The 57,671-nt window shown below is 42.5% G+C and carries 37 protein-coding genes (1 of these 37 only partly in view); 20 read left to right on the forward strand and 17 right to left on the reverse strand.

The window, feature by feature from the left end:
* Positions 1 to 475 carry the start of a GAF domain-containing hybrid sensor histidine kinase/response regulator gene (locus AC1HJP_RS13550; RefSeq protein ID WP_480362282.1) on the reverse strand. It extends 1,133 nt beyond the left edge of the window, so 475 of the gene's 1,608 nt are visible here — the first part of the coding sequence; the start codon lies at positions 473 to 475; its stop codon lies beyond the left edge, outside the window.
* A 259-nt stretch (positions 476 to 734) separates the two neighbouring features.
* Here AC1HJP_RS13550 and AC1HJP_RS13555 point away from each other — a divergent pair, with 259 nt between their 5' ends.
* The 3 genes from AC1HJP_RS13555 (at position 735) to AC1HJP_RS13565 (ending at position 7,413) form a co-directional block, all read left to right on the forward strand.
* The gene (locus AC1HJP_RS13555) at positions 735 to 2,174 is read left to right on the forward strand and encodes a basic secretory protein-like protein (RefSeq protein WP_480362283.1); all 1,440 of its coding nucleotides are present in this window, start codon (positions 735 to 737) and stop codon (positions 2,172 to 2,174) included.
* A 298-nt stretch (positions 2,175 to 2,472) separates the two neighbouring features.
* Positions 2,473 to 5,304, forward strand: coding sequence for a TonB-dependent receptor plug domain-containing protein (locus AC1HJP_RS13560; protein ID WP_480362284.1), 2,832 nt, complete (start codon positions 2,473 to 2,475; stop codon positions 5,302 to 5,304).
* A 21-nt stretch (positions 5,305 to 5,325) separates the two neighbouring features.
* On the forward strand, positions 5,326 to 7,413 hold the full coding sequence (locus tag AC1HJP_RS13565; protein ID WP_480362285.1) for a basic secretory protein-like protein: 2,088 nt from the start codon (positions 5,326 to 5,328) through the stop codon (positions 7,411 to 7,413).
* Between the two features lie 124 nt (positions 7,414 to 7,537).
* Here AC1HJP_RS13565 and AC1HJP_RS13570 read toward each other — a convergent pair whose 3' ends face one another.
* From AC1HJP_RS13570 to AC1HJP_RS13580, 3 genes are all read right to left on the reverse strand, one after another.
* Positions 7,538 to 8,677: an energy transducer TonB gene (locus tag AC1HJP_RS13570; protein ID WP_480362286.1), complete on the reverse strand. Its 1,140-nt coding sequence runs from the start codon at positions 8,675 to 8,677 to the stop codon at positions 7,538 to 7,540.
* Between the two features lie 368 nt (positions 8,678 to 9,045).
* A complete protein-coding gene (locus AC1HJP_RS13575; RefSeq protein WP_480362287.1) occupies positions 9,046 to 9,675 on the reverse strand; it encodes a LysE family translocator in 630 nt (209 codons plus the stop codon).
* A 22-nt stretch (positions 9,676 to 9,697) separates the two neighbouring features.
* On the reverse strand, positions 9,698 to 10,246 hold the full coding sequence (locus tag AC1HJP_RS13580) for a hypothetical protein (protein WP_480362288.1): 549 nt from the start codon (positions 10,244 to 10,246) through the stop codon (positions 9,698 to 9,700).
* 178 nt (positions 10,247 to 10,424) lie between these two features.
* On the opposite strand from AC1HJP_RS13580, the gene AC1HJP_RS13585 reads away from it, so the two are divergent.
* The gene (locus AC1HJP_RS13585; RefSeq protein WP_480362289.1) at positions 10,425 to 11,303 is read left to right on the forward strand and encodes a LysR family transcriptional regulator; all 879 of its coding nucleotides are present in this window, start codon (positions 10,425 to 10,427) and stop codon (positions 11,301 to 11,303) included.
* Positions 11,304 to 11,618: 315 nt separating this feature from the next.
* On the opposite strand, the gene AC1HJP_RS13590 is transcribed toward AC1HJP_RS13585, so the two are convergent.
* Entirely contained in the window at positions 11,619 to 13,169 is a 1,551-nt protein-coding gene (locus tag AC1HJP_RS13590) for a basic secretory protein-like protein (protein ID WP_480362290.1), read from the reverse strand.
* A 409-nt stretch (positions 13,170 to 13,578) separates the two neighbouring features.
* Positions 13,579 to 14,574 (reverse strand): LacI family DNA-binding transcriptional regulator, encoded by a 996-nt coding sequence (locus AC1HJP_RS13595; RefSeq protein ID WP_480362291.1) that lies wholly within the window; start codon positions 14,572 to 14,574, stop codon positions 13,579 to 13,581.
* 201 nt (positions 14,575 to 14,775) lie between these two features.
* On the opposite strand from AC1HJP_RS13595, the gene AC1HJP_RS13600 reads away from it, so the two are divergent.
* The 6 genes from AC1HJP_RS13600 to AC1HJP_RS13625 all read left to right on the forward strand — a co-directional run bounded on the left by AC1HJP_RS13600 (position 14,776) and on the right by AC1HJP_RS13625 (position 23,802).
* Entirely contained in the window at positions 14,776 to 17,178 is a 2,403-nt protein-coding gene (locus AC1HJP_RS13600; protein ID WP_404395994.1) for a GH92 family glycosyl hydrolase, read from the forward strand.
* Between the two features lie 11 nt (positions 17,179 to 17,189).
* Complete coding sequence (locus tag AC1HJP_RS13605) at positions 17,190 to 19,730, forward strand: GH92 family glycosyl hydrolase (RefSeq protein WP_480362292.1); 2,541 nt, start codon at positions 17,190 to 17,192, stop codon at positions 19,728 to 19,730.
* Between the two features lie 2 nt (positions 19,731 to 19,732).
* On the forward strand, positions 19,733 to 20,941 hold the full coding sequence (locus AC1HJP_RS13610) for a sugar MFS transporter (protein WP_480362293.1): 1,209 nt from the start codon (positions 19,733 to 19,735) through the stop codon (positions 20,939 to 20,941).
* Entirely contained in the window at positions 20,938 to 21,936 is a 999-nt protein-coding gene (locus AC1HJP_RS13615; RefSeq protein ID WP_480362294.1) for a carbohydrate kinase family protein, read from the forward strand. The genes AC1HJP_RS13610 and AC1HJP_RS13615 overlap by 4 nt, the downstream gene beginning before the upstream one ends.
* 7 nt (positions 21,937 to 21,943) lie before the next feature.
* Positions 21,944 to 23,128 carry an AGE family epimerase/isomerase gene (locus AC1HJP_RS13620; RefSeq protein WP_480362295.1) on the forward strand — a complete coding sequence of 395 codons (1,185 nt, stop codon included), beginning with the start codon at positions 21,944 to 21,946 and terminating at the stop codon, positions 23,126 to 23,128.
* Between the two features lie 224 nt (positions 23,129 to 23,352).
* On the forward strand, positions 23,353 to 23,802 hold the full coding sequence (locus AC1HJP_RS13625) for a hypothetical protein (RefSeq protein WP_480362296.1): 450 nt from the start codon (positions 23,353 to 23,355) through the stop codon (positions 23,800 to 23,802).
* A 154-nt stretch (positions 23,803 to 23,956) separates the two neighbouring features.
* Here AC1HJP_RS13625 and AC1HJP_RS13630 read toward each other — a convergent pair whose 3' ends face one another.
* The 8 genes from AC1HJP_RS13630 to AC1HJP_RS13665 all read right to left on the reverse strand — a co-directional run bounded on the left by AC1HJP_RS13630 (position 23,957) and on the right by AC1HJP_RS13665 (position 33,141).
* Positions 23,957 to 24,577, reverse strand: coding sequence for a hypothetical protein (locus AC1HJP_RS13630; protein WP_480362297.1), 621 nt, complete (start codon positions 24,575 to 24,577; stop codon positions 23,957 to 23,959).
* A 94-nt stretch (positions 24,578 to 24,671) separates the two neighbouring features.
* Positions 24,672 to 25,490 (reverse strand): lamin tail domain-containing protein, encoded by an 819-nt coding sequence (locus tag AC1HJP_RS13635; RefSeq protein ID WP_480362298.1) that lies wholly within the window; start codon positions 25,488 to 25,490, stop codon positions 24,672 to 24,674.
* Positions 25,491 to 25,837: 347 nt separating this feature from the next.
* On the reverse strand, positions 25,838 to 27,157 hold the full coding sequence (locus tag AC1HJP_RS13640; protein ID WP_480362299.1) for a sensor histidine kinase: 1,320 nt from the start codon (positions 27,155 to 27,157) through the stop codon (positions 25,838 to 25,840).
* Positions 27,157 to 28,491, reverse strand: a complete 1,335-nt coding sequence (locus AC1HJP_RS13645) for a sigma-54-dependent transcriptional regulator (protein ID WP_480362300.1) — start codon at positions 28,489 to 28,491, stop codon at positions 27,157 to 27,159. The genes AC1HJP_RS13640 and AC1HJP_RS13645 overlap by 1 nt, the downstream gene beginning before the upstream one ends.
* Positions 28,492 to 28,565: 74 nt before the next feature.
* The gene (locus AC1HJP_RS13650; protein ID WP_480362301.1) at positions 28,566 to 29,789 is read right to left on the reverse strand and encodes an ABC transporter permease; all 1,224 of its coding nucleotides are present in this window, start codon (positions 29,787 to 29,789) and stop codon (positions 28,566 to 28,568) included.
* A 2-nt stretch (positions 29,790 to 29,791) separates the two neighbouring features.
* A complete protein-coding gene (locus AC1HJP_RS13655) occupies positions 29,792 to 31,150 on the reverse strand; it encodes an ABC transporter permease (RefSeq protein ID WP_480362302.1) in 1,359 nt (452 codons plus the stop codon).
* A gap of 14 nt (positions 31,151 to 31,164) precedes the next feature.
* Positions 31,165 to 31,860: an ABC transporter ATP-binding protein gene (locus tag AC1HJP_RS13660; protein WP_480362303.1), complete on the reverse strand. Its 696-nt coding sequence runs from the start codon at positions 31,858 to 31,860 to the stop codon at positions 31,165 to 31,167.
* Positions 31,861 to 31,872: 12 nt separating this feature from the next.
* On the reverse strand, positions 31,873 to 33,141 hold the full coding sequence (locus tag AC1HJP_RS13665) for an efflux RND transporter periplasmic adaptor subunit (RefSeq protein ID WP_480362304.1): 1,269 nt from the start codon (positions 33,139 to 33,141) through the stop codon (positions 31,873 to 31,875).
* Between the two features lie 260 nt (positions 33,142 to 33,401).
* Here AC1HJP_RS13665 and AC1HJP_RS13670 point away from each other — a divergent pair, with 260 nt between their 5' ends.
* Positions 33,402 to 33,695 (forward strand): hypothetical protein, encoded by a 294-nt coding sequence (locus AC1HJP_RS13670; RefSeq protein ID WP_480362305.1) that lies wholly within the window; start codon positions 33,402 to 33,404, stop codon positions 33,693 to 33,695.
* A gap of 33 nt (positions 33,696 to 33,728) precedes the next feature.
* On the opposite strand, the gene AC1HJP_RS13675 is transcribed toward AC1HJP_RS13670, so the two are convergent.
* Both AC1HJP_RS13675 and AC1HJP_RS13680 read right to left on the reverse strand, forming a co-directional pair.
* Positions 33,729 to 34,259 (reverse strand): GNAT family N-acetyltransferase, encoded by a 531-nt coding sequence (locus AC1HJP_RS13675; protein ID WP_480362306.1) that lies wholly within the window; start codon positions 34,257 to 34,259, stop codon positions 33,729 to 33,731.
* 6 nt (positions 34,260 to 34,265) lie between these two features.
* Positions 34,266 to 35,432, reverse strand: coding sequence for an MFS transporter (locus tag AC1HJP_RS13680; protein ID WP_480362307.1), 1,167 nt, complete (start codon positions 35,430 to 35,432; stop codon positions 34,266 to 34,268).
* A 101-nt stretch (positions 35,433 to 35,533) separates the two neighbouring features.
* On the opposite strand from AC1HJP_RS13680, the gene AC1HJP_RS13685 reads away from it, so the two are divergent.
* The 8 genes from AC1HJP_RS13685 (at position 35,534) to AC1HJP_RS13720 (ending at position 55,849) form a co-directional block, all read left to right on the forward strand.
* A complete protein-coding gene (locus AC1HJP_RS13685; RefSeq protein WP_404396022.1) occupies positions 35,534 to 36,424 on the forward strand; it encodes a LysR family transcriptional regulator in 891 nt (296 codons plus the stop codon).
* 519 nt (positions 36,425 to 36,943) lie between these two features.
* On the forward strand, positions 36,944 to 40,102 hold the full coding sequence (locus AC1HJP_RS13690; protein WP_480362308.1) for a glycosyl hydrolase family 18 protein: 3,159 nt from the start codon (positions 36,944 to 36,946) through the stop codon (positions 40,100 to 40,102).
* 70 nt (positions 40,103 to 40,172) lie between these two features.
* A complete protein-coding gene (locus AC1HJP_RS13695) occupies positions 40,173 to 41,624 on the forward strand; it encodes a lytic polysaccharide monooxygenase (protein WP_480362309.1) in 1,452 nt (483 codons plus the stop codon).
* 277 nt (positions 41,625 to 41,901) lie between these two features.
* Complete coding sequence (locus AC1HJP_RS13700; RefSeq protein WP_480362310.1) at positions 41,902 to 44,367, forward strand: glycosyl hydrolase family 18 protein; 2,466 nt, start codon at positions 41,902 to 41,904, stop codon at positions 44,365 to 44,367.
* Between the two features lie 985 nt (positions 44,368 to 45,352).
* Positions 45,353 to 48,541: a glycosyl hydrolase family 18 protein gene (locus tag AC1HJP_RS13705; RefSeq protein WP_480362311.1), complete on the forward strand. Its 3,189-nt coding sequence runs from the start codon at positions 45,353 to 45,355 to the stop codon at positions 48,539 to 48,541.
* Between the two features lie 154 nt (positions 48,542 to 48,695).
* Entirely contained in the window at positions 48,696 to 50,297 is a 1,602-nt protein-coding gene (locus AC1HJP_RS13710; RefSeq protein ID WP_480362312.1) for a lytic polysaccharide monooxygenase, read from the forward strand.
* 25 nt (positions 50,298 to 50,322) lie between these two features.
* Positions 50,323 to 52,965 (forward strand): glycosyl hydrolase family 18 protein, encoded by a 2,643-nt coding sequence (locus tag AC1HJP_RS13715; protein ID WP_480362313.1) that lies wholly within the window; start codon positions 50,323 to 50,325, stop codon positions 52,963 to 52,965.
* Between the two features lie 109 nt (positions 52,966 to 53,074).
* A complete protein-coding gene (locus tag AC1HJP_RS13720; protein ID WP_480362314.1) occupies positions 53,075 to 55,849 on the forward strand; it encodes an Ig-like domain-containing protein in 2,775 nt (924 codons plus the stop codon).
* 268 nt (positions 55,850 to 56,117) lie between these two features.
* Here AC1HJP_RS13720 and AC1HJP_RS13725 read toward each other — a convergent pair whose 3' ends face one another.
* On the reverse strand, positions 56,118 to 57,092 hold the full coding sequence (locus tag AC1HJP_RS13725) for an integron integrase (protein WP_480362315.1): 975 nt from the start codon (positions 57,090 to 57,092) through the stop codon (positions 56,118 to 56,120).
* A 124-nt stretch (positions 57,093 to 57,216) separates the two neighbouring features.
* Between AC1HJP_RS13725 and AC1HJP_RS13730 the strand changes: the two genes are divergently transcribed.
* Positions 57,217 to 57,636, forward strand: coding sequence for a hypothetical protein (locus AC1HJP_RS13730; RefSeq protein WP_480362316.1), 420 nt, complete (start codon positions 57,217 to 57,219; stop codon positions 57,634 to 57,636).
* Positions 57,637 to 57,671: the final 35 nt, after the last annotated feature.

The raw sequence follows: 57,671 nt of genomic DNA on the forward strand, positions 1-57,671 counted from the left end.
CTAGTTGCGCAATAACTTGTTTGGCAAGTGTTTGAAGTGCTAAGCGCTGCTCGTCAGTCAATTTCTGTGGCTCGTCACTTATTGCGCAAAGCGTGCCTATTGCTTCGCCATTTGGAGCTCTTAAAGGAGCGCCAGCATAAAAACGAATTTTGGGCCCGTCGGTTACCAGAGGGTTATCAAAGAAACGCTCGTCATTTCGTGCATCTTCAATTTCGAAAACGTGTTCTTCTAAAATTGCATGTGAGCAAAATGCGATTTCTCGGCTGGTCTCATCTGCATCAAGGCCAACCTTAGATTTAAACCACTGCCGATTGTTATCAACTAGGCTGACTAATGAAATAGGTGTGTTACAAATGACAGATGCCAATTTGGTGATATCGTCAAAGCATTGTTCAGCTTCTGTATCAAGTACTTCATACCTTTCTAAGGTTTTTAATCGCAGAATTTCATTTTTAGCTAGAGGGGCACTTTTCATATTGAGTTTCCATGCAATAAAAGCTCTGACCTAACATTAGCATCAAGCTTCAGGTGCGGCAAAGCGGTTTCTAATTATGAAAAAATCTTGATGTGAGCTCGAGATAGATATTGATATAATTTTCAGAAGTTTAGATGTTCTAAAAGCGGTATGTGTTATTAGGAAATTATAAAAAGTGTGTGTTTTTAACGCAAAATACTTGCTTTTATGGAACGTTCCAATATCGTGTGTCTCATTTAGAAACTTAAAGAATGTGATTATGTTTAAAAAAAATAACTTGATAATGCTTTTAGCTGCAGTGTGTTCGCAGGCAGTACTCGCAAAAGATATTGTCCTTTACGATATTACAGATAAAGAGTCATTTACTGTACAGGCACAACATCCTGCGTTTGTAGAAAACGAATCTGTTGAACAATTATTTGATAGCTCAATTCACAGTAAATTTTTGTCTGATAAGTCTGAAGCTTGGGTGCAGATTGACTTTGAAGACGCGTTTCAAATTCATCAATATTCTTTAACATCAGCGGGGGATGCCCCAGCTCGAGACCCTAAACATTGGCAAGTGAAAGGCTCTGTTGATGGTAAAAATTGGTTTCTCTTAGACACCCAAACAGAGCAAAGTTTTGATTCAAGAGCACAAACCAAAACTTACACCGTTGCAAATAGCCAGCAAGTGAAACACGTACGCTTTGAGTTAAAACAACAGGGAACAACGCAATGGGGTGATAGTTATTTGCAAGTAGCCGATATAGGCTTGTTTGCTGCCACTGACCTTCCCTTAGCATCATTTGAACTTGATAAGCGCATTGTTAGACTAAATGAAGAAATCATCATTACCAACACCAGTGATAACGATCCTGAAGATGTCGAATGGATAATACCTGGCGCAAAAATTAAGCATCTGGGTAATGACGTAAAAGTACGCTTTACAAAACCGGGCAGTTACTCGGTTACATTAAAAACCAAAAACAGCACCGGCACAGACAGTATCACACAAAAAAATGTCATTAAAGCCATGGATATTCATCGTCCATGGGCTGGTCTACAGTTACCTAAAGTAGTGGTTAAGCTTGAAGACACTGAATCTGCTGGCGCGAAAAGGCTGATTAAATTGCTGCCAAATATCGAACAAGCGATTAATGAAGTCACCCGTGATTTAGTGCCAATGTTGTATAACAATTTCACCGAAGTACCTGAGTTTGAGCAGGTTACATTCAGACTAAAATGGATGGATACGCTCGCTTATCGCGCGGGTGATTATTCAAATATGGAAATTGCCTTTAGCAGTAAATACATCACCGAAAAACTAGCCGATAAGCCAGATGAACAAGTCACTTACGAGTTGCTTGGTGTTCTCTGGCATGAATTGACGCATGGCTATCAGCTATTCCCACAATCAGCGACAGGCACGCCAGAAGAAACCCATGCTTTTATTGAAGGGGTTGCAGATCTAATTCGCATTAATGCAGGCTTCCACAAGACTCGTAGCCCTGAGCCTTCAGAGACTTGGTTGGGCGGCTATACAAACACCGGCTTCTTTTTATCTTGGTTAAGTAAACGTTATGAAGCGTTTGAGCATCAATTTAATGCTACGGCAACTGAGTTACCTGATTGGACGTTTGCCGCAGCCATTGAATATGTGACAGGCGAAAAGGTCGAAAAACTTTGGCAAGAATACCAAGCTGAACTCACTAAATAATAAATCTCTCCTTTTTCAAATGGTCATTATCGCTTCCTCTCAAGTGATGATGATCATTCTTTATATTTGAATATGTATTCAAAATATCCATTTGGTATTAACACTTCAACGTTCGTTAAATAACTTGTAATAGATAGTTACAATTAGATGAACTTTTATTTCCTAAATTGTTGACAATGATTAAATGATGCGCAATTATTGGAACGTTCCATGCTGTTGCGAGTTTCATTCTATTCACTTCAGTATTTTTTTAATTCAAAAATGGAACGTTCCATAAAAATAAATCTTAGAGGCTAAGATGAATAACAACAAAATTTTAATGCTATCGCCGTTGGCACTGGCCGTGTCTTTGTCGATATCTGCTTCTGCAACTGCAGCAGAGCAAAATCAGGTCGAAGAAAAAGTTGAACGTATTGAAGTAACGTCTTCACGTATTAAGCGTACTGAACTTGAGGGTGTTACAAATATTCAAACGATTTCATCTGCAGATATGGTTAGAAGTGGTTTCACTAATGTTTATGAAGCGTTAAGTAGTGTGACTGCGGCTAATGGCCAGATCTTAGGTGAAGTTGAAACGGGTTCTTACACGCCGGGTGCCAAAGAGCTAAAGTTGCGAGGCTTAGGCCCTGAGTACACGCTGATCCTAGTAAACGGAAAGCGTTTAGCCTACTACCCAATGCCTTACGGCGGTCAAACTAACTTTGTTAACCTTGATATGATCCCAACAGCCATGGTTGAACGCATTGATATTCAAACCGGTGGTGCATCAGCGATTTATGGTTCAGATGCGATGGCGGGTGTTGTTAATATCATTACGAAAAAAGGCATAGATTCTCATTATGTTGATGCCTATTATGGTCAAGATACTTATGGAACGGGCGCTAAAAAAGGCTTAACTTTTGTTGGTGGTTTCCAACAAGACGAGTTCACATTTGATTATGCACTAGAGTATAAACATACTGATCCTTTGCTATCAGGTGACAGACCTTACCATGATAGTGTGTGGGACAACCCAGATCCAAAAGCACACCACGAAACAAACCGTTCAATCACGGTTTGGGCTGACAATACCGAGTATAAAAACCAGTATTCTGCGCAGTACTGTAACTCTGAGCAAAACCCGCATCCACGCGCTGTACAGCATTTTATTGAGCGAAATAGTTATGGTGCAAGCTGTGGTTGGGATGAAACCAGCGATAAGTTACTTCGAAATCAATCAGAAGCATTCAGTGTTTACATCAACTCAGAATATCACTTAAACGATCAGCACAGCTTATTTGCGAATGGCTTCTATATCGATCAAGAGAAAAAAGGCCGTCGTAACACCTTCTTCTGGGGTCATCATGAGTCAATTCACGGTGGTACATTCTGGGATCCAGATATCGAAAACCAAGAAGGCACGCTGGGTGCACCGGTTAAATACATGTGGCGAGTGGTTGCAGATGAAGAATATACCGAAGATGGTTTAGGTCGTACGTATAACGACACGTCACTGTCTTTCAATGTGGGTATAAAAGGTGAAATAGGCGATTATTATTACTCAGTAGGTTATAGCCGTGCAAACTATGACTTCAACGACCGTTATTTACATCACACTAATGAAGGCAACCGCTTGGTCAAAGGCCAGCAATACGGTGAAGTAAATGGCATGCCAGTTTATCGTCCTAACTATGAAATGTGGTTTGCGCCGTTAACACCAGACACTGCAATGCAAATTGCCGATTGGGCAACGTACGACGGTAACTCGTTTAATAACACGTTTACAGCTGACATCACAGGCGACTTATTTGAATTACCTGCTGGGGCCGTTTCTTTTGCCGCGTACGTTGAAGCGATGAATGAAGGCACGCGTGCAACGCCAGACGCGCGTATTCTAAATAAAGAATTTGTGGGTTTGACCGGTGTTATTACTGAAGGTGAACGTGACCGTTATGCTGCTGCAATGGAGTTTTTAATTCCTGTTACTGAGCAGTTTGATGTAGAAGCGGCTGTTCGTTACGACCATTATGACGACATTACCGATGTAGGCGGTGCGCCAACTTATCAGCTTGGTTTTACATACACGCCAGTTGAATCTTTAGTACTTCGCTCTGCTTATAGCACGACATTCCGCGGCCCGAGTATGTCTTCGGTGTACCAAGGCTTCTCAGGAAACTTTGGCTCTGGTAACGACCGTATTACCGCCGATGCGTGTGCTGTATTAGCTGCTCAAGGTGAAGTATCAGGTTATGTAACCGACGCGCTAACAGCGACCTGTGAAAACGTCGATTTATCGAACCCACAATTGGCTTCATTGCAAGCGAGCTTCGAGACGGTATCTGCGGGCGATCCAACTTTGAAAGAAGAAACTGGCCACTCGTTTACAGCAGGTTTTGTGTATGAATATTCAGAGAACCTTTCGTTCAATGTTGATTTTTATGACATCACGATTAAAGACAAAATCAAAGTTCTAAGTGCGGGTAGCATTCTTGGAACAATGTGGGAATGTAACGAAGGCATTCAAGATCCAAACTCACAACTGTGTAAAAACACCGAAGCGCGTATACAGCGTTATGATGAGAATGGTAAAGGTACAGATCGCCTTGGCAACCCGATTGCTGGTGATGCCTATACGCCGCACTCAGTGCGTCAAGGTTATATCAATGCCTCAGAAACTCAAGACGGCGGTATTGATCTAGGCGTGCAAGGTTTATTTGATACTGATTTTGGAACGTTCCGTTATAAGTTTGAGTACAACAAAGTATTGAAGAAGAAAGAACGCATTGAAGCGGCTGATCCACTTAAAGATATCTTAGACGATCAGAACAATTACGATTTCAACGATACCGCGAACTTTAGTTTAACGTGGCAAAAAGAAGATACCTCGATTTCATTGTTGAGCATGTACAGAGGTGAAATGTGGAACCTTGGCGTGTATGGCGAGCGTCAAAAGCTACCAGCTTGGTACCGTCATAACCTAACTTTCGGTCAATTCATTGGTGACAACACCCGTGTGATTTTCTCTGTAAAGAATCTGCTTAATGCGATGCCGCCGCAAGACGAAACCATGGGTAACTATCCGTTCTACCTAGGTGGTAACTACGACAGCATTGGCCGCGAGTTTGTATTGCGTATGACTTACGAGTTCTAACAAGAATAATAAGGAACGAACATGAATAAATTTACTTTATCAGCGCTGGCGTTGTCGGTATCGGCGATTCTGGTTGGCTGTAATGATGGCTCAGGTTTTACCTCGACACAAACCGAAGCAGAGCAAAGCACGCAAGTGACGGCGGCTGCGGGGTCAAGTGCGCTGCGCAATATGTCACAAGACAAAGGTGCAGAAATCGAAGCTGTATTGGCCGAAGGAGTGACTTCACCAGATGGTGAACAAGTTGGAAACTTAATCGACGGTAATCACAGCAGCAAATTCTTGGCCTTTGATAAAAAAGCCACAGTGATCTTCAAAGCGGCGAAAGCAGCTGCTTTGCAAAAATACCACTTTGTGTCGGCAAACGATGAGCCTAAACGTGACCCTAAGAACTGGGTAGTATATGGCTCAAACGACAAGCAAGAATGGGTTGAAATCGATTCTCGTGCAAATGAAGCGTTTACAGGTCGCGCAGAGTTAAAAGAGTACGAACTTGAAGGTGAGCAAGAAGCTTATCAGTACTTTAAATTTGACTTAGAACACGGCGGTACCGACAGTTATGGCGCAGACATTACTCAGCTTGCAGAGCTTGAATTAATTGTGATTGCTGAAGCGCCTATTGTGTCGTTTGGCGCGTCTAACTTAACGCCTGAAGTAGATGAGCTTGTGGTATTTGAAGATACCTCTCTAGTCAATCCAACAAGTTGGCAGTGGACGTTTGAAGGCGGCACGCCTGCAACCAGCACTGAACGTAAACCGCTTGTTCGTTTTAACGAATTAGGCGCGAAAACGGTGACTTTAGTTGCTAAGAACGACAAGGGTGAATCTGAGCTAGTTAAAACTGACTTCATTCGTGTCTGGGATCCTGCGAGTCCTTGGGCAGGTTTCCCTCAGCCAACAGTGACATTTACCAAAAATAAACCTGAGCATCCTGGTCAAGCAGTACTTGAGCGCGTTATGCCAGACTTAGAAGCAGAAATTCACCGAATTTCTGAGTTGATCGCAAAGCGTTTATTCAACAATGTCACCGAAATTAACGTATTTGAATCGGTGGAATTTATTACCGATGAATATGATTTCCCGGCGGCAAAAGGTGGCACAGACAAACAAATGCAATTGATGTTTGATCTTAACCATATTGCTAATTTAGAAGGCAAAGGCGATCAAGCTATTCGTGACGAGATAATAGGTGTGCTTTGGCATGAGCTGACCCATGGTTACAACAATGTACCAAACACTGGCGATTACATTGAAGGCACCGACTACCATACTTATCTAGAAGCACTTGCTAACTTTATCCGCATCGAAGCGGGTTTCTATGAGCATGGTCGAGCAAACATTGATTGGTTAGATGACATCAACAAAGATGCCTATAACCAGACTTCATTCTTCTTAGAATGGGTGGTGAACACCAACCGTAATATCGACTTTATTAAAGCACTGAATGCGGCGGCGAAAGCGCTTCCTAAGTGGTCGTTTGATGCTGCGTTTAAGCATATCTTTGGTGAAAATCGTGGTCTTACAGAGGTTGTTGGTGAATACCAAACTTACCTTAAATCACTTGGCAAAGTACCTCCTTACCCAACACCGGTTGTGGGCTTTAACAATGCTGTACAGTTTGACGGTGTAACCGTGACGACCAATGCAAGCCATATCGGTATTTGGGGAGAAGGTCCTGAAGCGCTGGCTGATAACGACATTCGCAAGAAATTTAATGCGGTTGTCGAAGCGCCTTGGTGGGTACCAGAATATCTTCCAGATATTTTACCGATTAATGAAGTTGAAGCAGTGAATGCTGATTTTGTATTACCACAAGCGGTGAATGTAGCGAAATACTCGATTGCCACAGCCAGTGACAACGAAATTCGTTTCCCAACGAGCTGGCAAGTATTTGGTTCAAATGATGGTGAAACATGGACGCTAATCGATGAGCAAACATTTACTGCTTTACCAGAGCTGGTGACGACTTACACCTACGAGCTTGAAAAGCCAGTTGACGTGCAACACGTTCGTTTCTCATTTAAGAATGAGCGACAAGGTGATGGGATTGGCGGTGACAACGGTAGATTAGTGCAAATCGGTGAAATCGCGATTTGGACACAAGATTAATATCTTCTCTATTGTTTCCCTAGATTATTAATGTGAGAGTCAAAGCAGGCCTTTCGGCCTGCTTTTTTCGTTTAATATTTTTGCTAGGCAAAATGCATAAGAAGTATATGCAGCAATTTCAGTCTTAACCTCGGCTAATCTTATAATCTAATTGCACTGTCGAAACCGCTTCAACAGGTTCACCATTTTCAAATTTAGGTGCATAACGCCATTGCTCCAGCGCTTCAACAGATGCTTTTTCAAAACCTTCCTCGGATGAATCCATTACTTCAATATCTTTAACAAACCCTGATTTACTGATTGTAAATTGCAGCTTTACCCAGCCACTTTTCATCCTACGTACCATATTTGATGGATACTCAGGGTGTGCTCTGTATAACGGCTCTTGTTCTTGATTATCTTTCCAAGGCACCATTTCTGCTATGGCTAAACAATGTTTAGTGGCTTTATCACTTTGACCTGATTTCTCATATAGGCCTACTAGTTTGGAATGTGCTGTGAGTTCAAAAGGGTGATCAAAATCGAGATTCTGATCAAAGATTTTCACAACATGCTCCAATCGATTTATTGCGGCTTTTTTTCTGTTTCTTGCTTCGTCTAAAGATGCAACCCACATATCTGAAGTGAGGCGTTGCACAGATATTTCTGGTAAGTGCGCCTTATTTATCTCATCATTTCTGCGGATTAATTTTCTTGCTACAGGTACAGTTTTGCCATTCCTTACTGCGAGTTTAATTGCTTCATGGTAGGCGACTGAAGCAAACTCATAATCTTTCTGTTTTTCTGCTTTTTGTGCAATTTCTTTTAAACTATTTAGCGCTGTCCTACTGTTTTTATCAAATGTAATTTTGGCAATTGGTAGAGTTACATCAAAAGTTGTTTTTAGATTGTCTTTATGGTGAGTTTCAACAATTTTTAAATTGCTTTCTAATAGAGCAAGCTTATCAGGGTTTTTGTTATCTAATGCATTTGCATAGTTAATTGCAAGATTAACAGTATTGATGTCATGCTCACCATAAAATTGCTGACCAATTTCATATGCTTGTTTTGCTGATTTGATAATACTTTCTTTATCACCCGATTTAACTGCTGTTTGATACGCTTTGTAATGTTTTTTAAACGCTGAATTTAAATCTGAGTTTGATGCGAAACTCTCAGAGGTTACTAACAAGGAGAGAAAAGAAAAAGCAATTAATGTCCTGTTCATTATTTTTATTCCTAATTTTGTATTTTTTGATTTTATCAACCACAATCTAAAGTTCATAATAGCTTTGTCCCTATTTTGGTTCAATTTTGGCTATGGATATGAAACTTAAGTTTTATAGCTGAATTTTAATAGTATCATCCCACCTGCAGCCGAACTATCTATTAAATCAGAGAGATAACTATATATTTAAGAAGATGTACTTTCCAGTTACTATGTTGAGCTGCTACTAACCAATCTCTTAGTTTTTTTGAATTGTGTGTTCGAGAGATTGATTGTTGCAAGATTGAACGGTTGTTTGGATAGCCCACTTGGTGTTTTTTGAGCTCGGTATTTAAATCTGAACTTGATGAAGCAAAACATGAAAACATCAAAGGGCTCAGTTTGTTATCGTTTAAGTTTTGTATAATACAAATACTTATAAGTACCTAAATTAGAGTCTCGGCAGCCATGAAAGCTGCCAATAAAAACATAATACTACCCGCTACTTTATCCTGCCAGTTTACAGCGCTTTGCTTTACGTTTATTTTCTTCGATATTTTGCCTGATGTAATGGCGATAAATGTATCGCAGAGTAAAGTAATTAGTGTATAAATTATACCCAACACTAAGAGTTGCATTGAAATAGAAGTCGTATTTTCAGACACAAACTGAGGGAAAAAGGCAATAAAAAATAAAGCTGTTTTTGGGTTTGTGATCTCAACAATAAAGCTCTGCTTCATTATATTTCGATTAGACAGACTCTGAAGTTCAGGCTTTTCAAAGCTGTGAACATTAGGCTTAAAATATTGCCAGCCAAGATAAACTAAATACAACGCCCCGATTATTTTCAAACCAGAATAGAGAAGCGGGGCATGAGCAAATATCGCTGATAAACCCAAAATTGTTGCTATGACATAAGCGAATGACCCAATAGCCATACCAGATGCAGCGGCGATACCCGCTGATGGACCCTGACTTAGACTGCGAGCGGCAATATACAAAATAGACGGGCCTGGCGTAATACTTAGCGCAAAGCAAACAACTGAAAAGGCAATAAGTACTTCGTGGTTTAGCATAGATATTCCTATTTTAGCCTGATTACTGAAAATCTTTGGTTTCTAAATACAATTGAGTCATGTCCTTTAGAGAAGCTGAACCAAAGTTTGAGGCGGGGGCAGCATATTCTGTTTTGATGAGCTCGACATTACTATTTTGTTTTTGACATGGATATGAAAAGATCTGGTCAAAACTTGGCGTTGCTGTAATTTTATGGACAAACAAGCAGTGTTGCTCAGTCGCTTTAATATCGAAAAAATAGCCATTCTGACTTTCTAATGTTATATCTTTATTTAAAATTATTTTATTGATTTTAAAGCTGTCAGCTTCATGAATACGTTCTCCTCCACGTTCAAAATGCCCGTCATAAGTATCGGCTAAGAAACTCATAATACGGCCTTGTCTAAGAGCATTGAGTGACAGTGTCTCAGGGAAAAGTGTAATCAATTTATGCTTCTTTAACTTATTGAGTAGTTGTTTTTTTCGATGGGCTGCGACTTGTACGTGAAAAATCAGTTGAACCGCATGTTTGCCTTTAGGCATGGGCAAATGAGAAGCGAATAACTGTTCTTCAAGATTAAACAAAACCATACCGTGGGTACCGATTGTGTGATCGTGCTCACTACTTTGTGCAAATAACGTAAAGCTGAAAAACAATAAAATTAGGATTGTGTATTTCATTTATAACCGTAAATAATTGGGAGTATTGCTTTAGGATACGGTATATTTAATTCTAAATCGTTTCTAATTTGTTTTATTAAAGTCCAAAATGGAAATAGCAGATCTTAAAAAGTTTTTGGTGATTGCGCGTCATCAAAACCTCCAAAAAGCAGCACTCTCTCTAGACATTACGCCAAGTGCTTTATCTAAATCACTTAAAAGGTTAGAAGCGTCTTTAGAAGTTAAATTGTTTGATAGGGTGGGTAAGACGCTACGCTTGAACGAGCAAGGAGAAAAACTACAACCAAGGGCAATCGCACTTACTGACCTTGCTGCGGATACACATCAAGCCTTGAGAACCAATAAGATGCCTTTAGTTTGTAAAGTCGCTGCGCCAAGCATTCTACAATTTAAATGGGCTTGTGTGCTTGGCCGTCAAGCGGGTAAACAGTCGCAAATGTTACTCGAGTTTGATACAGAATTTGAAGCGGAAGCATTACAAAAATTGGTAAATGGCGAGGTTCAGCTAGCTATCGTGACAGGAGAAGTGTTGTCTAATCTTCCTGATGGGATTAAATCGATTGAGCTTGGAGATATTCAGATGCAAGTTGCTATGGGGCACTCTCACCCTTTAGCTATGAATACTATTGTTTCTGTTGAGGAAGTTGTGGCACATCCTTTTGCAGTACCAAACACATCGCCGTTTTGCGGAGAACAAAGAGGCGTTGGCTGTGATGGTTGGCAGTTAAGGCATTTTACCCGTCAAGTTCAGTGGGTGGTTAATGACTATGCTGTATTGAGTCAACTGGTAAAAGGTGGTCAAGCTCTGGCATTTTTGCCTGATTTTATGATCAGAGAGTGGCAACTTAAAGCGGTTAAGGTGACGAGCGGTGATTTGTCTTATAAAGAGCACGTTTTTTTACTGGCTCAGCAAGACTGTTTACCTTGGGTGAATGCACTAATAAATAAAGTATTGGGCAAGGATTAATGAATAAACGTTCATCCATATCATCAATAAAGTCGATGTGAACGAGCAGAACCCTTGAGCTGTTGGCTTTTATGAACCAATGGGGTTTAAAGTTGTTTCTCGTTCTCCTTTAGATGAGATGGGGAAACCATTTCCCTCTCATACTGCGTCAAAAGAACTTTCAATAGCGCACTATTGATACATTCCTTCTCTTTGTCTGAATGAAAAATGTCTAACTAGATTTATTTATAGTTTTACTAAGAAATGGGGTTTAAACAATCTAACGTTATAACCCCATTTTAGGTTGTTGAGCGTTTGCTATTTGGCCTTTTTCAATTAGTACTGTAACTGACCGCCACTATTTATAAAGTTAGCGTATTCATTCCATACATCTTCGACACCACGGCCTAAGATCTGTCTAAATGACGCATCGAACGACCAAGTGTAATTACCCATGTCTTTCGCCGACTTATTAAATTTGTAGATAAATTCATTGTCTAAATGGGTTTTAACATAGTGTAAAAAGAAACCTGTTCCTTCATAGCCAGTTAACCACTTTCTAGGATCTAAGGTGCTTGGCGTACGAGTTTTGTGGAAACCTGCACCAATACGCACGGCATCAGCTAACCCTTCGGTAAACGCCCAGTAAGCTTGACCATCGCCGTAGTTGTCATGTGTGAGCGGCGAATTGTTGTAACCATGAGTCACTTCGTGGAATAAGATACCATCGATTTCGTCTGAAATCGCAGAGTCAGAATTTCCACCCTCACGATATAAACGCTCAAGGTGTGCAGTACTGACGACTATGGTCATTTCACCCGAACCATCTTGACCCATTTTATATGCGACAAAGTCTTGGCCCCAATGATCTTTTGTTCTTAACTCAAAACGTAGTTTTCTGAAACGTTCAGACTCAATTGGATCTTTATATAGAATTTTAGCGACATCAACGCAGCGCTGTGCCATATGACCAGCAGGATCGGCAATAATACGTTTAAACAATTGTGAGCCGATTGTTTCTGGGTTTACATCAACAAAATCCACCACGGGTTTTTTCCATAAACCATCGTTAGGATCAGTGACATCTTGTTCAGTGATGTCGATATTGACGTTTGTTTGCGAGTAGCCGTAAACCGACACATAAAGGTTTTGTCCAGATCCTTCACAGTTTTCTGTTGCGGTTGGAGTAATGCTTTGGCAAGTGTAACTTTGAGTCGTCGCAGGTGCACCTAAGTTGATATATAAGTCTGCATCACCGCTGCCAGATGTTGAGGCGCTTACTTTGCCTGCGACGCTGAAAGGACCGAAATGCTGCCATTGACCTTGGCCTAGGTTCAAAGACTGGTTGATTGGCAGTGTTGTTCCATTATTGTTATCTGTGCTCTTACCAAATAGTTCAACTTCGGCCAGTTGCACAATGCTTGCGCCATGATTAGATGAAATATTTAAGCGAATATGTTTATAGGCTTGATTGCTCGATACAGAATATTGCTTGCTTTGATATCGACTTGAAAAGCTTTGACCCGCTTGGCTATCAATTGTTTGCCAATTAATGCCATCGTTTGAACCTTGTAACTGCCAATTCTGTGGATCACGGCTCGGTGCATCGTTTGCTGAAGTCAGCGTGTAGCCATTGATAATTTTCGCCTCATTGAGTTCATAGCTTAGCCAAGCAGTAGGAGAAAACGCTAGCCATTTACTGTATTGGTCGTTATCAAATGCTTTGTCCGCAGTTTCGTATGGTGTGTTTTGTTCAGACGCGTTAATAATCCCATTTGGTAACGTAAGATCTGTATTTAACGAGGTAGATGCAAGTGTGTTGAAAGTTAGGCCTGCGAAAGTAAGTGCTAACGCGATAGGCGTTTTAAGATGTTTGTTAGATGTCATAACTTGTTCCCATTGAAGTTTTTGTAACGTTCCAATTTTTAAGTTTTAAAAAAGCAAAATGACGTATTTTTAATTACTTTATCATTTTGGAACGTTCCTAGATGATTGACATTATTTCGCAAGGGATCAACCTTTAATTTACAAAATTTTTACTTTTAGGTGTGTTTAAGGTACTAGAATGTTGAATCTATTGAAAAAATCGGCATGTATAAAATTTGGGTATAAGTTATAAAATAATCGAAATGGCTAGGTCGTTCTATGCAAATGAATAAGGTTATTGAAAGAGAGAAGCTGTTGGAGAAAATGAGAGCAACACGTTTGAGAATAAAAAATAACTGGGGCCGGCCTCTAGTTCACAGCCTATTCATGACGCAATAATGGCGCCATGAATAGAACTTGGTTTGAACAGTTATGAGCTGCGTTCTATTAGCTCTACTGGGACTTGCGTTAATCCTTCTTGCGTGTCGTTTTTCAAGATATGACACACGGCTTTAGCGATATCGTTGGCATCAATTTTTACTGTGCTCAGAGGCACACTCATTAATTTTGAGTCGTCCAAATCATCGAAGCCGATCACACCGATATCAGCACCAGGCTTTAAGTTTTGCTCGGCTAGATATTCAATCACGCCATAAGCCACAATGTCGTTAAAGCACACTACTGATTCAACTTGCGGCACTTGAGCTAAGCATTCTGACATGGCAAGTCGACCACCATGACGGTTTGTGGTGCTATTAAACACCCAAGTTTGTATGTCATTTTGCTCTTTGGCGGCTTTGTTGAAACCAGCTAAACGTTGATGGTAATCCGATATCGCTGCATCACCACCAATGAAGGCGATGTTCTTATGGCCGCGAGCCATTAACGCTTTCGTTGCGTTGTATGCACCCATTTCGTTATTTGGTAATACACAAGGTACTTGGCTGCCATCTACTTGACGCATGATGCTGACCACTTGCGTATGCGGCTTTTGTAATTGATTAAGCCAGCTTGCTTGGGTGTTAGGCGTTGGACAGATAATAAAGGCTTTCACACGGTATTCTTGCAGTTTGGCTACAATTTGCGTTTGCGTTAGGGCATTTTCGCTGGTGTTAACGAGTGTTGCCATTAAGCCTAATTCTCGAATGTGTTTTTCAAGGGCAACCGCTAAATTTGCAGAATAAGGGTTGGTTAAGTCGTTGATCACAATAGCGACTAAATCTGAAGACTTACTGCGCATCGCCGCGGCTTCTCGATTATAAACGTAGCCTGTTTCTTCGATGGCTTTGAGTACTTTTTCTTTTGCACGGTCGCTGGCTTTATCGCTGCCGCGTAAAACAAGTGACACTGTAGACTTTGAAACACCCGCTACTCGGGCAACGTCATGTACAGTGACAGACTGCTTGTTAGTATTATTTGTTTTCAAATTTTGGCTATCTATAGAATGTGATTGTGCCTGTAACAGCGCCAACCAGTGATTAATTTTGTCGCAATGGGTTGTATTCTAGCAAATCGATCAGTATATTCAAATTATTCTTGGAACGTTCCATTTTACCTTTAATAGGAAATTAAAGGATAATCGGTTCATTCCAATATATTTTTAGGTTATTTGGCAAAGAGGCAAACAATGAAAACGATAAGCCACGGGTGGCACAGTGCTAAACGCATGACTTACTCACTCGTCACAGGCGGTGTGATGATGTTAGGTGCGACACAAGTTGCAGCAAACACGCAATATGTTGACCCATTTATTGGTACTGGCGGTGACGGCCATACTTTTCCTGGTGCAGTTGTACCCTTTGGTATGGTGCAGTTGAGCCCAGATACCGACTCAGTATTTAGAGGCATTGACCCGCAGCCAGAAATTTACAAGCGTTGTGCGGGCTATCATTATGACGACACCACCATTGTTGGTTTCTCGCATACCCACTTTAGCGGCACGGGTCACTCAGATCTTGGTGATTTACTAATGATGCCAATCACGGGCGAAGTGAAGTTAGAGCCGGGTAAAGCTGACAATCCAGATGCGGGTTATCGTTCTCGCTTTAGTCATGACAATGAAACGGCAAAGCCGGGTTATTACCAAGTTTGGCTACAAGACTACAAGGTGAATGCTGAGCTGACAGCGACTACCCGTGTAGGCATGCACAAATATACCTTTAAAGAGCATGATAAAGGCAGCGTGTTAATGGATTTAACGCACAGCATTTATAATTTCAAAAACAAAGTAATTTGGAGTGATGTGCGCGTTATCGACGACCGTACTATCTTAGCTTACCGTGCGACTAATGGCTGGGCGAACAATCGTCAAATGTACTTTGCCATTGAGTTCTCAAAACCGTTTAGCGATATTGAGCTGATCAACCTAGACAACACACGCTACCGTTGTAATGGCTGCTTAACCGAAGGTAATGGCAAAAAGCCATCGACCATTGTTAACTACAAAATCCCAGAAGCGGCAGGTAAAGCCATTAAAGTGGTTGCAGATTTTGAAGGTCTAAAAGGCGAGCCACTGATGGTGAAAGTAGGTATTTCAGCGGTTAGCAAATCAAATGCACTTGAAAACTTAAAGACTGAAATTCCGCATTGGAACTTCGATAAAGTGGTTAAGCAAGCAGACGAAACATGGCACAAGTCACTTGATAAGTTTGAAGTAGAAGGCTCGCTGTCTGAAAAGCGTCAGTTCTTCACGTCGGTTTATCACGCACTGCAAGCACCGAGTGTATATCAAGACGTAAACGGTCAATATCGTGGTGTTGATGGTGAAATTCACCAAGCGAAAGATCACACGCACTATACGTTATTCTCACTATGGGACACGTATCGTGCACTGCATCCATTATTAACTTACATTGAGCCTGACAAAGTATCTGACATGATCTCTTCAATGCTTGATCATTATCAGCAGAGCCATGACAAAATGCTGCCTATCTGGTCGTTCCAAGCCCATGAAACATGGACGATGATCGGTTATCACGCGGTATCAGTGATTGCCGATGCGTATCTAAAAGGCATTCGTGACTTCGACGTTGAGCTTGCTAAAAAAGCCATGATCGATACTGCAAACCACCCGCATTACGATGCCATTCCTGAGTACAAACAATATGGCTATGTACCGTTAGACGTGCTACCTGAGTCAACCTCTATCACTTTAGAGTATGCGTACGATGACTATACGATAGGTCAATTCTTCACGGCGCTTGGTGATAAGAAAACAGCGGCTGAATACTATGAGCGTGCTACATATTACAAAAACGTGTTTGACCCAGAAGTACGCTTTATGCGTGGTCGCATGAAAGATGGTTCATGGAATCCAGATTTTGATCCGCAAGAAGCAAAATACATGGGTGCATTCACCGAAGGTAACAGCTACCAGTACAGTTTCTATGTACCACAAGACGTGCACGGTTTAATTAAGCTAAAAGGTGGCGACAAGAAGTTTGTTGAGCGTCTAGATGAGCTTTTCGAAACTGAGCTGTCGTACGAAAAAATCAAAGAGCATGAAGACATTGCAGGTCTAATTGGTCAATACGCTCACGGTAATGAGCCAAGCCATCATATTGCCTACCTTTATAATTATGCGGGCGAGCCTTGGCGTACTCAGGCACGTATTCGTCAAATCATGGATACGCTGTCTTCAGATAAGCCTGATGGTCTTGCGGGTAACGACGATGTAGGCCAAATGTCGGCGTGGTATATCTTCTCGGCAATGGGTTTCTACCCAGTGTCACCGGGCGATTTAACTTATGCACTAGGTGCACCGCAATTACCGAAGATTTCTTTAGCATTGGCAAACAACAAGCAATTTACTGTGGTTGCTAAAGGTCTGTCTAAGAAAAACAAATATGTAAAAGAAGTTCGCTTAAACGGCAAAAAACTTGAGCGCAGCTATATCACTCATGATGACATCATGGGCGGTGGCAAGCTTGAATTCACTATGTCGGCTAAGCCTAACAAGTCATTTGGTCAATCACTGTCGGCACGTCCGCCGTCAATGAGTAACCCTGTGAACAACAACTTCTTAAAATAAGAGACAGAAGCATGAAAAAGACATTCTCTCGTTCATTGCTTCTTGTTACGCCGGCGGTTTCGCTGAGCCTTGCGCTCAGCGGCTGCGGCGATAACCGCAATGAAGATGCACAAGCAAAGCCTGCTGAGCAAGCAAACAGTAAAGGCATTGCATATGTGCAAGATCCAGCCAGTTTTGTAAATCCATTTATTGGTACCAAAGGGCCATTTAACCATCGTCAAGCGGCTAACGTTGTGCCGGGTGCTGTGCAGCCATTTGGTATGTTCAACTTTGGCCCTGAGCACGCTTACACCGAAGCGTTAATGAAAGAAAGCGAAGGGATCAGCAAGCGCATCAAAGAAGACAATGTGCGTATTCCAGTCTCACCGGGCGGCTACAACTGGCAAGCGACGCGCTTGAAAGGTTTTTCTTTTACTCGTTTGTCAGGCACTGGGTGTTTAGGTGCGTCAGGCGATGTACCAGTATTACCGTTTAACCAAGCCATTAAACATTCTCCTGCGACCGATAAAATTAACGCCTATTATGGCGCGAACTTTAGCCACGATGATGAAACAGCCATTCCAGGTTATTACCAAGTTGGTCTAGATTCGGGCATTGATGTACGTTTATCAGCAACAGATCGTACTGGTATTGCCGAATTTACCTTTGACTCGCCAGAGCAAGCCAAGCTGATTTTTAGAACGGCTTATTCTCAGTTGGGCAGTGGTGATGCGTTTACCCAAGTGGATTTAGAAAAAGGTGAGGTGAGCGGTTATGTCACAAGTGGTAACTTTTGCGGTTACTTAGGCGAATATAACCGTCGCGATTATTACACACTACACTTTGTGGCGAAAATTGATGCGCCGATCACAGGCAGCGGTGCGTATATTGATGACAAGGTAGCAGCCAATGAGACTTCTAGCCAAGGCGGTATGGGCTATGGTGAAACCGGAGTACCAGAGTGGGGTAAAGGCTCAGGTCTATGGGTCGATTTAGATGTTAAAGCAAAACAACCTGTGACAATGCGTGTCGGTATTTCATACGTAAGCTTAGACAATGCCCGTGAAAACTTAGCAAAAGAGCAAGGTCAGCAAAGCTTTGCGCAAATAAAAGACAAAGCCTATGCGGGTTGGAACGATGCGCTTAGTCGCGTGAAAGTGAAGTCTGACGATCAAGACTTACTGACAACTTTCTATACGGCGTTATTCCACAGTCAATTCCATCCAAATATTTTCAGTGATGTGAACGGTGACTACCGAGGTTTTGACCAGCAGGTCCATAAGATCACTGACAAGCAAACAGCGCAGTACGCGAACTTCTCAGGCTGGGACGTGTATCGTTCACAACTGCAATTAGTGAGCTTAACGCACCCACAAGTTGCCAGTGATATTGCGCAGTCGCTATTCAATCAAGCCAATCAATTTAATGGTATTTGGGACAGATGGACCCACAACAATGGCCCAACAGGGGTAATGAGTGGCGACCCATCAGCGATTGCCATTGCCAACTTTGTGGCATTTGGCGCGGATAAGTTTGATATTGAAGGCGCGTACGAGTCTTTATATAAAGCTTCAACAGTGCCAACAGAGTACGATTTATCAGATGTGGGTTGTCCGGTGTTCTGTCGTGGTCAAAAACCGTCGTTAGATGAGTGGCTAACGCTGAATTACTTATCTGATCAATCTAATTCGTGGGAAGGGGCGAGCGAAACCTTAGAGCAAGTCTCTGCTGATTTTGCCATGTCACAATTTGCAGCGCGCTTAGGTAAAGACGCACACAGCACTGAAATGCTTACGCGTTCAGGTTATTGGAAAAACCTTTATAACCCTAAAGCGACCGCAGAGCTTGGCTTTATACAAGGCCGTAATAAAGATGGTAGCTGGAAAGAAGCGTTTGATCCATTCAGTGGCCACTTATTTGTCGAAGGCAGCCCTGCCCAGTATTTATGGATGTTACCGTTCGATGGCCAAGGGCTAAGCCGAGTATTAGGTGGTGATGAGGTGATGTCTGATCGTTTAGATTCACATTTGCGCAAACCTGATGGCACTTGGGTGTTATATCGTGATTCAGCGCAATATGCTGATGTATCGAATCAGCCGTCAATTGCCACGCCTTGGATGTATTTATACACAGGCGATGCGTATAAAACGCAGCAAACGGTGCGTGAGACCATGAAGCAACTTTGGCATAACTCAGTGTCAGGTATTCCGGGCCAGGACGATTTAGGTCAGATGTCATCTTGGTATGTGTTCTCGGCATTAGGCATGTATCCGTTCTATCCAGGTCGTGCAGACATGGTGTTATCAAGCCCAGTATTTGAACAGGCACAAATTGGTAATTTAACCATTAAAGCACCTGCTGCAAGCGCCGAACACATTTACATTAAAGGCTTAAAAATCAATGGTAAAGACACGATGAATAGCTGGATTGACGAGTCATATATTCGTACCCCGCAGCGTCTAGAATTTACCTTAGATACTCAGCCAAACCCTGCGTTCGGTGGCGCACTTGAGCATCGTCCACCATCTTATTCAGTTGCCGCTCCTTCGGTAGCAACTTCTGAGGCGAATTAATCATGGCAAAACAAATTAATCAAAAAATGGCGTTTTATGCCATGACCAGTTTGTTTTTTATCTGGGGTTTTATTACCGCGTTAAACGACATTCTGATCCCATTCTTAAAAGCAGAATTTTCACTGAGCTATACCCAAGCTATGTTGGTGCAGTTCTGTTTCTTCGGCGCTTACTTTCTGGTGTCGCCATTGGCTGGTCGTGTGGTAGCTAAGTTTGGTTATCGCAATGGCGTGTTCATTGGCTTATCAACATTAGCTCTAGGCTGTTTGCTGTTTATTCCTGCAGCAAGCGTGAAAGAGTACGCGTTATTCTTAGGCGCACTATTTGTACTTGCAGGCGGTATTACCGTGCTGCAAGTATCTGCAAACCCTTATGTTAATTGCTTAGGCGAACCACAGCATGCGGCTAGTCGCTTGAATTTGGCGCAGGCGATTAACTCGCTGGGTCATACCGCAGGGCCACTGTTTGGTACTTTTTTTATTCTTTCAGCAACCAGCAGCAGTGCCGGGGCAGAGCAGGTGCAACTGCCTTATTTCTTAATTGCACTGGCAGCCATAACGGTAGCTTGCTCATTCAAGTTTATCGAACTGCCTAAGCTAGATTTTGAACAGCAAAAAGACGTTGAAGTGAGCGGCTCAATTTGGCAGCAAAAGCATCTTGTTATGGGCGCACTGGGTATTTTCTTATACGTGGGTGCTGAAGTGTCTATCGGTGGTTTCTTAGTGAACTACTTCGAACGCCCTGAAATTGGCGGTTTGACAACAAAGCAAGCGGGCAACATGGTGGCTTACTATTGGGGCGGCGCAATGATAGGTCGTTTTATTGGCTCAATCTTAATGCGTAAATATGCGCCTAGCTTGGTATTAGCCTTGAATGCAGTGATGGCTGTGGTGCTATTGATGGTCACTGTGTTTAGTACCGGCAAGGTTGCAATGTGGAGCGTATTAGCGGTTGGTTTCTTTAACTCAATTATGTTCCCAACGATTTTCAGTTTAGCAATTCGTGGTTTAGGTCAGTTAACGGCAAAGGGCTCGGGCTTATTATGCCAAGCCATCGTTGGCGGTGCAGTATTCCCTCTGTTGCAAGCGGTTGTCGCAGATAAGTTCTCAGTCCAAGTGAGCTTCTTAGTGCCGGTATTCGCTTATGTCTACATTCTATTTTTTGCTATGAGCCAATATAAGGGTCGAGCGCAAGAGGTAAGTGCAGCATGAGTGGGGTGTTATGTTATGGCGAAGCGCTGATCGATTTTTTGCAGTTTCAAAGTCAAGAACAAGATGGCTTAACCATTAACGATTATCGACAATTTCCCGGTGGTGCGCCTGCCAATGCAGCGGTGGCCTTGGCCAAACTCGGTGGGCGGGCGCAATTTGCCGGACAAGTGGGGAGCGATCAGTTTGGTGAGTTTTTAATTCACAGCCTTACGCATTACGGTGTTGATACTCAGTTTACATTAAAGCATGAGACTGCACCGACGCCTCTGGCCTTTGTGCATTTAGATGCAAGTGGCGACAGAAGCTTTACCTTTATGCGAAAAGACAGCGCTGACCTTTTGCTCACACCTGAGCAAGTAAGCGAAGCGTGGTTTGCAAACAATAGCCTAGTGCATTTATGTAGTAATACACTGACTGAATCTGGCGCTGCTAAAACCACGCAAACTGTGCTTGAACAAGCAAAAGCGTTGAACTTACAGGTATGTTTTGATGTGAACCTGCGCGCCAACCTTTGGAAAGATCAACACATTAATATTGCGTTGGTGAACCAAGTGGTGAAACAAGCCGATATCGTCAAGTTTGCTAAAGAAGAGTTTGAACTGTTATCACAAGGCAATCCTGAGCAGTATTTAGCTGATTGTTTAGCGGCAAATTGTCAGCTTATTTTGATCACCAATGGCGGTGATGAGATTGAGTATGTGAGCAAACAATTCCGTGGTCTTGTGAGCCCTGCGAAAACGCAGGTGGTTGATACCACAGCCGGTGGTGATGGCTTTATTGGCGCGATTCTATACTTGCTCAGCGAAAACATCCAACTTGAAAGCTTAATGCATAGTGAAGCACACATTCAAAGTGCTGTGGCTTTTGCCAGTTGCGCAGGCGCAATTGCGGTGTCGACGCAAGGTGCATTCCCTGCATTGCCAAGCTTCACACAAGTCAGCGACTTATTTAACGAACAATTTAGTGGCACATACGATGCTGCCTTTTTAGAGTAAAACACACGTGAATTTTTATAACTCAGAATTTTTAACAACACACAGTCAATCGATCGTCGACTTTTATAAAGACCGCTGCGTCGACAACGACCTTGGTGGTTATTTTCAAAACTACTTAGACGATGGCACAACATTCAACAATGGATTTCGCCAGCTTGTCAGTAGCACACGTATGGTTGTGAACTTTTGTCGTGCGGCAAAGCTGTTAAACAACGACGAATACTTAGCCATTGCAAAGCATGGATTGGACTATGTGGAGCAACAACATTGGCGTGAATCGTCAAAAGCTTATGCGTGGACTTTGCAAGGCAACCAACCGCAAGATATGACACAACAAGCCTACGGCTATGCGTTCGTATTGCTGTGTTACGCCCATTGTTATAAAGCAGGTGTCATTGACTCTGATGAAAAGATAAATGAAACATTCGAATTACTAGAATCACGCTTTTGGCAAGCTGAAGAGGGGATCTACGCCGATACTATCTACGATGATGGTAGGTTGTGTGATTACCGTGGTCAAAACGCCAATATGCATATTTGTGAAGCGTTAATCGCAGCATATGGCGCGACTCAATCACCTGTTTACCTTGAAAAAGCCCAGTATTTAGCCAATCGTTTTTGTTTTGAGCTATCTGCGCAAAGCTTAGGTTTAGTCTACGAGCACTTTACACCAGAGCTAGAACCAGATCTTGAATACAACAAAGACGACCCGAAAAATCTATATCGTCCTTGGGGTTTCCAGCCAGGTCACCAAACAGAGTGGGCAAAATTACTGATGCAACTTAATGCCTTTGAAGCACGCCCTGAGTTTGTAGAAAAAGCACAATACTTATTTGATGTGGCCTATAGCAAGGCATGGGATACCTTCCACGGTGGTTTGGTGTATGGCTTTGATACTGACTATCAAACTTGTGACAGCGACAAATACTTCTGGGTACAAGCCGAAAGCTTTGCAGCTGCAGCTATGCTGTTTGATGAGACTAAACAACCACAGTATCTAGAGCAATACAGCGCGCTTTGGGACTATTGTTGGCAGCACTTTGTAGATCATGAGTTCGGCGCTTGGTTCAGAGTACTGACTGGTGCAAATCAAAAATACAGTAACCAAAAGAGTGAAGCGGGTGCTAAATGTGATTACCACACACTAGGTGCTTGTTTTGATGTACTGGAGTTTTCTTTTAATCAAAAGTAAAAACGTTTAGATAAATTTGGTGACACACTGCCCATGTGAGTCATAGGTTTTTGCGCTTTTTGCGTCGTGCAGACTCCTACTCGAAGCATCTTTGCTTTTGATTAAACACTTTGGTGTTCATTAAAGGCTTAGGTGCTTTTTTACTTATGTTTACAACAGTTTGTTGCACTGAAAAATGTCATAAGATAATTTATAGATAGAATAATAATAACCCAAGGATAGTTTTGAAAATATCAGATAAAGCATTAATGGCGCTGGTGCTGAGTTTGACTGGCCTACTTCTTATCGGTCATTTCAGTATTGAAGAGCGCGTGTTGCCAGATTATCTCGTGATTTGTATGGCGATCTTGTTTGCAGGTCAATGTTATCGTTTTCACCCTAAATACAAGCAGGCTAATTTGCTTGATAATCAGCTGCAGCGTGATGGGCAATTTTTGCGAATAACCAATAAGTCTTTACATCCCATGTTTGTGAATGGCAAGAGTGAACGCATTGAAGTAAAACGTATTTCTAAAGTCACTGTTGTTGATGAAGGGCTTGCGATTATTCTTGATGGTAATGGCACTGGCTTTGATTTTTTCTTGAATGATAATGCCCTAGACATTGCAGAGCATCTTAAATCTCTACTTTCTCAGCAAGAGCAAACACAGATAGAGTTAGAGGTGATTTGTTAAGATCCTTGAGAAGCTAGAAGCTAGAAGCTAGAAGCTAGAAGCTAGAAGCTAGAAGCTAGAAGCTAGAAGCTAGAAGCTAGAAGCTAGAAGCGAAGTTTCAATGTAGGCGAGGGTTTACCCCTCGCTTTGTTATTTTTAAATGGGTGAAAACAGCTTAAAGGCTAGCGTCTTTCACTTCATCCAAAGCTAAATTGAACCTTTTATCTTTATCGTCAATTGCTTGCTCTAGTTCTGATAATGATTTTCCACCTTTTTGATAGGTAATCTCTAGACGCAGTGCCTCAATCGTATACGTTAATAGCAAAAGGTAAATTTGCGGTTGGTTACCATTGCTGGTTTTCTGTAAATTAAACTTATACTCGTTTAAATCGATCAGGGTTTCTTCAGAAAGTGTTCTGTTTACCAGACTTTGCCTCATAAACGTGTTGAGGTAATCAGGAAATGGTAAAGGGTTTTTATCAAAAAAGTGTGCACGGGTTTCATCTTCCTTTGGCAGTTCTAAGTAAAACTCATACAGATCCTCAGAGTAATCATGAGAACTCTCAATGGCGGCGATGGTGGCTTGCATGAGCTTAATGACATGCTCTTTTTCTTTTTGTTCTTCTTCTATGTTGGCAAATGCCATAGCTAATAACACACCAAATAAGGTGGCAATTAAGGTAAGGAAAAAATTAATACCTGTAGAAAAACGGTTGATGGCATCTTGGTACTTAGGCACAAAAGTGAGCATGCCAAATATAATCAGTAGAATGGTTAAAAGTGTGTATAAAATCATATCCCTGAGCTCGATTTTTATTATGAGCCTGCATCATAGCATGGTAAAAAAAAGGGGGCTAATGCCCCCCAAAATCACTATGAAGCTTAGGGAGTTATGCAAAGTGATATTCGTTAACACGCTGCTTATTTTTATCTAATAATGCAACAGTGCTTGTTGTTTGTTGAAAAATAGGAGTCGAGCTATCAAATGAGTAACAACCTGGCTCATTATGGTTAGCGTAAATTTTTAGCTCAGAGCAGGGCTCCATTTTTGCCATTTGAGCAAAAGTAAATTCAGGCCCATCCTTGATACATATAGTCCAGCCAGATAAATCTACCCAAGATGTACTTAAGTTGATTAACTCAATGTGATCTTTGTCTTTATTACGGTTCGTGTTTGTATCATGGCTGATATGCGAAATAATGATTGACTCGTGCGCCTTGCGGCCATTGATCCAAGCACTAACCACACTGCCTTCAGCATCTAATAACCTAATATGGCAACCACATTGTTTGAACATTGGGCTAAGCTTATTAAACATGAAAGTGCTTTGCTGCTGTTCAACTTTAAGGATTTGGCTTGGTTTAATATAGCTATTACGAGGGAAGGTGAACAAAGTCTCGCCAGTTTCTGCAAGCTCCAAACGCCAGCTCTCAAGGTCAATAATAGCTGGGCCAGTATTTTTTAATTCAACACTTTCATTTGAGCTAGAAGAGTTCACGTATTCAATTTGAACTTGAAGTGGCGCCATCAGCTTAAAACAACTGTGCCAATAAGACTGTATCGCACCATGCGCATGTCGCTGGTTCTGAAGATTAGGCAGAGAGTTTAATGTATTGTTTTTAATTTGTTGATGCACTTTATCGAGCGCCGAGCGAGCATCTATTTGCCAAATTTCATTGGCCATATTTTGTCTGGTTTCAAAATTCACAGTTAGCTCCTTTAATCACTTATGAATATATTCATAAGTCGTAATACATTAAAACTAAAGCACTACACTTATCCGACGGTAGTTTTGCTTTGGTTCTGGTTGCTTCCTTTTCGATAATTAATACGTGAAGTGAGTTAATTTTTCAGAACAATTTAGTTACTGCTTTGGCTGTCTTCAAACGCATTATGGGGACTAATTTATCCTAGATTGAAACAGATTTATACTACTTAATGCGATTTTTATGCTTAATTTTATTACATCACATTACAAATTTGCAGAAATAGTTTTATGAATATATTCATATTTTGATGTTTATCAATGGGTTATAATTTTTTAATATTTTGTTTTTAAAATCTTAATGGAATGTCAAATTCGACCATAACGCCACCGTTTGAACGATTTTTAATCTTTAATTGACCTTGATGTGCGTTGATCACTTCTGAACAAATACTCAAACCAAGTCCACTTCCACCTTGTTTTGTTGAAAAAAACGGCAAAGTCACTTGGCTGATTTTACCCTGAGTGATCCCTTGGCCTCTATCGACCACTGCAAAGCGAACCCGGTCATAATCTTTGACGACCTTAATACCAATATCGGACACATTTGAACCAGATTCATGGGCATTTTTAAGGAGGTTTATTAAAACTTGCTCTAGCTGTAAAACATCGAAATAGGCATGTTCGCATGGCAAATCAGCCAATAGTTCAAAGGCATAAAGTTTTTGGACGCTCTGTAGCGTATCTGCTAGGTTTTGTTTGCTGATATTAGGTTTTGGCAAGCGGGCAAATTCGGCATATTTCGCGATAAAAACGTTGAGATTAGACGCTCTTTGGTTAATGGTTTGCAAAATATCAGGCAGTAAATCTAGGTGGGTATTTTTCTCTAAAATGGATTCTGCAGACGAAGTTAACGAAGAGATAGGAGCAAGAGAATTGTTTAGTTCATGACTGATCAAGCGAATGGCGTTTTTCCAAAGTTGCAGCTCTTCTTTGCCTATTTCTAAAGACAGGTCTTTACATAAAACAAGCTGGTGGGGTTGGTGGTTATAAGTGACGGTTTGGTTGGCAATATAATAGCTATGTTTTAAATCATTGTGTTCAAAGCTGACAATGCCAGAGCCTTGTTCAAGCAAAAAGGAGCGAATTGGTGCACTGACGTTATCAAGTAAGCCATATAGCTCCTTGCCTTTTAGCGAGCCTGCAACTTGTAATAGCTCGTTCGCTTGCTGATTGTGATAGACCACCTGCTTAAAGGGGTTAAAAAGCAAAATTGCCATTGGGGAGGCTTGAACAATGCTATCTAGCAAATGCTCTTTTTGGCTTAAAGTCTGTCTTTGCTCAGTAAGGTTGCGAGCAAGGTCGTTATATAAGTCTAGTATAGGTGCTAGGTGTTTATCGCCATCTGGGTGAATACGAATAGAAAAGTCGCCATCTTTGAAGCTTTTAATGCCATCGTGTAAAGCATCCAGCTGTTTTTGTTGAAAGCTGACAAAATAGAATAGGGCGGTGGCTAAGCACACGAATGAAGAAGTAAATGCAAAAATGGTTAGCCAAACACCTTGATATCCAAACTGTTCACCCGCCGCATAAATAAACCAAAACAGCACAAAAAAAGCCAATAAAGCATAGCCTGTTTTGTGTAATAAACTTATCTCATTGTGCTGCATTATTTTAATCCGAACTTTTCCATACGACGATAAAATGCCTGACGGCTCAATCCTAAACTACGGGCTGCTTTAGCAACAATACCCTGATGTTTATCGAGTGCACTTTGGATGTCTTGCAAACTGTATTCGACTTTCTCTTCAACCGGTACTTTTGACTGTGTAATCCCTAAGTCTTTACTTTCAATGGTGTTGTTTTGGCAAAGGAGTGCAGCTCTACCAAGCACATTTTGTAATTCTCTCACGTTGCCAGGCCATGAGTGCGCCATTAATGTGTGTTCTGCATTGGCACTGAGCGTTTTATCTGAATCAAGAAATGATTGTATTAACAAGGGAATATCGTCTTTTCTTTGCGCCAGCGGGGGGAGTTTTAACTCAATCATATTGAGCCGATAATATAAGTCTTCTCTAAACTCGCCGTTGGCGATGGCTTGAGGCAGGTTGGTATTGGTGGCACTGATAATACGCACTGAGACTTTACGCGTTTTGGTACTGCCTACGCGTTCAAATTCGCCGCTTTGTAATACCCTAAGTAATTTTTGCTGTCCAGATAGTGGCAAGTTGCCTATTTCGTCTAAAAATAAAGTCCCGCCATTGGCTGCTTCAAAACGGCCTTCTCTGGCTTTGGTTGCCCCAGTATATGCGCCAGCTTCTGCGCCAAATAATTCCGCTTCGATTAAATCTGCAGGTAAAGCGCCCGCGTTTACTTTTATGAATGGGGCATCTTTATATTGGCTATTGGCAACGATAAGCTCCGCGACCTTCTCTTTACCCGCGCCATTTGGTCCAGTGATTAAAATGGGCGCATCTGAATGAGCGACTTGAGTGGCCATTTCAACGAGGTTAATCATGCTGTTGTCGGCGAATACCATGCCAGCAAGATCAAAGTTATCATTGAGGTATTGTAATCGGGCTCTTTGCTTGGCGTGATTGTTCAGTTGCTGCTGCTGTAATTGATAACTTTCTCGCAAGTTTTGCACTGTTGTCAGGAGTTTTTGATCTTCCCAAGGTTTGGCAATGTAATCGGCTGCGCCGTCTTTTATCAGCGCCACGGCCATTTCAAGGTTAGTCCAAGCTGTGAGGAGAATTATCGGGAGATCAGGGTCAAAATGACGAATACGGTGGTAAAGTGCTTCGCCTTCTTCGCCCGAAGTCGTGTCTTTCGTGAAATTCATGTCTTGAATAACGAGATCAAAACCACCTTGTTGCAGCTTAGTCATGCCTTCTTCTGGGCAAGTTGCGCCATCGCATTCAATATCATTAATTAAAAATAAAACCCTGAGTGCTTTTACTACATCAGGGTTATCGTCGATGATTAAAACTTTACTGTGCTGCATACTGTTATTCTTTTAATTTATTTCTATGCGAAAGAGAGACCTGAGTCTCTCTTATTAGCTTGATCTTTATAGGTTTAATTGGCTTTAGTCACTTGCGCCGGTGCAATTAACGTTGCTTTTCTGGCGGGTAAATAAGCCGCAAAGCAAGTTAACAACCAAACAAACAGGGTAACCGCTATACCCACCATTACGTTAGGTGTCCCTTGTACCCCAAGTGTTTGTAATAGTGCCATATTTAGCCACAAAGATAAAAAGAAGCCTATCACTAAGCCAACCATTGCTAGCAGTGAGTTTTCGATGAGCAGGCTTTTTAGTACCATACTTTTACTCGCGCCCAGCGCTCTTAAAATACCTAAGTTTTTATGACGCATTTTGACCGAGAAGGTAACGAGCGCAATAATACCTAATGAGGTAATGAGTAAGGCAACCGCACTGATAGCGAACATCACAAACGCAAAGCTACTTCTGCCATCCCATAAACGTTTTTTGGCACGTGCTGAGAATTCGACACGAGATACAATGCGACCAGGCTCTTGATAAAGCAAGGTTTCTAATGTTTCTAAAATTTTCTCTGAGGTATTAGGCGTAACACGAATAATGTAGTTTATTTCGTTGTTACGGCCGTAAATGGCTTCTGGAATAACCATACCGTGATACCAAACTTGCTCGTAAGTCGCGCTTTCTCCAAGCATTTTATCTTCGAACGTCCCCACTACTTGATAAGGCGTTTTTGAACCATTCAAAAAGACGGTTTGACCTAAAGGTGAAGCCCCTTCGAAGAGCGTTTTCGCTAAATCATCGCTGATAAGCGCAACACTGGCAGGTGTCGTTTCTGCATCACCCATCACGAATTCATTTGCATAAAAGTCTCGACCACTGCTGATATTGAGCATTAGAGATTCAACGCCTTGTTGGTCAACACCAAACAAGGCGGTGGAATGATCTTTGGCATTTTCATCAAGATTATCGCTATACACAACATTGCTCGAGCGACGTGTATCAATGACGTTTTCTTCACCGCTATACGTTGCTGAAACAACTTCTGACAGGGCTCTAATAGCCGCTATGTCGCGTTCAATTAATTGCCCTTTATCGACTTGCTCATCATAAACATGGGTGACCACATTCAAGATTTGTTGCTCTTCTAGCTTTGATGGAATTAACCAGTTTTGCAGCGTTGCATAACTAATGAAGGCGCTATTGCTGACGATCATGAGAGTAATGGCAACTTGGAAAACAATCAGTATCGAGATGCTTTTTTGTTTCAGAATTAATTTTAAAATATGTTTTAAAGACATGATCACCCCCTAAGCTGCGATGCTGGCGAAATACCGCTGATACGGTAAACCGGATATAAACCTGCAATTAATATAGCGGCATAAATGAATGCCCCAGACGTCAATGCAAAGCTGTAATCCATACTGAAGAAGTGCTTAACCAAGCTCGGATCTGCTGAGTAGTCCATTTGATACATGTTAACTTGGAACATCAGCTCAAGGCCTAAATGGGCGAATAGAACACCCGCAATAATGGCTGCGAAGGCAATTAAACTTATTTCGATAAGATGTATTTTGACGATATACCAACGGCTCGCACCAAGCGCGCGATAGAGCGAAACCAGTTTGTTTTTAGATTGGTATTTCGCAAGCAAAATGCCCACGGTATTCACTAAACAAATCGCAAATAGTAAATAAGAAAACTGAAGGTAGACTTTTTCCCAACGCATGAATTGTGCAAATTCGTTCAGTAATAGCTGTAAATCGTTCAACTTGTACTTCTCTTCGTGAGGAAAACGACCAAGGTTTGCTTGCTGCTGGGTGTAATTACGCGCCCATAAAGTTGCTGCAGCGAGTTGTTGCTGGTGGTTTTGCTTATCGAACTCAATCCAAGTGTGAAGGTAGCCGCATTCTGCCGATTTAAGTGCCGAAATATTATGTTGGCGATATTCACTGCGTTGGTTTTCTTCTTTTGTCTGACAAGGCATGTAGCCAGCACGAGGCAAGTTCATTCTCTCGGCTGTTGCCATAGGCACAATCGCTAAATCGTTATAGCGGTTACTAAAGCGCATATTTGAAATACGACGCTTATGCTGAGATAAGTCCATCACACCGACAATCTTTAAAGACTGTTTATCGACTTTGATAAATTGGCCAACTGAGTTTTCTCCTGAGAAAAAGTGGTCGTTGACTTTTTTATCGATCACGATGACGTCACTCTCCGATTGTGTTTCTAACCAAGGTGCACCGAATATAAAAGGCACATTAAAAACACTAAAGTAATCGATATCTGAAGCAGATGCCGTGGCAATCATAGGTCGTGCGCTATCGAGTTGCTCTGACTCTAAAATAAAGCGCGTGTCATAATTAAATGACAGGTGTTTATAGTCTAAATCGGCATTTTTAAGCGCCTGAGCATCTTGAAAGGTCAGGGGCGGGTAGCGAAATTGGTTGCGTATTTCAAAGTCGTTATCCATATAGTTGAGGCTAAAATGGTGCATTTGCGATGCTTTGTCGGTTAGCACGCTGTTGCCGCTTAACTTCACTGTGGTACTCATGGTGAGAAGTAATGTAATACCGATCACCAAATTGACTATCATCAAAATAGTGAGTTTGCCTTTTTGTTTAACGCCTTGCAGGGCGAGTTGAAATAAATCTTTCATGTCGCACCTGTGCTTTAAACTGCTAAATCAGTAAGTTGGCTTTTGTTGATGTCGGTCAACTGGCCATCGAGGATTTGAACATTGCGATGAGCGCGTTGGGCTAATTCATTGTCGTGGGTTACCATCAGCAAGGTCGTGCCTTGTTGATTAATCTCTTGCAGTAAATCCATCACTTGGCGCGCCATATGGGTATCAAGGTTACCCGTTGGCTCATCGGCTAATAAGAATCTTGGTTGCCCTGCGAGTGCACGGGCTATCGCAACACGCTGTTGCTGACCACCACTTAATTGCGCTGGAAAGTGTTTACCGCGACTAGCAAGACCGACCATTTCAAGGGCATTTTCGATGCGTTGCTTACGCTCATGGCTTGGTAAGCCTCTAAAAATTAAAGGCACTTCAATGTTGTCGTAAAGGTTTAATTCGCTGATCAGGTTAAAACCTTGAAAGATAAAGCCAATTTTTTCGTTTCTAATTTTAGAAAGTTGGCTGTCGCTTAATTTACTAACATCTTGCCCGTCTAAAAAGTATTGGCCTTTGTCAAAAGGTTCAAGTAAACCGGTTAAGTTTAAGAAGGTGGTTTTACCTGAGCCTGAAGGGCCAGTGACAGCGATGAAGTCTCCTTCATTTACCTCAAAGTTGACGTCAACCAAGGCGTGGGTTTCGATAAGCTCGGTGCGATAAATTTTGCTGATGTTCTGCATTGATAACATGATATTTTCCTTTTAATTACTAAGCATGACGTTTTGTTGGTTTTGAAACGCAGCAAGACTTGAAATGATGAGCTTATCTCCGGCTTTCACACCCGATGTTAACTCAACTTCATGAATACTTTTAGCGCCAATGCTGATTGATTGACGGTGTGCTTGTCCTTCGTTTATTAAGTAGGCAACTTTGCCAGCGCCAGTTTCGACAAAGGCGCCGCGTTTGATTTTTAGGACATCTTGTTTTTGCGACAAAATAAGTTGCGCACTAACGCGTTGATTTTGTCTAAGCTTCTCTGGTTGTTGGTCAAAGCGAATGCGCCCAGCGACACGGCCTTGCTCAACTTCGGGAGAAATTGCCACCAAAGTTGCAGGGTAAGTTTGTTGATTAATTTGAATGTTTGCGGCTAAGCCAATTGCCAGTTCATCGGCTAAGTTCTCTGGAATAAAGGCTTCGACTTCAAGTTCTGATAAATCAACCAGTGACATCAATTCAGCATCTCGTTGCACATGCTGTTTTTGTTGTACGTTTACAGTGCCAACAATGCCACTTAGCGGTGACTGAATGGTTAAAGCCGCCACTTGGCGCTCTAGCTCTTGCGTTAAGTGTTGCTGACGGGTTAACGCTAGTTCGGCAATTTTAAGTTCAAAGTTAAGGCTTTTTTGCTCTAAACTGAGCGCTTCAATCGCATGCTTTTTATTAAGCTCTGCACGTTTTAGCGCAACAATTTTCTCTTCGAGCTCCAATTTTGAAATGATTTGTTTTTTGATACTGGCATTAGCGCGCTCCATGGCACTCGATGCGGCTTCTAAGTCAACACGTGCTAATTCTGCACGCTGCTGGGTATCGAGTAAGCGTTGCTCAGTGGTGATTTTCTGACGATTAAATTCAGTCTCTAAGCGCGCAAGAGTTGCTTGCTCCTGAAGTAACTGATTTCTTAGCTCAGGGCTGTTAATACTCAATAAGTCTTGCCCTTGAGTAATATTATCGCCCGCTTTCACATGTAAGGTGACCGTACCTGGTGCAATGGCGTATACTGCTGGGTTGATTGCTGCGAGTGTTTTTCCTTCTACTCGAATGTCTTCAAGCATATCGCCACGTTCAACAACGGCAGTTTGGATCACTGATTGTGAAACTACCAAATCAGTACTTAGAAGCTGACTAAATTTCGGCACTGAATAAGCCGTTAATGCTGTTGTGGCTAGTAAACCTGATACAAACAATAACCATTTTTTACCATTTCGACGTGGTGCTACTTGCTTGTCTTGTCCTTGGGTGTCTCTGATCACAGCTGTCCGCCTTAAAAATAATACCTGAATGATAGTTAGGTATTACAAACAACGTGCCAACAGGTAAGCTTATGAAAATATGGGTATTTTTTGTTTTTGTGTATATTCATATTTAATATCGGACGGTCAGTCGGACAGATTTCGGACGGGTGTTAAACTGTCCGCACTCATTTGTGTGTATGAGTTATGATCAAGACAGCTCTCAAAGCCGTACTTTGAGTGTAAAGTGATTAAAAACAATATTATTCAGTGGCGAAGTGATGAGAAATAGAGTGAGACGTGCCCCGAAACCACAAGACAATGCTTATATTCAGGAAGTACTGAGTACCTTGAAAGCTGACCCTGCAAAAATCGAGATACTAGCGCGTAATTGTGATGAATATAAGCAGCAATTGCATTTGAAGCGGGGGTTTTTAAGGGCAATTGAGCGTCTTGAATGGGTGATCCATGCCAGTAAAGATATTGAGCAATTTGAAAAATCGATACTGGCAGATGACTATATCGGTGAAGTGATCAGACGCTATCCGCTCTTGTTTAAGGGGATAAAAGGCTAAGGGTATAAAGAGTTAAAGGCATAAGCCCTAGGGCTACATAACTTCATGCTTTAACACACCATAGGTAAAGCAGTCCGTTGTACCTGAGGGAAGGGTCATATAACTTCTGAGCCTGCCTTCTCTTTTCATTCCCAGCTTTTCCATAAGTTTCCACGACGCAATATTATCAACGGCGCAAATCGCATTAAGCTTGTTAAGTTCAAACTGAGTAAATACTTCTTTGATTAAAGCGCTTGCGGCCTCAAACGCATAGCCTTTACCATGGTATTGACTGGCTAAACGGTATCCTATTTCGCCGCATTGATGTTCTATAGAAACAAACTTGAACATCAGCTCACCAAGCAAAAGGCCGCTTTGTTTACATTCAATCGCAAGTATGAGCCTTTCACCTTCTATGCCTTCCCAAGGCAGTTGAGCTTGTGCGATACGCGCTTGCGCATCAGCAAGGGTGGCAGGTTTGCCAATATAGCGGGAGGTAAATGGATCGCTTCTATGCGCTAATACCGCCTCTAAATCAGAGACTTTAAGTCTGCGAATGATCAGTCTTTTTGTTGTGAATTCCATTTATCTTTATCTCTCACATAGGGTTAGGTTTAATGATAGTTTTTTCCAGCAAAGCCATAAAACCATTGAACAAGTTAGCACGATAAGGGGCAATATGTGTTGGCTGCTAAATAAAATAACATTGGTCAGCCAAGCTAAAGCCGTGAAAAATAATAACTCTATCGCCCCAACTAGTGCATTGGCTGAGCCGGCTTTTTCTGGTTGTAATAAGCCAATGATGTGCATATAACTTGGAAAATATGCGCCAAACACCATCATGATGAGTGTGTAAGCAAATAGCATTACCAACGCACTTATATGGCTAAACTCGAAAATAAACGCAGCTATTGGCAGCGCAGGCCATAACAATTTGACGATTTTCATATAGCTCATACGCTTTTGCATTATTTTTGCTAAAGAAGACCCTACTAGCAAGCCCGCCATTGGTAGCATCATGGCGTAGCCTATTTGCTCGGTATTAAACTGAAATTGCGCTTGTAAATAAAAGGGCAAATAAAGCTGAATGGTTAAATATAAGTAAGTAGGTAACCACTTAAAATTAGCCAATAAGATTAAATTTTTATCTTGTAACAGTGATTTATATAAACTCGCCAACGCTCGAGGTCTAATAGAGTGAGCATTGTTTTTTTGTGATTTAGGAAGGATCACAAAGCCCAGCCACAACACCAGTGCAAAATGTAGCACCATGATAAAAGACAAGCCCTGCCAATTAATAAGTTGCGCGAGTGTGCCTGCAATCATGGGCGAAAGTATTGCTGTGATCGACGCTGCCATTGCAAGGCTTGCCATCGCACTTTTCAATTTCGCACCAGTTAAATACTGCGCTAACAAGGTTCGACTGATCAAAACTGGCGAAGCTGAGCCTATCCCTTGTAAAACTCGGCCTAGCAGAAATTGCCAATTTGACTCCGCAAAACCACATATTAACGTGCCTGCTACTAAAATGAGCTGCCCAATAATTAGGATTTGTCTGTCACCATATTTATCTCGAAGAGGCCCGGCAATTAACTGGGTTAGCCCAAGCGTGATGAAAAAGCTCACGATCACTGCTTGGCTGGCACTGGAACTTAAAGCCAGATCTGTAGCTATGTCTGGCAAAACAGGCATATAAAGCTGGCTTGCAAACTGAGAGCAAGACATCAATAGCACCGCAAGGAACACAATAGAGGACATAACTTTTCTTATAAAATGAGCAGACGCACAAAATACTGGCTTTTTACTTTCTTAAAAATAGGGTAATAATAAAAATACTAATTCCTAACAGGAAATAATAAATGGATTGGCTATCAGCAGTTAAAAGCTTTGAGCTTGTCGCCAAAACAAACAGTTTTACATCAGCTGCCGAACAGCAAGGTATTTCTGCTTCAGCGATGAGTAAACGAATTGATTGGTTAGAGAAGCAATTAGCAACCAGTTTATTTGTGAGAACCACTCGACAAGTAAGCCTAACCGAATCAGGACAAGGCTTTTTACAAAAAGCTTCACCTTGGCTTGAGCAATTTGATGCCATGCTGGAGTCAGTAAAAAGTGCCCACGAAGAGCCACAAGGCGTACTAAAAGTCGCGGCAACACAAGCTGTTGGTAGCTCATTGTTAATGCCAAATATAGAACGGTTTTTACAAAAATATCCAAAAATGTCAGTGCAATTAAACGTGCTTATTCCAGGTAATGATCCAGATTTAAGTCATGACTTAGTGATCACTCGCTATCATGAAGAATTTGATTCAGTGTCACACAAAGGCACGCACTTAATTGATTATCAAATGAGTGTGTTCGCCGCACCAAGCTATTTAGAAAAACACCCACCCATTAATACAGTAGAAGACCTAGCTCAGCATAAGATGTTGCTCAATAATTATTACCAGCAAAAGGGCGGTATTTTGCTAGAAAACGGCGAGTTCGTCGCTTTCTCAAACTATAACTTTGTATCAGAAAATCTTGATGCAATTTTGAAAGCCGCCATACAAGGCATGGGTCTAATATTCATTTCTCCAAACTATGTAGAGAGAGAGCTGGATATGGGCGTGTTAGCGCCTGTTTTACCAAACATAAAAAGCGAAGTGAATCGTTTGTGGGCGTATTATCCTAAAACAAGCTTTACGCCTTTAAAGACAAGGTTGTTTATCGATAATTTGAAGCAGCAGATGAAAGGGTTTAGGTTGTAAATATTGTTGAATTGGCAATTAAATGGTTTTTTTAGTGCTTATCAATGAATTGATTAGAGCTTTAACTTCTTTTGTTACATTTTATCGGAAAATAAAATACTTACTGTGTTCGACTTTTTCTGAGCTTGTTTTTCAATAAATTATATAAATTACTGAAATTATTTGTTTTTGTTGTTTGTGTTAAAGCTATCCCTACTGGTCTTACAACTCTAATCTGTAAAGCTTTTTATTCAAAACGAAGCGTCTCTGATTATGGGAAATCCATATTTTTCTTAATGAGACTTTAGTATATGCCTATGTAAAATATAGAAAATTTCATACAACCTTCATATTCGAACGCTTTTTGTGCAGTTTTAACTCTACTGCTGTTTATTTCTTAAGCGTGAAAATGTCACAATGTTAAAACTTTGTAATTTTAAATTTATGTTCTAGACTGATTTCGATCCGTTAACGGGTACATCTGTAGCTTATAAGTTAATTTAGTTAAAAAAATACAACAGATTTAATCAGGAACAAGTTATGAAGGATTTGAATTTGATGCGAAAAGGTTTTAAACCTTCGGCATTGGTTTTAGCGATACTCAGCGCACCTGCCTTTGCAAGTGTGGATTGTACAAATATTCCTCAGTGGGAAGCTGGTAAAGCTTACCCAGAGGGCATGCAAGCTCAGCAAGATAAAGTAGCTTATAAGTCTAATTGGTGGAACAAAGCAGAACCTAAATTACGCTCAGGTGATTGGCAGGAGTGGACTAAATTAGGTAACTGCCAAACAGATGTGCCAGTTAATGAAACGCCTAAGGTAACTTTATTAAGCCCTGCTAATGGCAATTTGTTGAACGAAAATGACAGCGTTGCCATTTTGGCCGAAGCCAGTGATATCGACGGTCAAGTTAAGCATGTTGAAGTCTATCTAGACGGTCAATTACTAACTACCCTCAATACTGCACCGTTTGAATTTAATTGGACGGCAGTGTTTGGAGAACATGTATTTTATGCGATTGCACAAGATGATGACGGGGCGCGAACGGAGTCGGCACGTCATTCTGTGACAGTTCAGAAGAAATCAAACGAGAACCGAGCTCCGGTTGTGAGTTTAGCTGCGACCTTGCCATCAGAGTTAGAAGTCGGCTCGCAAGTAACATTTAACCTGAGTGCGTCAGATGCTGATGGTCATGCAGTTACGCAAACACTGACCGTCAACGGTGAAGTGGTTGTAAATAGCACAAAAGGGTCGGAGCAATATGTTTGGGCACCAACAGTTGCAGGTACTTATACATTCACGCTGACTGCTAAAGATGAGCTGGGCCTTGCAGCAACACCTGTTGAGCGGGTTTACATCGTCAAAGAAAAAGGCGACCCAATTACAGGTCATGAAAACTGTCGTCCAGCAGGTCTATATCAAGCGCAAGGTGTACAACCTGCTTACTGTGATATTTATGATACAGAAGGCCGCGAGAAAATGGGGGCGGATCACCCACGTCGTGTTATTGGTTACTTCACAAGTTGGAGAAATGGCGCGAACGGTCAACCAAGCTATCTAGTAAAAGACATTCCTTGGGATAAAATCACCCACATCAACTATGCGTTTGCACACGTCAATGCGGCGAATGAATTAAGCATCGGCGATCCAAATGCAGCAGGCAACGCAGCTACCAACATGACTTGGCCGGGTGTTGAAGGCGCAGAGATGGACCCAAGCCTACCGTACAAAGGTCATTTCAACTTATTAAATAAATACAAAAAGCTACACCCTGATGTGAAGACGATGATCTCTGTTGGCGGTTGGGCTGAAACAGGTGGTTTCTTCGATTCAAATGGTAATCGTGTGAACAGTGGTGGTTTCTATACTATGACTACGAATGCTGATGGCAGTGTAAACCATGCTGGTATCGACGCATTCGTAGCAAGTGCGGTTAAATTCATCCGTGAGTATGGTTTTGATGGTGTAGACATTGACTACGAATATCCTTCATCAATGAAAGACTCAGGTCACCCTGATGACTTCCCAATTAGTAATGCCCGTCGTGCTGGTCTAAATGCCTCTTACGATGTGTTAATGCGTAAACTTCGTGAAGCACTAGATGCGGCAAGTGCGGCAGATAATACACACTATATGCTTACTATTGCATCACCATCTTCTGGTTACTTACTGCGTGGTATGGAAACATTCCAAACGGCTAAATATTTAGATTTTGTGAACATCATGTCTTATGACTTACATGGTGCATGGAACGATCATGTTGGTCATAACGCAGCGCTTTACGATACAGGTAAAGATTCTGAACTGGCGCAGTGGAATGTGTATGGCACTAAAGAATTTGAAGGTATTGGTTACTTAAACACTGATTGGGCAGCGACTTACTTCAGAGGTGCGTTACCAGCAGGTCGTATCAATATCGGTCTGCCTTATTACACTCGTGGTTTTAGAGATGTGCAGGGTGGAGAAAATGGCCTTTGGGGTCGTGCAGCGTTACCAAACCAAGCTGATTGCGCGCCGGGCACAGGTGTTGGTGAGAAGAACAAGTGTGGTAATGGTGCGGTTGGTATCGATAACTTATGGCATGACACCGTTGATGGCATTGAAGTACCTGCAGGTAGTAACCCGCTGTGGCACGTTAAAAACCTACAAAATGGCATCACGCCAAGCTACTTAGGTGTTTATGGTCTAGATCCGGTAAATAACCCTGAAGACAAAATGGTGGGTACTTATACGCGCCACTATGACAGCGTTGCCATTGCGCCTTGGCTATTCAATGCAGAAAAGAAAGTGTTTTTATCGATTGAAGATGAAGAGTCAATGAAGACTAAGCTTGATTATGTGGTCAATAAAGAGCTTGGCGGTGTAATGTTCTGGGAACTTGCAGGTGACTTTGATTACGATACGCAAAAAGGCGAGTACTTCATGGGGAGCACTATGACGCGTCTTGCTTATGACACTTTCAACCAAGCATCAACTCCATACGGTGCACACTTAGGTGACGGTGCATTTGTACCAGCAGCGAAAGCGGTCGATATTAAGTTTGAGGCGAAGAACTTTCCTGTTGGCGATGATAATTACCCAATTCGTCCAACGTTCGCGTTCACTAACAACTCACAAATTGATTTATCTGGTGCTACGATTTCATTCAATATTCCAGTCTCTACCTCTGCAATCTTTAAGTCAGATTGGAATGCGCAGAAGAAGTTAGGTATCAAGATTGATACGAATAACTCTAATGCCGCGGGTAATAATATTGGTGGGTTTGAGAATGAATTCCACCGAGCTTCAATCACACTAACCAATGAGTGGGGCGGTGCAGCTGAGTCATTTAAGCCGGGTGAAACCGTGAATGCGCAAGTACTTTACTATATGCCAATTACCGGTCCGGTTAACTTCACTATTGAAAAAGATGGTGCCTCGTATGCGTTTGCTAGCGAGTATCCAAAACTACCAATCGCGACTAAGCCAGATACAGGTAATCCAGGTAACGGTGACCCAGGAAATGGTACGTGTAATGGCGTTGATGTAACCACCATTAACACTTATCCGAACTGGCCACGGACTGATTGGGCGGGTAACCCAAGCCACGCCAACGCAGGCGATTACATCATACACAACCAAGTTGTTTTCCAAGCAAATTGGTGGACATCGAAAGAGCCTGTTGAAGGCGGCGATTGGAAAAAAGTGTGTGCTTTGTAAGCCAAACCTTTAACTAGAAATTATTTAACCAGAAATCTAAGGGGCTGCTTGCCAGCCCCAAGGAACTATCATGAAAAAAATAATGTTATCGGCTATTGCTATGGCAATGGGCCTAGGGTTTGCTGACTCTGTTTCAGCCCATGGTTACATGGACAGCCCAAAAGCGAGACAGGCAATCTGTGAAGAACAAGGTGGATTTTGGTGGCCAAAAGATGGCAGCAATATTCCAAATACTGCCTGTCGTGCAGCTTACCTAAAAAGTGGGCAAGTACAATTTATACAACTACATGAGTTTGCAGCTAATGTACCTGATTACTTAAATCAAGCGGCAGTTGAAGCGGCTGTGCCAGATGGCGAATTATGCTCAGGTGGCGATGTAAATAAAATCGGTATCAACACACCTTCAGTGGATTGGCAGCGAACTGTTGTTAAACCTAATGCAAATGGCACCATTAAAATTCGCTACCGCGCTACCACACCTCACAACCCAAGTTTTTGGCAATTTTATATTTCAAAACCTGGCGTTGATATTCACGCACAACCACTCAATTGGGCTGATGTAGAGCTTGTTCAAGAGCATGGCAACGTGGACTTCTTTGTCGCACCAGATGGTAAGCGTTATTACGAAATGGATGTGGCTATTCCTGAGAAGTTCAATGGTGAAGCCATTTTATTCAGTCGCTGGCAGCGTAACGATGTAGTGGGTGAGGGCTTTTATAACTGCTCTGACATTACCATTGAACGAGTCACAGATCCTAATCCAATTGAATGGCATGCGGCGGGTTATTTCATCAAACAAGGGCAAGAAGCTAATGCTGGCGATACAGTTTGGTTGCGTTTATTTGATGTGAACGGTCAAGAGCTTATTCAGCAACAATTAAAAGTTGCCGCTGATATGCCTAATTGGCAGCAACAATTGGCAGAGCAAGTCAGCCTAGACTTTGCCCAATTGATCCAAATTGGTATCAAAGATGCGCAAGGAAATGTGCAATTTGATGGTCAAAATTTGCTTTCAAACCAAGTGTTTGTAACGGATAAAAACCACACCTTTAATTTATCTATTGTCGCGTCACCTAAAAATACACCGCCTACGGTACATACTCCATCGGCACTGACACTGGACGAAAATAGCAGTGCCCATCTTCATGTGCATGCCTTTGATGATGAGCAGCCAACACTTAGTTTTGTTTGGGACTTACCGGCACCGCTAACGTTTACTGGCAGTGGCTCAACCATCACAGTGAATGCGCCAGAAGTGACTGCCGATCAGCAATTTACAGGTTCAGTCACCGTATCAGATGGTGAGTTTAGTAAAACAGTGCCATTGACTGTCAATGTGAAAAATAAAGCCACGACACCACCTGATGGTTCAAAAGATACATGGCGCGCTGACAAGGTCTATACCGCAGGTCAAACCGCTATTTATAAAGGCAAAACGTATCGTGCCAAATGGTGGGTAAGAGGCCAAAAACCTGATAACTCTCAAGCGTGGGAGTTATTCACAAAGTCTGCTGGTAATTAAGACGTCTGTGAGAAATACAGCTTTCTTAGACAAAACCACAGAGAGTTATGAAAGAAAAATTATAAAGCATGTTGTTAGACGCAAGGGCAATGCCCGAGCTCAAACAACATAAGGAAACAACTTTAATAACCATTAGAACGACCCAAAGCGCTGAGATGCTCGTTTTTGACAAGCAAATACGAATGAGAGATGTGCGTGCGCATCACGACTTTTGTGCTTGTTAACTCATTCAGTGTCGAAACGTGGCGGGAAACACAACAATTGAAGGAACTAAACTATGTTTAAAATTTTAACTTCAGCAGTCGCAGTCGCGGCAGCCATGAGCGCAGCAACAGCGATGGCGGCACCGGCAACACCAAGTCTTAATTGGGAGCCGCAAAACTATTCGTTTGTTGAAATTAACCTCGATGGCCGCGGTTCATACAAACAGCTGGTTAAAACCAAAAAAGAAGTCCAGATCAACATAAAATGGAATGCATGGTCTGGCTCTGCAGGCGACACTTATAAAGTTTACTTTGACGATCAAGTGGTTCACCAAGGCCCTGTAGCAGCAGGTTCAAATGGTGGCACGATTTCATTTCCTTACACAAAGTCTGGTCGTCACGATTTACGTGTTGAGCTTTGTGATGCAACAGGATGTTCTAAGTCAGCTGCAAAACCGATTGTCATTGCAGATACAGATGGTGGTCACCTTGCGCCATTGGCTATGAATGTTGATCCAAATAACAAAACGTATCCGAAACAAACAGACACTGTGGTTGGTGCTTACTTTGTAGAGTGGGGTATCTACGGTCGTGACTATGATGTAACTAAGATCCCTGTCGATAATCTAACGCACATTCTTTATGGCTTCATTCCAATCTGTGGTGAGAATAGCTCACTAGGTGAAATTGAAAATGGTAATAGCTTACGTGCGCTTCAACTTGCATGTGGCGACTCAAAAGACTACGAAGTCGTAATTCATGATCCATGGGCTGCAATACAAAAAGCATTGCCTGGCATCAACAGTAAAGACCCAATTCGTGGTACTTATGCACAGTTAATGGCGCTTAAGCAACGTAATCCAGATCTTAAAATTCTTCCTTCTGTAGGCGGTTGGACACTTTCAGACCCTTTCCATGGCTTTACGGTTAAAGCAAACCGTGACGTATTCGTTAACTCAATGAAAGAGTTCTTAACAACATGGAAATTCTACGACGGTATCGACATTGACTGGGAATTCCCTGGTGGTGGCGGTCCTAATGCTAACCTAGGTAGCCCTGAAGATGGTGCAGCTTATGTTGCACTGATGAAAGAGCTACGTGCCATGCTCGATGGTCTAGAAGCTGAAACAGGTCGTAAATATGAGTTATCTTCGGCGATTGGTACAGGTTACGACAAGATTGAAGACGTTGATTATAAGCAAGCTGCTCAGTACATGGATTACATCTTCGCGATGACCTATGACTTCTTTGGTGGTTGGAATAACGTAACTGGTCACCAAACTGCACTTTACTGTGGTTCACATCTAAGCGCGGGCGAGTGTAATGGCACAGGTGTTGATGACCAAGGTAACCCTCGTAAAGGCCCTGCTTACACAATTGATAATGCAATCAAGTTACTGCTTCAACAAGGTGTACCAAGTAAGAAGCTAGTCGTAGGTACGGCTATGTACGGCCGTGGCTGGGAAGGTGTTTACCCGCAAAATGCTGCCATTGCAGATAACCCTATGACAGCACCGGGTAATGGCAAGTTAACAGGCACCAAAGCGCAGGGCGTTTGGGAAGCGGGTGTCATTGACTATAAAGGCGTTAAGTCTTACATGATTGGTGCCAACGAGCAGGGTGTGAATGGCTTTGAAGTAGGCTACGACGAGCAAGCACAAGGCGCATACGTGTGGAACCGTAGTACAGGTAAATTAATCACTTATGATAGCCCTCGCTCTGTAAAGGCAAAAGGCCAATACGTGCGCGCTAATAACCTAGGTGGTTTATTTGCATGGGAAATCGATGCAGATAACGGCGATATCTTAAATGCAATGCACGAAGGCTTAGGTGCAAGTGATACGCCAGTAGATCGCGCACCAGTGGTTGACCTTGTTTCTGAAGTGACAATCGATTCTGGTAAATCTGCTACTGTCTCAGCGACAGCGACTGATCCAGAAGGTAAAGCGGTGTCTTTCCAGTGGTCTGCAGATCCAGCACTCACGCTAACAGCGAATGGCGCAAGTGTGTCTGTTGCTGCCCCTGCAGTCACAGTAGACAGCGTTTATACCCTAAGCCTTAAAGTGTCAGACGGTAAAAACGAAGTAAACCGTCAAGTTAAAGTGATTGTTAAAGCACCGGCTTCAGACAACAAAGCACCAGTCGTAGGTACTGTTGCTGATGTAACTGTTGACGAAAAAGCATCTACGTCACTCTCTGTAACTGCAAATGACCCTGAGAACCAAGCACTGACATACACTTGGTCAGTACCAGGTCATACAGTAACAGGTTCTGGTAGCTCAGTAACATTAACGGCTAACGAAGTGACTGCAACTGAAACAGTACAAGGCACAGTGAGTGTGAGCGATGGTGTAAATACGGTTTCTCGTACTTTCAACGTCACAGTCAATAACCTTGCAGATACAGGTAAAACAACTTGGGATGCCAATACAGTTTATGTTGGCGGCGACTTAGTTTGGTACGAAGGTACACAATACAAAGCGCGCTGGTGGACACGTGGCGAAAACCCAAGCACTAGCTCTGTATGGACAAAGCTGTAACTTTATTACCAATCCTCTTTATTTAGTCATTTATTTAGAGGATTGATATGGCATATAGCTAACGCATAGATTTATCTTTTGGCAAGGACGCCTTTTTTATTATGAATCACACCCCATGCTCTGCTTAATCTGTAAAAATCTTAGATTAAGCGGGCATGTATTCTTCTTATATTTTAATGTGCTTTTTAACATATCTAAACGAGGATATGGTTTCGCCTTCTAAAAATAGCGCCCAACCATTGTTCTTCGTTTTACTAACTTGATCCCTTTAATTCCTTCACTGCAAAACTAGATAAAACTTGCGCATAATTTCTTAATGTTTTGGCTTAAATGCGGCTAGCTTTAAGTTCGAACATCGGTGTTTTCACATACTTGCTTAAGTATAAAGAATTGCTTTTTAACTTTGTCTGAACTGGAAAAACTCAACTAATTGAGAGAGTATTGTTATCCCTTATTTATTTTTGCGAAATTATTAACAATAAAAAGATAGTGAAAATGTATTAAAATTGGCTTGTTAAATAAGAATCAATATCAATTTTTTAACAGTTTTGGCTAAGCACTTCTTTTCAAACCATTTAGTTAAATTACTAGTTCATGGTTTAAATTGAACTTAAAGTATTAAAATAATTTATTTTTATAATCTTTTTATATTATTTATAGCTGGTATGCTCAGTGAGTTTCGTAAAGTAAAGGTAACGATTTTTTGTAGTTTTTAATCAGTTATTTCTTCAGCGTATAACTTCAATAAAACTTATATCTACATGTTATATATGGGTATTTTAACAATGTTGTCATTTTTGATTGTTTTTTGACTCATCCTTTATTGCTAATCACTACTTTTTTAAAATTCAAAAAATCACAAATGTTAAAGTTTTGTGATTCAAAAATTGTGTTCTAGACTTTTTTTGCCCCCTTAATGGGTAAATAAGTGATTTTCAAATTAGTTGATTGTGTAAATTACAATAATTAAAGTCAGGAACAAAATATGAAACATTTCAATTTAGTGCGCAGAGGTTTCAAGCCTTCAGCCTTGGTGTTAGCCATGCTGAGTGCACCCGCTTTTGCCGCTGTAGATTGTACAAATATCCCTCTATGGGAGTCAGGGAAAGTTTACACTGGTGGTCAGCAAGTTCAGCAAGACGATGTTGCCTACAAAGCTAATTGGTGGAACCGTTCTTCACCAAAAGCTCGCTCAGGTCAATGGCAAGAGTGGACTAAGCTAGGTGCTTGTGGCTCTGCTGAGCCAGAAAACCAAGCGCCATCGGTTAAATTACTTAAGCCGGCGGCAGACCTATCTGTACAAGAGAACGAAGAAGTCACGCTCGACTTTAGTGCACAAGACAGTGATGGTGTAATTAAACATGTTGCTATTTACCATAATGACTCATTGGTCACGGTTTTAAGTAATGCGCCATATACTTTCTTTTGGAAAGCCAAAGCGGGTACTCATGAATTCCATGGCGTAGCACTAGACGATGACGGTGCAACGGCGCGCTCTGTTAGCCGTAAGATCACGGTGACGGCAGAGCCACCAAAAGACAAAAACAATGCGCCTGTTGCAAGGCTTGCCGCTCAGTTACCAAGCGAATTAGAAGTCGGCAGTGAGATTGTGTTCACGCTGGTAGCCAGCGACTCAGATGGCGACAAGCTTACACAAACGCTAAAACTTAACGGTGAAGTGCTTGTAACAAGCACTGAAAATGAACACCAAGTTGTGTGGAAAGCCACCTCGGCTGGCCGCCAAGTATTTAGCCTAGTTGCTGAAGACGAACACGGTTTAGCGTCTGACATAATCAGCCGCACCTTTGTGGTGAAAGACACCAATGACGGTGATGTGTCACATGAAGACTGTCGCCCAGCGGGTTTATACCAAACACCTGGCGTGACGCCAGCCTATTGTGATATTTACGACACCGAGGGCCGTGAAAAAATGGGGGCCGATCACCCAAGACGTGTGATTGGTTACTTCACGAGTTGGCGCCATGGTAAAAACGGCCAACCAAGTTACCTAGTTGATGATATTCCGTGGGACAAGATCACCCATATTAACTATGCGTTTGCCCATGTAAATGACAAAAACGAAATCAGTATTGGTAACCCAAATGCCGAAGGCAATGCTGCCACGAATATGACTTGGCCGGGTGTTGAAGGTGCAGAAATGGACCCATCTCTGCCATACAAAGGTCACTTTAACTTACTGAGCAAATACAAGAAAAAACATAAGCATGTTAAAACGCTTATCTCGGTAGGTGGCTGGGCTGAAACCGGCGGTTACTTTGACGAAACGGGTAAACGCGTTAACAGCGGTGGTTTTTATACCATGACCACCAATGAAGACGGCAGTGTTAACCAAGCCGGTATCGATGCGTTCGTGAAAAGCTCAGTTGAGTTCTTAAGAACCTATGACTTTGATGGTTTAGACGTGGATTATGAATACCCGTCATCAATGAAAGACACAGGTCACCCAGAAGACTTTGCTATTAGTAACGCACGTCGTGCAGGTTTAAACAACTCGTATCAAGTACTGATGAAAGACCTACGTGAAGCCCTTGATAAAGCGGGTGAGCAAGACGGTAAACACTACATGTTAACCATTGCCGCGCCGTCATCAGGCTACCTACTACGCGGTATGGAAACATTCCAAACTACTCAGTATTTAGACTTTGTAAACATCATGACCTACGACCTTCACGGTGCGTGGAATGATCACGTTGGTCACAATGCGCCACTGTACGATACAGGTAAAGACACAGAGCTTAAAACCTGGAATGTGTATAACACCAAAGAATTTGGTGGCATCGGTTATCTCAATACTGACTGGGCGGTGAATTACTTCCGCGGCACTATGCCAGCAGGGCGCATTAACATTGGTATTCCTTACTATACCCGTGGCTTTAAAGACGTACGCGGTGGAGAAAATGGCCTGTGGGGTCGTGCCCCTCTACCTAACCAAAGTGATTGTCCGAAGGGTACGGGCATTGGTGAAAAAAACAAGTGTGGTAACGGCGCCATTGGTATTGATAACTTATGGCACGACATTGAAAACGGCCAAGAAGTTGCAGCAGGCTCTAACCCACTTTGGCATGCTAAAAATCTAGAGCATGGTATTAACCCAAGCTACCTCGGGGTTTATGGTCTAACGCCTGAGTCAGATCCAGATGATGTTTTTAAAGGTGACTATGTGCGTCATTACGACGACGTGGCTGTGGCACCTTGGTTATACAATGCCGAGAAAAAAGTATTCCTTTCAATGGAAGACACAGAGTCGATGAAAACCAAACTCGACTATGTGGTTGAAAAGGGCCTAGGCGGGGTGATGTTCTGGGAGCTGGCTGGTGACTTTGATTACCACGCTGACAAAGGCGAATACTTCATGGGGTCAACCATGACGTCTTTAGCGTACAACACCTTTAACCAAAGTGGTATGGCGTACAACACTAACCTAGGTGACAACGAATTTGTTGCACCAGAAAAAGCCGTCGACATTCGTTTTGTCGCCAAAGATTTCCCTGTTGGCGACCAAAACTACCCAATTAGTCCAACCTTTGCGTTTACTAATAATTCAGAGCTGGATCTGACAGGTGCGACGATTACCTTTAACGTCCCTACGTCGACCTCACCGATTTTCAAATCGAACTGGAATGCACGCAAAAAGCTGGGCATGGCAGTAGAGCACGATGCGTCAAATAGCGCAGGCAATAACATTGGCGGTTTTGAGAATGAATTCCACCGTTTCTCAATTACCTTCAAAAACCAGTGGGGCGGTCAGCTTGAGTCATTCAAACCAGGCGAAACTGTGAATGCGCAAGTGATGTACTACATGCCAATTACAGGTCCGGTGAACTTTGTGGTTGAAAAAGACGGCAACAAGTATGCCTTCACCTCTGAATACCCTGAGTTACCTATTGCGACTAAACCTGATACTGGCAATGGCGGTGGTAACGGTGGTGATACTGATGACAATACCCCACCAGATGGCAAAACTTGTGAAGGTGTCAATGTAAACAACATTAACACCTACCCGAATTGGCCTCGCACAAACTGGGCGGGTCAGCCAAGTCATGCAGTCGGGGGAGATCTACTGATCCACAACGGCGCAGTTTACAAAGCCAAGTGGTGGACGAACGGTGCACCAAGTGACGGCGGCGCATGGCAAAAAGTATGTAGCCTTTAACCCGTCAGGGTCCCAACTAGGAGTGGCCGTTAGGCCGCTCCTTTATCAAACGTTTTCAACATGAATGATTGACAGATTGCGACTGAATAGAGTCTGCGACGTTAGCAAAGTCATGTGTAAAACAATTGGAATTGATAACAAAAACGAGTAAACCATGAAAAAACAACTCACCTTATGCGCCGTTGGCGTCGCTTTAGGGGCGGGGCTTATTGGCAAAGTCAATGCCCACGGCTATATGGATTTTCCTAAAGCCAGACAAACGATTTGTCACGAGCAAGGTGGATATTGGTGGCCAGAAGATGGCTCTAATATTCCAAATGCTGCATGTCGTGCAGCGTATTTACAGTCAAAACATGAACCGCTTATTCAGCGCCATGAGTTTGCAGTCAATACCGCAGATTACAACAACCAAAGCGCGGTTGAAGCCAATGTGCCTGACGGCACGCTATGTGCGGCAGGTAATGCCAGCAAGGCGGGCATGAATATTCCTTCAGCCGATTGGCAAAAAACCGAAGTGATGCCCAATGACGAAGGCAAAATTAAAATTCGCTACCGTGCAACCACGCCACATAACCCTAGCTTTTGGCAGTTTTATTTAACTAAGCCGGGTGTGGACTTTAAAAATAAGCCACTGGCATGGGGCGACTTAGAGCTGGTGCAAGCGCACGACAATGTTGACTTCTTTATGGCCCCAGATGGTCATCGTTACTACGAGATGGACGTTGCTATACCGGAGCGTTTTGATGGCGATGCAATTTTGTATAGCCGCTGGCAACGTGACGATGTGGTCGGTGAAGGTTTCTACAACTGTAGTGATATAACCATCAAGCGCGATGATGCTTCAACGCCAGCCCCTGATACTTGGTTTGCCTTTGACTACTTTGTAAAGCAAGGGCAAGAAGCACAAAACGGTGACACTATTTGGGCACGTCTATTTGACGAAAATGGCCGCGAGCTTATTCAAGAAAAGTTCGATGTGACTGCAGAGAATGCCAACCAGTGGCAGGCTGAATTTGCCAACATGCTGGTATCTGGTTTTGACAGCTTGATCCGCATTGGTGTGCAAAATGCCAGTGGCGAGATTGTATTTGACGCTGAAAACATCAAGAGCAATCAAGTTTTCTTAAGCAATAAGGCGCACAGCTTTAATCTTAAAGTACACAAAAAACCAACCAATACCGCACCAACTGTGCATACGCCGGCGCCGCTGACGTTAGAAGAAGGGCAAAGTAAGCATCTGCATGTGCATGCTTTTGATGACGAGCAAGCAACGTTGAACTTCGACTGGCAGCTACCTACTGCTGTGCGTTTTACAGGTCAAGGCTCAACCATCACAGTGACTGCGCCGCAAGTGGATGCCGACACGCGTTTTGACGGCAAAGTAACGGTGTCAGACGGCTTTATCAGTAAAACCGTGCCGCTAGTGATTAACGTTACGAACAAAGTAGACAAGCCAGAACCTACACCACCAACAGGTAAAGACACGTGGGATGCGAACAAGGTTTATACCGCGGGTAATACAGCCGTTTATAAAGGCAAAACTTACCGCGCCAAATGGTGGGTTCGAGGCCAAGCGCCAGACTCTAGCCAAGCTTGGGAATTAGTCCAAAGCGGTGGTGACGATACCGATTCATACAACCCCAACAAAGCCTACCAAGGTGGCGCCATTGTGACTTTTGAAGGTCAGCGCTATCAAGCTCGCTGGTGGACGCGCGGTCAAACACCGGGCCAAAGTTCAGTTTGGAAAAAACTCTAATAATACTCAGTAAGGTAAATACAACATGTTTAAATATTTAACCACAGCTGCCGCCGTTGGCGCAGCTTTAGCAAGTGCAGCATCATTTGCCGCACCATCGACGCCAAGCATTAACTGGAAGCCACAAAACTACTCGTTTGTTGATGTAAACATCTATGGTCGTGGCTCTTATAAGCAACTAATTCAAGCCAAAGATGTTGTCGACATTCAAATTGAATGGAACGCATGGTCTGGCAAAGGCGGTGACAGCTACAAAGTATACTTTGACGATAAAGTGGTGAACGAAGGCACCTTATCGGCAGGTACCACAGGCGGCACTATTCGCTTCCCGTATCATAAGTCTGGCCGTCATCAGCTGCGTATTGCATTGTGTGACTCTAGCGGCTGTGCTATGTCTGCGTCTAAGCCAATTGTCATTGCCGACACAGACGGCGGTCACTTAGAGCCACTTAAACTTAATGTTAATCCTAACAATAAAAAGTTCGACACCGATCCAAATACGGTGGTTGGTGCTTATTTTGTAGAGTGGGGTATCTACGGTCGTAAATTCGATGTGACTCAGATCCCAGCTGATAACATTACTCACCTGCTTTACGGCTTTATTCCTGTGTGTGGTCCAAATGATTCGCTCGCAGAAATTGAAAACGGTAACAGCTTACGTGCCCTTGAACTGGCATGTGGTGGCTCAAAAGATTACGAAGTTGTTATTCACGATCCGTGGGCTGCTGTACAGAAAGCACTGCCGGGTGTGAGCAGCAAAGATCCAATTCGTGGTACTTACGCGCAGCTTATGGCACTGAAAAAGCGCAATCCTGATCTGAAGATTTTACCGTCGGTAGGTGGCTGGACGCTGTCTGATCCATTCTTCGACTTCGACAAAAAAGAAAATCGCGACACCTTTGTTAACTCAATGCGCGAGTTCTTAAAAACGTGGAAGTTCTACGATGGTATCGACATCGACTGGGAGTTCCCAGGTGGTGATGGTGCGAACCCAGATCTTGGCTCTGAAAAAGACGGCGAAGTGTACATCATTCTAATGAAAGAGCTACGTGAGATGCTTGATGAGTTAGAAATCGAAATGGGCCGTGAGTTTGAACTAACCTCTGCCATTGGTACAGGTTACGACAAAATTGAAGACGTTGACTACAAGCAAGCTGCGCAGTACATGGACTACATTTTTGCCATGACTTACGACTTCGCCGGTGGCTGGAACAATGTAACAGGTCACCAAACCGCGATTTACTGTGGCTCTCACATGAGTGCCGACGAGTGTAACGGCACTGGTGTTGACGAAAACGGCGCGCCAAGAAAAGGCCCTGCTTATACCTTAGATAACGCAATCCAATTACTACTTAAGCAAGGTGTACCAAGCGACAAGCTGGTAGTGGGTACTGCTATGTACGGCCGTGGTTGGGAAGGGGTTTACCCACAAAATGCTGAAATTGAGGGCAACCCAATGACCGCACCTGCGAATGGCAAGCTGAAAGGCTCAACCTCACAAGGCGTTTGGGAAGCGGGTGTGATTGATTATAAAGGCTTAAAAGCCCACATGATCGGTCAAGACGAGCAAGGTATTAACGGGTTTGAAGTAGGGTACGATGAACAAGCAGAAGCCGCTTATGTTTGGAACCGTCAAAAGGGCACATTGGTTACTTATGATAGCCCTCGCTCTGTGCGTGCCAAAGGTCGTTATGTACGCGAGCATAATCTAGCTGGTTTATTTGCATGGGAAATCGATGCAGATAACGGCGATATCTTAAACGCTATGCACGAAGGGTTAGCTGGAGAGGTTGTGCCGCCTAAACCGAAAAACAAAGCCCCAATTGTGACGCTTGTTGAGCAGATCACTCTAAATGCGGGTGATGTTCATGTATTAACTGCTACCGCGACAGATCCAGAAGGCAAAGCGGTGACCTTTAACTGGCAAGGTGACGCAGCGCTTAATCTTCAGACTGAAAATGACAGCGTAATCATTGCAGCACCTAAAGTAACCATGGACTCAGTTTACACCGTTAACCTAAGCGTGAGCGACGGCGTTAACACAGTTAATCGTTCAGTAAAAGTGACTGTAAAAGCCCCTGTTGTTGAAAACAAAGCGCCAGTAGTGGGCTCTGTTGCTGACGTAACGTTAGACGAAAACACGTCAAAAACACTGAGCGTAACGGCCAATGATCCTGAAGGTAAAGCACTGTCTTACACATGGCGCGTGCCGGGCCACACTGTGGTTGGTAATGGCGCAAGTGTGACACTTAAAGCGGGCGAAGTGGCTAAAACCATAACGGTAAAAGGCAGTGTTGCAGTGACTGATGGCAAGCACACAGTGACACGTGAATTCAACGTAACCATTAATAACGTTGAGGTAACTGAGCCAACACCACCGGGTAACGATGACACAACGTGGGATCCGAACAAGGTTTACACAGGTGGTAATACGGTTAAGTACAAAGGCGTTGAATATCGTGCACGTTGGTGGACTAAAGGTGCAATACCAAGCAATGGCGGTGTATGGGCTGAGATCATCCCAGATGACGGTAAAGTACGCGCATGGCGTAGCGACCTAGTTTATACCGGTGGCGATAAGGTTGAGCATAACGGCGAAACTTACCAAGCTCGCTGGTGGACGCGCGGTCAAACTCCAGGCAACGGCGGCGTATGGCGCAAGCTGTAATCATCACATTAATAATTATTAATCAGAACTAAGTTCATTCTAGGTGCAAGGACGCACCTAAATAACCTGATCTCGGGTTAAGTAATAAAGACATAAAAAGAGAATAAAAATGTTAAAAATGAGTAAGGTGGCCTTTTTTGTGGCTGCAAGCATGGGTGCAAGTGCATTAACCAGTGTGACTGCAATGGCCAGCGAGCCGGTAAGCCTTCATAACAACAAACAGCTACAAAACAGCTTAAAATCTCAGTTATCGCAAAATGATAGTTTTTTTAGAGTAGCAAGTTCGTCGTCTCAGAGCGATTTTGAATTTAGAACACATACAAAATCTGCGGATGGTAAGCATTTGCGTCGCAGCCAATATTATAAAGGTGTGCGTGTTTATGGTGGTGAAATTGTCACTCACCATGAAGAGAAAAATGTGTTCAGTGCCTGGTTTCAAACTGAGGGCGAAATAAAGTCTATTAGTGGCTCGGTGATCAAAAAGCCAAGCATAGATACAGTTATTCCGAGCATCGACGCTGATAAAGCAATCGCGTTTGCTAAAGAGCAAATTAAAGCACTTATTTCATCATCTGATGAGCACGCTGAGCTGATTATATTCCCGCATAATGGTGAGCTTAAACTGGCTTACTTAGTCTCTATTTTGGCTGAAACACAAGATGCACCAACGCGCCCAGAGTTTACCATTGATGCGCATTCAGGTGCGGTATTAAAACGCATTGAAACCTTGCACCACACCAGAGTGGGCTCAGGACCCGGCGGTAATGAAAAGATCGGCCTACATCACTATGGTACCGATAAACCCCATTTTCATGCCAAAGAGCTAGGCAATGGCCAATGTGAGATGTCGCACACAGATATTCGTGTTATTGACATGGAGCACGGCACGACAAATACAGAAACGTTTCAGTTTCCTTGCTATGAAAACACCCATAAAAGCGTGAATGGTGCTTACTCACCGCTAAACGACGCAATGTATTATGGCCAAGCCACCATAGACCTATTCAAAGACTGGTTCGATAGCCGCGCCCTAACTGGTGATTTGGTGATGCGTATTCATTATCGTGAAGATTATTTGAATGCCTTTTGGAATGGTAAAGAAGTGACCTTTGGTGACGGCGACTTAGCCAATTATGGCGTTTACCCATTCACATCATTAGGGGTTGTTGCCCACGAAATCGGCCACGGCGTGACACATCAAAATTCAAAGTTGGTCTACAGCAATATGTCGGGCGGTGTGAATGAAGCATTCTCTGATATGACCTCAGAAGCGCTGGAATGTTACATGAACCAAAAACCGGATGGCAGCTGTGAAGTTGACTGGTTAATTGGCGCAAGTATTTTCAAAAACCGCACTGCACTGCGTTATATGGCAAACCCTGAAAAAGATGGTCATTCAATTGGTCATGCAGATAAATTCAAACCGGGCATGGGCGTTCATAGTAGCTCAGGTGTGTTTAATAAAGCTTTCTATTTATTAGCAAATACGCCTAACTGGGGTGTAAAAAAAGCCTATGAAGTGATGTACAACGCCAACAAAAACTTCTGGGTTTATAACGGCAACTTTGAGTCACTTGCCTGTGGCGTAACCGCATCTGCAAAAGACTTAGGGTATGACATCAAAGCCATTGGTGACGCCTTTAAACAAGTGGGTGTGTTTGCTTGTACTGAAAACAAAGCGCCAACGATTACCTTGACTAGCCCTAACGTAAACGAGCGCTTTATTGTTGGCACAGACGTGACCATTACTGCAAATGCGCAAGACGATTATGGTCGTGTTGAAAAAGTAGAGTTTTTTGTAAACGGTCAACTACATGCAACTGACACACAAGCGCCATTTGAAACCAAGTTTACATCAAACAATACCGGTCAATTCGTGGTTGCTGCTCGTGCAACAGACAACGATGGCGCTAAGGCAGATGCGCAAACGGTTAGCTTTACCCTAATCGACCCAAGTCAATGTAATACTGTACCTTGGCAGGGCGGTCGCGTTTATACGTCGGGCCAAAAAGTCTCATTTGATGGCTTTGAATATGAAGCTAAATGGTGGAACCGAGATCAAAACCCAGGTAGCAACTCAGGGTCATGGGGCGTGTGGAAAAAAGGCCTAGAGTGTGGCGGCGTTACTGACAAGCCAAATCAAGCGCCGAGCGTGCAATTCATCAGCCCACTAAACAATACTGAGGTTGAACAAGGGCAAAGCGTTAACTTTAACCTTGATGCAAAAGATAGTGACGGCGATGTTAAGTTAGTTGAAGTAACCATTAACGGACAGCTACTAACGCGTTTGAATAGCGCACCTTATCAATTTAATTGGAAGGCGGACGAAGCTGGTAGCTACCGCTTTAGCGCCATTGCAAAAGACGATAAAGGTGCAACGACAACTGCCAAAGCTGTCACAGTGGTGGTAAATGAAAGCAAAGAGCCAACGCCAACCGCACCAGAAGTGACACTGTTGTCACCAAGCCAAGGCCAAACGGTAAAACTTGGTGAGCGTTTATCACTCACTGTTAGCGCAAATGACAAAGACGGCGACCTAAAACAAGTTGCTTACTTTGTGAATGGCAAGCAAGTGAGCGTGAGTACACAAGAGCCTTACACGGCAAGCTTCACAGCTAACCAATTAGGTAATGTGAGCATTTACGCTGTAGCGACGGATGCAACGGGGTTAAGCACACAATCGAAGGCAAACACCATCAATGTGGTTGATGGCAGCAGTGATTGTGCAGTAGCCGAGTGGAGTAATAACAAGGTGTATACCGCGGGTAATAAAGCGAGCTTAAACGGTGAGCTATATGAAGCTAAGTGGTGGACGCGCGGTCAAAACCCAGCTCAATACTCAAGCCAATGGGCGGTTTGGAAAAAGTTAGGGGCTTGTAACTAGTCTCAGCTTTAGATAACTAGCTTTAAAGTTAAATTATTTAAAGCGAATACAAACAACCCTTTTCAACTGAGTTGAGTTTATTTTGGCCCGTGTTGGGCAAGCGCAACGGACTGCGCTTTTTCAATGTCAGTTGTATTGAATTAGCTCTCCCACACCTTCTTTGAATGCTTCAATTAATGATGCTAATTCTGAAAATATGTCTCTGACAGTCTATAAAGAAACTGTCTTTTATATCAATACATGAGTAAACCAATTAGCCACAGTTAGATTATTTCGGGATCGATAAATGTGACATCGGGCTCACCACGCCTTGACCGCCTTGTTGAATAACATGGGTATAAATTTGCGTTGTTCTAACGTCGCTATGACCAAGTTGCGCTTGAACGGTTCGTATATCAGCACCACTTTGTAATAGATGAGTTGCAAAAGAGTGACGCAGAGTATGTGGCGTTACTGCTTTGGTGATACCTGCTAATTGTGCGGCTTTTTTTACTGCTCTTTGCACTTGCTTTTCATCAACATGATGACGCCTAAATTGCTTTGTTTCGGGATCAAGGCTGAGTTTTGATGATGGAAATAAATACTGCCAGTTCAGCTTCTTATTTTGACCTCTATATTTGTCACGTAATCGATGCGGCAGCCAAACTCCATCGAATGATGGATTCTTTAAATCGAGCATTAAGTGGCTTTGCACTTGTTGAATTTGTGCAGTTAAAAGAGGCACTAACTCCTTTGCTAATGTAACAACCCGATTTTTGCCTCCTTTGCCATCCCAGATACGAATACAATGATAATCGAAGTCAATATCTTGCACTCGTAAACGCATAGCTTCCATAAGCCTTAATCCACTGCCATAAAGCAAAGCACAAGATAAATAATGACGCGTATTACACATTTTAAACAGTGTAGCGACTTCCTCTTTTGTAAGAACGACAGGCAATTTTCGAGCTCTTTGGCTTTTATTAAAGTTTAGGTCTAAAGAAAGTGGAGCACTTAAAATATCTTTATATAAGTAGGCCAGCGCATTTAACGCCTGAGATTGCGTACCTTGTGCAACATTTTGCTGATTTGCAAGGTGACTTAAAAATAGCTCAACTTCCATATTTCCCATCACACTTGGGTGACGCATATCATGAAAACGAATATAAGCTGCAATCCATCGTAAATAAGACTCGATGGTTCTTTTTGCATAACGGCGAAGATACATATGCTCTTGCACCATGGTTAGAAAAGGCGATTTCATAAGTAAAAATAGTTTAAAAAAGATACTGTTTATATAGACAGTGGTTTGCAATTTGTCCAATAACATTATTACGCCGCGTTTTGTCCAATTTTCACAACTGAATAAAATTGGACATTCTAAAGTCATGTTTACAATGAACTTTTCTTGTGTGAATATTGGAACACGTAATATAGCCCGTTTTGTCGGTATTTATTCTGGCAATTTGGGAGAGAATAAGCTGTTAGGTTTCAAGGAGAGAACATTGCATTTGGGTATAGCTTTTATTTCAGTTTTAGTTGGGGTATTTATCTGTTTACCGCTATTTAAGTACATGTATAAAGCTGTATCTGCTAATGCACCGGAATTCGATAAGGGCTATAAAGAAGTTAAAAACAGAGATGCAACAGATGACTTCTTTTATGCTCATGGCTCTAAAGATCAAACTGTAAACACATTTGCCGCATATAACTTAGTGGTGCTAATACTACCTTTAATACCTTCATGTTTTGTTGCGGTTCCAGTGTATTTTATTTTTTCATGGTTGTATGCAGCTGTTTCAACCTAACAAACAGTTTAAAAGCGGACAAATTTCAGTTGGCT

Source organism: Pseudoalteromonas sp. NFXS53, from assembly GCF_056629255.1.

What these genes read in the sequence shown, in the direction of transcription:
- AC1HJP_RS13555 (WP_480362283.1), top strand. Translation starts at nt 735, where the DNA reads ATGTTTAAAAAAAATAACTTGATAATGCTTTTAGCTGCAGTGTGTTCG.
- AC1HJP_RS13560 (WP_480362284.1), top strand. Translation starts at nt 2,473, where the DNA reads ATGAATAACAACAAAATTTTAATGCTATCGCCGTTGGCACTGGCCGTG.
- AC1HJP_RS13565 (WP_480362285.1), top strand. Translation starts at nt 5,326, where the DNA reads ATGAATAAATTTACTTTATCAGCGCTGGCGTTGTCGGTATCGGCGATT.
- AC1HJP_RS13570 (WP_480362286.1), bottom strand. Translation starts at nt 8,677, where the DNA reads ATGAACTTTAGATTGTGGTTGATAAAATCAAAAAATACAAAATTAGGA.
- AC1HJP_RS13575 (WP_480362287.1), bottom strand. Translation starts at nt 9,675, where the DNA reads ATGCTAAACCACGAAGTACTTATTGCCTTTTCAGTTGTTTGCTTTGCG.
- AC1HJP_RS13580 (WP_480362288.1), bottom strand. Translation starts at nt 10,246, where the DNA reads ATGGTTTTGTTTAATCTTGAAGAACAGTTATTCGCTTCTCATTTGCCC.
- AC1HJP_RS13585 (WP_480362289.1), top strand. Translation starts at nt 10,425, where the DNA reads ATGGAAATAGCAGATCTTAAAAAGTTTTTGGTGATTGCGCGTCATCAA.
- AC1HJP_RS13590 (WP_480362290.1), bottom strand. Translation starts at nt 13,169, where the DNA reads ATGACATCTAACAAACATCTTAAAACGCCTATCGCGTTAGCACTTACT.
- AC1HJP_RS13600 (WP_404395994.1), top strand. Translation starts at nt 14,776, where the DNA reads ATGAAAACGATAAGCCACGGGTGGCACAGTGCTAAACGCATGACTTAC.
- AC1HJP_RS13605 (WP_480362292.1), top strand. Translation starts at nt 17,190, where the DNA reads ATGAAAAAGACATTCTCTCGTTCATTGCTTCTTGTTACGCCGGCGGTT.
- AC1HJP_RS13610 (WP_480362293.1), top strand. Translation starts at nt 19,733, where the DNA reads ATGGCAAAACAAATTAATCAAAAAATGGCGTTTTATGCCATGACCAGT.
- AC1HJP_RS13615 (WP_480362294.1), top strand. Translation starts at nt 20,938, where the DNA reads ATGAGTGGGGTGTTATGTTATGGCGAAGCGCTGATCGATTTTTTGCAG.
- AC1HJP_RS13630 (WP_480362297.1), bottom strand. Translation starts at nt 24,577, where the DNA reads ATGATTTTATACACACTTTTAACCATTCTACTGATTATATTTGGCATG.
- AC1HJP_RS13640 (WP_480362299.1), bottom strand. Translation starts at nt 27,157, where the DNA reads ATGCAGCACAATGAGATAAGTTTATTACACAAAACAGGCTATGCTTTA.
- AC1HJP_RS13645 (WP_480362300.1), bottom strand. Translation starts at nt 28,491, where the DNA reads ATGCAGCACAGTAAAGTTTTAATCATCGACGATAACCCTGATGTAGTA.
- AC1HJP_RS13650 (WP_480362301.1), bottom strand. Translation starts at nt 29,789, where the DNA reads ATGTCTTTAAAACATATTTTAAAATTAATTCTGAAACAAAAAAGCATC.
- AC1HJP_RS13655 (WP_480362302.1), bottom strand. Translation starts at nt 31,150, where the DNA reads ATGAAAGATTTATTTCAACTCGCCCTGCAAGGCGTTAAACAAAAAGGC.
- AC1HJP_RS13660 (WP_480362303.1), bottom strand. Translation starts at nt 31,860, where the DNA reads ATGTTATCAATGCAGAACATCAGCAAAATTTATCGCACCGAGCTTATC.
- AC1HJP_RS13670 (WP_480362305.1), top strand. Translation starts at nt 33,402, where the DNA reads ATGAGAAATAGAGTGAGACGTGCCCCGAAACCACAAGACAATGCTTAT.
- AC1HJP_RS13675 (WP_480362306.1), bottom strand. Translation starts at nt 34,259, where the DNA reads ATGGAATTCACAACAAAAAGACTGATCATTCGCAGACTTAAAGTCTCT.
- AC1HJP_RS13680 (WP_480362307.1), bottom strand. Translation starts at nt 35,432, where the DNA reads ATGTCCTCTATTGTGTTCCTTGCGGTGCTATTGATGTCTTGCTCTCAG.
- AC1HJP_RS13685 (WP_404396022.1), top strand. Translation starts at nt 35,534, where the DNA reads ATGGATTGGCTATCAGCAGTTAAAAGCTTTGAGCTTGTCGCCAAAACA.
- AC1HJP_RS13690 (WP_480362308.1), top strand. Translation starts at nt 36,944, where the DNA reads ATGAAGGATTTGAATTTGATGCGAAAAGGTTTTAAACCTTCGGCATTG.
- AC1HJP_RS13695 (WP_480362309.1), top strand. Translation starts at nt 40,173, where the DNA reads ATGAAAAAAATAATGTTATCGGCTATTGCTATGGCAATGGGCCTAGGG.
- AC1HJP_RS13700 (WP_480362310.1), top strand. Translation starts at nt 41,902, where the DNA reads ATGTTTAAAATTTTAACTTCAGCAGTCGCAGTCGCGGCAGCCATGAGC.
- AC1HJP_RS13705 (WP_480362311.1), top strand. Translation starts at nt 45,353, where the DNA reads ATGAAACATTTCAATTTAGTGCGCAGAGGTTTCAAGCCTTCAGCCTTG.
- AC1HJP_RS13710 (WP_480362312.1), top strand. Translation starts at nt 48,696, where the DNA reads ATGAAAAAACAACTCACCTTATGCGCCGTTGGCGTCGCTTTAGGGGCG.
- AC1HJP_RS13715 (WP_480362313.1), top strand. Translation starts at nt 50,323, where the DNA reads ATGTTTAAATATTTAACCACAGCTGCCGCCGTTGGCGCAGCTTTAGCA.
- AC1HJP_RS13720 (WP_480362314.1), top strand. Translation starts at nt 53,075, where the DNA reads ATGTTAAAAATGAGTAAGGTGGCCTTTTTTGTGGCTGCAAGCATGGGT.
- AC1HJP_RS13725 (WP_480362315.1), bottom strand. Translation starts at nt 57,092, where the DNA reads ATGAAATCGCCTTTTCTAACCATGGTGCAAGAGCATATGTATCTTCGC.
- AC1HJP_RS13730 (WP_480362316.1), top strand. Translation starts at nt 57,217, where the DNA reads ATGTTTACAATGAACTTTTCTTGTGTGAATATTGGAACACGTAATATA.